Genomic DNA, 57,671 nt, shown 5'->3' with positions numbered 1-57,671 from the left:
GGTCCGCACCGCGGGAGTCGGCGCGATCTTCGCCGACTCCTCCCAGCCCGACCGACTGGCCCGCGTCCTGGCCGACCAGGTCGGCGTACACGTTCAGGTGATCGCGCTGCACAGCGAATCGCTCACCCGGCCGGGCGGCGGCGCGGACAGCTACCTGGACATGATGCGCGCCAACACCGCCGCCATCGTCCGCGGACTCACCGGGCCCGCGGCCTAGGAATCGTACGAGAAATGGAGCAGCACATGCCTAGTCGGTCACGAACCACCATGAGTGTGGCCATGTCCGGTTTGATCGCCGCGACAGTCGCGCTGAGCGGCTGCGGTTCGGACGATTCCGCGCACCCGCCGATCGGCGAACCGATCGCCCTCACCTACGACGGCGGCATCTACGTCCTAGATGGAACGTCGCTGGAACGGCGCGGTGAGGTGCGGCTCGACGGCTTCAACCGGCTCAATCCCGTGGGCGACGATCAGCACCTGATGGTGTCCACCAAGGACGGGTTCCGCGTCTTCGACGCCGCGCACGCCGAATTCACCGGTATCGCGTTCCCCGCAGCGAAGCCCGGTCACGTCGTGCGGCACGCCGGGCGCACGGTGCTGTTCGCCGACGGCACTGGCGAGGTCACCGTCTTCGACCCCGCCCAACTCGACGGAGGCAAGCCGCGGACGGAGATGTATCGCTCGGCCGCGCCACACCACGGAGTCGCGATCGAACTGGCCAACGGTCAACTGGTCGTCACTCTGGGTACCGAGGAGAAGCGTGTCGGCATCGCCGTCCTCGACCGCGATCGCAAGGAGATCGCCCGTAACGACGACTGCGAGGGCGCGCACGGCGAAGCCACCGCGAAGGACGAGGTCGTCGTGATCGGCTGCCAGACCGGTGCGCTGGTCTACCGCAATGGTGTGATCACGAAGGTGACGAGCCCGACCCCCTATGGCCGTATCGGCAACCAGTCCGGAAGCGAGGCATCGCCGATCGTGCTCGGCGACTACAAGCAAGACCCGGATGCGGAACTCGAACGGCCACAGCAGATTTCGCTGATCGACACCGCCACGGGGACCTTGCGTCTTGTCGGCATCGGCACAAGCTACACTTTCCGCTCGCTGGCCCGCGGCCCGCAGGGCGAGGCTCTCGTCCTCGGCACCGACGGCCGTATTCACGTCATCGACCCGGTCGCGGGCACCGTGACGCGCACGATACCGGTCACCGACTCGTGGCAGGAACCGCTGCAGTGGCAGCAGCCGCGCCCAGCTCTCTTCGCCCGCGGCACCATCGCCTATGTGTCCGACCCGGCGACGAAAAGGGTGCTGCGAGTCGACCTCACCACCGACGCCGTCACGGCGACGACCACGTTGCCTTCGGCGCCGAACGAGATCAGTGGCATCGTCGGCCATTGACGAACGAACCGCGACGTCCGCGGTCCAGGCTGCCGCGGGCCTTGCCGCCACCACGGTCGTGACGTAGCCCGGCTCGGGCATCTCGACCAGGCTGTCCACGGCGCCGAAGACGGTACACCGTTCACCCCTGGCTCGGCGCTCTCAGCCCTGCTGGGTGCTGGTGCGAAGCGGGACACTTCTGACAAAGGGTGAATTCGGCGAAGCTTCGGGTGTCCCGATCCGGCTCGGCCGGAAAGGATCACGCTGATCGCAACCCGTGAGCGCAGGGGCAGGCGCGGATAGCGTCAGTTCCATGGGCAATGTTGGCGTGCGCCGCCGACCGCTGAAGACCGTCACGGGCGTCAGCGGTGCGGTCAGTGTGTACGCGGCCGCGATCGATCCCTACGCGTCCACCGTGGCGTCCGCGATCGAGGTCGCGAAGATTGCCGAGGAAAACAAATTCGACGCCCTGTTCGCGGCCGACTTGCTGAGCTTCGGCGCGCAGGGCGCGATCGGCGCGCAGGAGCCGCGGATCCTCCTGCCCGCGCTGAGCGCGGTGACCTCCCGTATCGGGCTGATCGCGACGGTGACCACCACCTTCCATCACCCCTACAACCTCGCGCGACTGTTCGGCACGCTCGACCACATCAGCAACGGACGCGCGGCCTGGAACGCGGTGACCTCGTCGGTGGGCGAGGAGAACTACGGCGACCAGGAACTGCCGAGCCCCGAGCAGCGTTACGCGCGGGCGACCGAGTCGATCGAGGTCGTCGACGCCTTGTTCGACAGCTGGCAGCCGGGCGCGTTGATCAACGCACAAGACTTACATCAGCGCTCAGGCGTGCAGCTCGGCAGCGTAGAGGTCCGTCAAAGCGGTCCAGTGGCGGCGGTCGGCGTCGGAATCGTAGGTGGGATTGTCTGCGACGGCGAATCCGTGTGCGGCGGAATAGGTTTCGATTGTGTGCCGCACACCGGCGCTGTCGAACGCCGCCCGCAATCGCTCGTGCTGTTCGGCGGGAAATGCGCGGTCTTCGGTGGCCGCGGCGACGAGCACGTGCGCGCTGATCCGGTCGGCGAGCAGATGGGGACTGTGCGAATCGTCGGCCACCGCGAGGTTGCCGCCGTGGAACGACGCTGCGGCCGCGACCCGATCCGGATAGTGGCCCGCCGCGCCCAGCGACAACCGGCCACCCATGCAGTAGCCGGTGGTGCCCACCCTGGATCCGGCGACCTCCGGGCGGTCGGTGAGGAAATCGAGGTAGGCGCCGGTGTCGCGCACGGACATCGCCGGGGTCAGGCTCGCGGCCAGCGCGCTCAGGCGAGCCCGCTCGGCGGGATCGTCGCACACCGAGCCGATATCGAAGGGAGCGTAAGGGTTTCGGTAGTACATGTCCGGGAGCAGCACGGCATAGCCGAGACCGGCGAGCCGATCCGCCATCACGGCGAAGACCTCCCGCACTCCGGCGGCGTCTGGGAACAGGAGCACCGCCGGCACGCTGCCGGTGCTCGGCGGTGTATGCAGGCTCGCCGAACACGTGCCGTCCGGCATCGGGATCTGGACCTGGCTACGATGCATGCGCTCCTCCGAACTCAGTGGATGCGAGCACGCTATCGATCGACAGCTCCAGGGGCCACGGATATTGCTGAGAGCGTAAGCCGGTGCCTGTGCGGCGTCGAGGGCGCCGCCACGGTCACGTGGCGGCGCCCATCACACGGCTAACCGATGAGCATCGGGGTGCGCGCGGCCGAGCGTTCAGGTGTCTCGTGCAGCGGCGAGGCCAACGGATTCCGCACCCAGGTGACGTTGGCAACCACATCGTCGTCGAAGATCAGCTCCTCCCACAGCGGTTGGCCGCTCTCCGGTTCCGACGGCGTCTGCTCGGGGTGTGCGTCAACCGCGGCCTCGGGCTGCGTCGTCGGCTGTGGTTCGGCGACGCGCCACAGCAGGTTGGCCGCGTACCGGCGGGTGCCCTGAGCGAGCGCGGCTACCGCAGTGCCGCAAGCCGTCAAGCCGCCGATCAACGCCGCGGGAGTCAAGCCTGCGCTGGCGATGCGACGCGAATCGGTATCCGAAGCCGTCGACGCGCCCAAGAGCCTGTCCATTATCGAGCCGAACCCTTCTTGCTGGACGGTCAGGCTGCGCAGTTCGGGCCCTTTGGCGTCGAGGTACATCAAGATGATGAGGACCAGAAGCGCCACGGCGGCACTGGAGCCGATGATCAGAAAGGAGAGCACCTCGGTGCGCAGCCTGCGGTGCGCTATCACCGCGAACACGGTTGTCACCATGGCGCCGCTCGCCAGCAAGCCCCAGACGCCGGTGATTTCCATGTTGCCGAAGCTGGACACCCCCCAGTCGCCGTAGCTGGCCGAGTCGTCGACGCCACTGCTGGTGACCCCGTTCACCCGACCGAAGGCGTCGGCGCTGACCTGGCCGCCCGAACCGGACGCCGTAAGCCACGGCTGGAACAAGAGGATGAAGGTGACCACGCTGCCGACCGCGGCAAACAGATAGCCCCAATTCGATCCACGATCCACCTCGCGTGGCGGCGCGCCGGGTGTCAGGCGGTCGGAATCCTGGTTCCGACGGGATCGCGCATCGTTCACTTGCCAGGGGGTTTTGTGGGCCATTGCTCCAGTTTCTGCGGTGCTGCGTGAATTATTCAGCCACCCGAGCAATAACGTCGAGATGGACTAATTGCCCGGAGGTTGTTTACGCAGCTATTCGATGATGTGGAATTCGAATGGGCGACTTCGACCATCGACGGACTCAACGGTATGTGCCCAGGCAGAGCGGATCAAGCGTGATCGATGTCCCATGCGTTGTCGCCGGTCCCGGCGCCGCGAACCGTCGCTGTGACCCAACCGGCCGGTAACTTTTCGCCGGTGGCGCTGATCTTGGCTTTTGTCTTTCCCCTCGATGGTGTCCCCTCCGGATCGCAATGCGTCGCAGCGGCGTCGATTTGCCGCGCAGCGCAATTCATGTGACACGCTTAACAAATCAACTTGCGAGTTCGATCACATCAGCCATCGGGTATATGGCGCCCCCGCGGTAGCGCACATCAATCTTGGGCGCTTGACCAGCTTCTGGATTGCGTCATTCGGATTTCAAGGCGACACGGTCGTCGACGATCGCACGGGCGATCTCCGCGAGACGGTCGCTGCCGACCTCGACGGCGCCCTCGGCGTCGACCGTCACCGCAGTCGGATAGATATCACGCAGCAGATCGGGACCGCCCGTGGCTGTGTCGTCGTCGGCCGCGTCGAACAGCGCCTCAACGGCAATCCGCAACGCTCCCTGCTCATCGATATCACGACGGTAGGTCTTCTTCAGCGCCGACTTCGCGAACAGCGAACCCGAACCGACCGCCGTATAGCCGAACCGCTCCTCGTGATAGCCACCCACCACGTCGAAAGACACGATCCGCGCAGCCTTCTCGGGATCGGTGGCGTCCAGGTCGTAGCCGGCCAGAACCGGGACCACCGCCATGTCCTGCAGGGCGGCCGGGAGGTTGTCCCGCACCATCTTCGACAGCTTGTTGGCCTTGCCATCGAACGTCAGCGCCGCACCCTCGATCTTCTCGTAGTGCTCGAGCTCGACCGCGAACAACCGGATCATCTCCAGCGCCATACCCACCGTGCCCGCGAAACCTGCCGCCGAGTAGGTGTCGGTGATGAAAACCTTCTCCATATCGCGGGTCGACAGCAGATGCGCCATAGTTCCCCTACGGTCACCGGCGAGCACCACACCACCGCGATAACCGACCGCCACGATCGTCGTCCCATGCGGAGCGATGTCCGCACCGTCGATGCCTACACCGTCGACACTGTTGTCGGGCAGTAACTCGGGTGCGTACTGGCGCAAGTACTCCGAGAAGGACGCTGTCGTGTAGTCCATGGCAAGCGGAAGGCGGCTGTCGGACCTCATTGATCACCTTTCCGGGTGGACCGTGCACCACCCGCGAACGCGACACGTGGCTCTCAGCCGACGTTACCGCAGCCACGCACATCCCTCACCAGGTCGGCCGTCGCCGCACCTCCGGAGTCACCGCGAACTCCATTCGCCACATTCGGTCCGTACGCGGACCGACTCGACAACAACCGTCCAGCACTGAGCCAGGGTGCGTCGCCCCGAGCCGGAGCGCGCGTGCCGCAAACGAGGTCGAAACCCATTCACTCCTCGGCGGATCCGTCCTCGGGGCACGCTTCCGGCGCGTCGATCTCCAGGCAGGGAACCGGGGCGCGGGTCGGCCGATAAGCCGGGTCGACCCCACCCGCACGGATAAGCCGGGTATACGCGTCGACCGCGTCCGTCGGGCGGCGAGCCAGCGTCGGATCGGTCAGCACATCGACCGTGTAGAGACCGAATCGCGGTGCGTAGGAGCCCCACTCGTAGTTGTCGGTGAGACTCCAGTAGTTGTAGCCGATCACGTTCATGCCGTCGGCCGTCGCGCGTTGCAGCCAGTACACGGTGTCCCGCAGATGGTCGGCACGGCTGTAACCGTCCGAGCGAGCCTGCCCGTTCTCCGTCGGTATGCCGTTCTCCACCACATACAGCGGTCGATCAGGGAACTGACGCGCGTAATGCCGCAATGCGTGGTAGATACCCTCCGGATGCACCGGCAACTCCCAGAGCGGCGGACCGCCCTCGGCGCCACCCTGCGCCGACGCCCCGGTCTCCGGCAGCCGAGCGAAATAGTAATCGACGCCGATGAAATCCAACTTCGCCGCGATCCGATCGACGATCGGCTGATTCACCTCGGTCTCCGCACCGGCCACATAACCCAGATTGCTGGTCACCTGTGCGTCCGGCTGGCACCGGTGGATGGCATCGTAGATCTCGTTGTGCGCCTGCGCGATCCGATCCAGCATCACCGGCGCCTCCTCGACGCTGATCCCGCCGGTGCGCAATTCGGTGCCGACGTACGCCGCCGGTTCGTTGAACGTCACCCACAACGGATTGCGCGAGGCGTAACGGTCCACCACCTTGCGCATGTTCGCCAACCAGTCCTCGACCATCCCCTGGTTGCGCCACCCGCCACGTTCCAGCGCCCACCCTGGATACACCCAGTGATCCAATGTCAGCATCGGCCGCATTCCGGCCGCGACGATCCGGGCGATCACGTTGTCATAGAAACCGAATGCCGCCTCGTCCCAGGTACCGGGCGCCGGCTGCACCCGCGCCCACTCGATACCCACCCGGTAGACCTTCACCCCCAGCCGCTCCGCCAGACCGATGTCGGTGATGTAGCGGCGGGTGAAGTCCACCGAATCGTGGTACGGGTCCGCCGTCTCACCCGAGGCGATATAGCGCCGCCAGTTGCTGTCCGGCGCATGCCCTTCGGACTGGAACCCGGACGCTGACACACCCCACAGGAAATCCGCACCGAGCTCCGGCACATGCCCGGGTGGCTGAGCAGAGGAAACGCCGGACACCGCGAACACGGCCGCCGCGGCGGACAGCGCGGCCCACCCTCGTCGGCGTCTGCGTGTATGCATCGCCGTAGCGTAACTGTCAGATTGCTGAGCCCTGGTGTGGAACCAGCCGTGTCGCCGATCGCAGTATCGTCACGGTTCCGCGACCACTCACTCCGGCCGCGATCGCCGCGCCAACTCCACAGTCGCCTCCCGCAACTGCCCGATCGAACCGATCGGCGCCGCATAACCGACTCTCGTGCGCGCCACCCCACGCGGCGTCACCACCCGAAGATCCAACCCGTAGCGGTCGGCACGCTCGCAACTCGCCTCGGTCGAATCGGGATAGCCGCCCAACGCCCGCGCTATCTCGAGCAACGCGTCGGCATGGTCGTCGTTCAGATGCGCGATGGCAGGCGCCGCCACCGGCGCCACCGGGTCCGGCTCGGCCGCCGCATAGTGCTCGGCGCTCGCCGAATCCATCCGTCCGTAACCGCCGACCCACCGCACTCGCCGCACCCGCAACACCCACACCGAGAAATCGCTGTAATCGATATACGTCCTCGCCGCCGGAACCGCCGCGAGATGCGCCTCCCGCGCGGCTACCGCTTCCACCCCGACCGGACGCTCCACCACACCTGACAGCGTGATCCTCGTGCCCGCCAGCGGGTCCGCCGGCGGATTCGGCGCCACGATCGCCAGACTCGCCCGCGGATCGCCGGCCAAATTGCGGCCATGCTCGGCCAGCCGCGACACACAGAGCACCGGCTGCCCGTCCGACAACCCATAGGTCACCAACGACGCCCACGGCGACCCGTCCTCGGCAAGACTGGCCAACGTCGCGGTATTCGTCGCCGCCGCAACGGTTCTCGCCTCCTCGGCCGCCGAGGGGCGAGCCGGATTCAGCAGCGGCGCGAGCGGCCGTGGAACCGAGGGTGCGTCGCCGGGATCACCGTGATCGAGAGTCATACCCTCATCTTCCCAGCATGCCCCCGCGAAACGTCGCACGTCGCCGCGGGGCCGACCCGCTTGGCCGCGCGCATCCGCCACAGATCGAGCAGACTTGCCGGGTGACCCGATATGCATTCGATGCCGACCGCACCGCCCTCGTCGCCACCTGGGCAACCGGACGAGGCGACCTCGCCCAGTCCGTGGCCACGCTGCCCCCGCGGGTGACCACCGACCAGGCCACCGATCTGGCGTCGAACCTCACCACACTGTCGCGGTTCCAGTGGCGCACCTACACCCACCCGGCCAGCGCCGCAGGCGACCCCGACGTCCCCAACAGCGAGGCGTGGCGTCGCGCCGAGGAACGCAGAAACTTCAAAGAAGTCGAAGCCGCCCTGCGCACCCCCAACCTGCCCACCGAAGAAGGACTGCTCGTCTCCTACAGCGGCGTCGTCGAATCCGCACATTGCGTTGGACGCACCCTCCACGAGATCGGCGACGACACCCTGCGCGACACTGTGCTCGCCGAGGTCCGCACCGAGCAGGCGGCCATCGAATCCGCCGAACGCGGCGACCTCTCCGGCCGCGCACGCCAAGCGGTCGAATTATCCCGGCCCGACGTGTCCCCGGCCCAGGTCCACGCCGCCGACGCCCTCCTGCGTTCCGACCCGCTCGGCACCATCGAACTGTTCACCGAACTCGATCCCGCCTCCGCCTCCGTTGCCGCCGCCCATTGGCTCTACGCGGCGGCCGAAGTGGCGGGGGAGACCGCGAGCGTACCGACCACCGACGTCGTCGCGGAAGCCGACGACATCGAGGCGCTCCAAGTCGAGACTCCCACCCTGGTCCTCGAACGGCTCTGCGCCGGAGAGACCCCGACCGACGTCGTCGTCGACCTCATTGCCGAAGCAATGGCGGTGCACGAAGGGCGCGTACCCGCGCCGTGGGGCCTCGTCGCGCGGGTCGCCGACATCGAAGCTCAGGCACACAAATTCGGCGTCGACGCCGACACTCGGGACGCGATGCTCGCCGGCTTCCGCATCAGCCGCCTCGACCCCGCGCGCCCCGCCCTCGACCTCCTGGAAGACCTTCTCGACGGCATCCGTGGCTGCCAGCTGCTGTATGCCGCGCACACCGAAGACGCCGACCCCGAATCCCAGTTCGCCGCCGACGTCCGTCTCGAAGCGGACGCCGACCCCGAAGACCTCCTCTGAACGACGAACGGGACATGGTGCGCAGCGAATCGACTACGTCCTGCTCGGCGGACGCCCGCCGGTGGTGTCGCGGGCGGGGTGGAACGGAGGACTGCGCTCCGGTCGTGAGCCACGATGGTCAGGGCCTCGAAGACCGTGCCGTCGTCGCCGGCTCAGGGCACCCGCGACACAGCCACCGCCGACTCGGTGAGACTGCCCAGATACAGCACGCCGTCCTGCTCCACCACACCGGTCACCATCGAGTAATCGGTGCCCTCGACCTGAAGGTCATGCACGACCTTGCCCTCGAAATCGACCGCCATTACCCAGACCGTTTTGGCCGGTTTTGGCTGCATCCACTCCGGAAGCGTCCAAACGATGCGGCGCAGAATGCCCGGCAGCGGAAGAAGGCGATCCAGCAGTGGATTTCGCGGCGAGGGAAGGGTGATCCAAATCAGGCCGTCGCTGCCGAGGCCCATGTTGTCCGGGAATCCCGGCAGGTTCTCGATCAGCCGATCGCACGTTCCCGCCTCGGGCCCGGTCAGCCAATAGCGAGTCACCCGGTAGCCCCCGGTCTCGGCGACCACCACGCAGGAACGGTCGGGTGCGAGGACGACGCCGTTGGCGAACTGGAGGTCGTCGATGAGGGTCTCCACCGTGCCCGAAGGGTCGCGACGGAATAGGCGGCCGGTCCCGGAATGCTCCAAGATGTCGCCCATGTACTCGTCGAGCGAGTACCGGCTCGACGAGGCCGAGAAGTAGATCGTCCCGTCGATATCGCGAACGACGTTGCTGACGAACCGGAGTCGTTCACCGTCGATCTCGTCGACCAGGACGGCGAGCCTGCCGTCGGGGGTCAACTCCAGGAGCCCTAGCTCGAAATCGCAGATCAGAATGCGTCCGTCGGCGTCGGCGTGTAGGCCGAGCGGGCGGCCGCCGGTGTTCGCGAGTTCGCGCACGTCGCCGGTCGCCGGATCGATGCTGAGAATCGCTCCGTTGTCCGTACCTGCGATCAACCTGCGGTCGGGGGAGAGCACCACATCTTCGGGTCCCTTGCCGGGAAGCTCCCATCGCTTCACTGCGGGAAGGGGTGGGACGCTGCGGTTTTGGCGTGCGCGAGCCGGAGCCTGTGGAGGAGTCCAGCGCTGCGGCCGCATTGTCGATGTGAGCATGGAATCAGGGTAGCCGGGGGAGTGCGGGGTTCCGTGGGAAACAGTGCCAGGGAAGGCTGGCGCCTGCGATCCAGGTGGTCTCCGCTGGGCTGAGCCCGGTGTGCTGGAGGCGGCGCCGGCTAGCAGTACAACAATGCCCTTACGTAGATATGCGCATCTAGGCATTTTTTTACCGCCCAGGGACACGTTGGAGAGTCGCTGGAATTGCCTGGCATCCGGCGGGACCGGTTCATCCGTCATCGACTCGTTCGACGATAGAGCAACGCGTCCGGCGACGCCGTGGTGTCAGGGCTGGTGTGTGATCGTGTACCAGAGAATGGCAAGCGTGCCGAGCGTGAACAGCGGTGACACGATCCAGATTTCGACCTTGTTCCCGGTCCGATCGATGATCGGGAAGCTGACGCGGATGTCGAAGGGCCAGAACAGTCGGCATCCATGGTCGGTGAGGCAGTCGCCGATCAGGTGGGCCAGTGCGCCGAGACCGACGGCGAATGGCAGCCATACCGGCTTGTCCGCGATCCAATGGTCCATGGCGAAGGTTCCCGCGACAGCCAGGACGACGATGGGTCCCCACGCCTTGAAGTCATGGCCGGACGGACACAGGTGCAGTGCGCGGACGGCCAACGCCAGTAGGAAGAACACGAGACCCAAGGTGAACCATCGTCCGAGCCAGTGCTCGCCCGCCCAGGTGCCGTAGGCGACGGCTGCGACGAACGCCAGGGAGTGTGTGGCGTGCCGGTGGCCGCCCGAGATCCAGGAAATGAGCTTGCATGCGGAGTGCGTAATCGGACCGAGTGCGTGCGCGATCGTCCCATTGGGATGGTCCGCGTCGGGGAGCAGTGCTGCTCCGGCGGTGAGAAAGACCCCGAGCAGTAGGTCGACGATGCCGAGATGCCCCGTCGCATCCTGTAGAGCTGGATACGTCAGTACTGTAACCGGCAGCGCCGCGGCCGCCGCCGACCAGGCCAACGCGCCACTTGTCGCATGTGAATGTCCAAGCACCGGTCGAACATTAGTTCAACCTCGTGTGGGCCCGCGAATGCCGTTGTGCGGCGTCGGAAGATGAGTCGGTGAACTTGCCGACCTAGCTGGCTGACCTGAACGGTGCCGGTGCCCTTGGGCATTGCCCTCGTGTTACAGGCTGGGGGAGGGGGTTGTGGAACCCGGAATGTGCGTGGTTCAAAAAACTGCATAGACGCTCAGGAAGATCGCGAGCTGGAGACGGTCGATTTCGCGCTACAGCACGTCAACGATGACGACCGTCGCCGCCGCCATGACCTGCCGGGCGAGGTCCGCGCAGTCCACCGGCGCAGTGGTGTCGACGGAGACGACGGGGGTGAGGGCGATCGGTTCGGCGAGTCGCGCCCATCGGTTCCAGTCGTGGGCGAGGTGGGCGTCATCGTGGTACAGCGCGGCGCGGGTACGGCCGCGGTATCGCGCCAGTGCGACATCGGGAGGCGCCGCACACCAGACTTCGACGGCTCGTGTCGCGCCGGAGGTGCTGATTCCGTTCGCGGCGAACCGTGAATCACGCGGTTTGAACCACCAGGAGTCGACCACCACGACGCCTGGTAGCGCGGCACTCAGTGCCCATATTGCCTCCATCGCGATCGCCCCGAGATTCGGTATCACAGACGCCTTGTCGAGCCCGGAACCCAACGCCTCCTTGATGATGTCCTTCGAGATCAGGTGCGCGCCGAGCTCCCGTGCCAAGATCGGCGCGAGGGTCGACTTCCCGGAACCGGGCAGTCCGTTGATCAGGATGAGCAGGTCGCAGATGGTGACGAGACCTCCGGTGCGCGCCGAATCGATGACAGGCAGAAACCTTATTGCGCAAGTCGATTCGTGCCCACCCGGCAGGGCATAGCGACCGGTAGCGGTAGCGCCGCTACTCGGCCCGGAACAGGAGCACGCGCTGCGCGCCGCCGAAGGACTGCCACCGGAGAGAGCCGACCTTCTCGATCAGAGCTTACCGGGATCGAGCCCAATCTCCGTTCTCCGCAGTCGATCTGAGCACGCACAAGGCCTTCGGCATCGTGCCTGCGATCGGAATTCGTCCGCCGCAACATCGCCGCATTCCGGGGCTGAGCGGGCGCTCGGCCACTTCCCAAATGTGGGGAACTTCATTGCGCGGCCGCGCCTACGCTGCATCGCGTAGCGCGACCTCATCGCGAGCCTGTGACCCGACCGCGCACTGTCGCCCGGTCTCACACCGAGCGGGACGGTGCGTGGCAACAATCCGGTTTCGACCAGTTCGGCTCGATAAGCGGTAGGCGATGTGTAGGGAGGTTGCGGTGGGTAGAGGTCGCGGAGTTCATCTGTGCGGCAGCGTTCCGTTGGCGGATGCGCAGACGGTGTTCTCGGAAGCAGCGCAGCGGATAGGTTCTCGGCTTAAGCGCATTCCGGATGGTGAGACAGGAGTGCGCGACAACTGGGTGGTGTGGCAGCTGCCCAAGATGCAGGCACACCCGGACCTGGAGACCGTTCCGCCGCCGAGCCCGGAATATGGGCCGAGTGAGCGAGTACAACCCAAACCGGGCGTCGACGCGGCATCAATCGACTTCGGCCCCTTGGGCTATGCCGCCGCCGCCCTGGAGTCATGGCGGGTCTTCCGGCGGCTGCGGGAGGAAGGCGTGATCCCGCAGGGCACCCGATTTCAGGTGTGCCTTCCGACGCCGATCGCGGTGATCGGGGCGTTCGTCGCGGGACCGCAGGGGGAGTTGGAGGGTAGGTACGAGGCGCAGCTGCGCAGCGAGTTGGCCCGCATCATCGACGGCATCCCGGCGGAAGACCTTGCGGTGCAATGGGATACCGCAGTCGAGTTCGCCATCTTCGAAGGCGTGTTCCCGTCCTGGTTCGGCGGCGACTATCCGACTCAGCTCGAGCAGGTCGCACAGCGGCTGATCCGGTTGGGCGCTTCGGTACCCGAACCGGTCGAACTCGGATACCACCTGTGCTATGGCGACTTCGGCCACCGTCACTTCGCCGAACCCGCCGACACCGGCCGGCTGGTCTCGGTCGCGACCCGCATTCTTTCCGGGCTGGGCAGGCGCGTCGATTGGATCCATATGCCGGTCCCGCGGTCGCGCACCGACGCCGACTACTTCAAGCCCCTCGCCGATCTCGACCTGCCGCCCGAAACCGATCTCTACCTCGGCCTGGTGCACGCCACCGACGGTCGCGACGGCGCAGTGCGCCGGATCGAAGCCGCCCGCACCGCCCTCGCTGACTTCGGCATCGCCACCGAGTGCGGCATGGGCCGCCGACCGGCCGACCAGATTGCCACCCTGTTCGATCTGCACGCGGAGTTGGCGGACGCTCTTTCCTGATCCGGATCGGCGACGCGCCGGTCGGCGTGATTGCACTGGCTGAGCAATTGGCCGCCGAACACTCGACGGTAGGTCAATCGCAGGTTCCAGCCCTCGAACCGGGAGTCGGCGTCGTTCTCGGACCGCGCCGACTCCCGGTTCGAGGTAGGGGAACAGATCACGCCACAGCCAAGGAGGCCAAGCAGCTGCCGGCAGACGCTGACCCGCGCCGGTCGGTGTGGCGACACCTGCGGTGCTGGGTCTGCGAGCTGCGCCCTAGCCCTGCCGCGCGGTTCGCTCTCCCAACTGCGGCATGACCTCGACGGCGAAGAGTTCCATCGTCGCGACGGCCTGCTCGGCGCCGATGCTCAGCACGTTCCACGGCCGAACCCCATGGCAAACCTCGTGGACCGGGTGGACCCGCAACGGGGCTGTACAGCCCGCTTCCGGGACCCGGCGATGAAGAGGAGGATCAGGACGGCGACGAGGACGATGCGCTGGTAGCGCAGGGTAAATCCGACTCGCCTGAAAGCAGGTTCGATGCACCGGATGCACCGGATGGTCTGCCGGAAAACGCCGACGAGCCTGAAGTGGAAACCAGTGGCCGGCACCGTAAAACGGGATCGAGCCGCTGCGTGCTGTGGTGCAGACCGTCGAGAAGTTGCGGGAGCGGTATCCGGATCTGCCGTTGTCGAGCATCCATTTCAAGAACCTGAACCGGCACCTGCCGGGATGGCCGCAGCCGCCACACACACTCCCCAGCAGGTGCAGTTCTATTGCATCGACTTGGGCGGCGGCTCGCTCGCCGCGTTCAACGGGTTGCCACACGTCGGCTCTACGGCGGGCCGGCTGGAAGGGGATCGGGTACGCCGCACCATCGCCGAGCTGACCACATTGCTGCGGCAGCGCGAGGAGCAATTCCTGGCGCTGGGCATCGAGAACATGGCCGACTTCCGCAAGCGCAAAGGCGGTCTGCAGCAGATGACTGCGGACGAACGTGCGGCGGATCCGCTGTCGGCAGACCTGTTCGGCGATGTCTTCCTGGTAATCGACGGGTGGGCCGCATTCCGCGAGGAATTCGAACCCCTGGAGGGCTTCGTCAACGCGATTGCCGCGCAGGGACTTTCGTACGGTCTCCACCTGATCCTCGGCGCGTCCCGCTGGGTGGAGATACGTCCGGTGGTCAAGGACCAGATCGGAACCCGGCTGGAGCTGCGGCTCGGCGATCCGTCGGACTCGGAGATGGACCGCCGCGTCGCTGTGCACGTGCCCGTCGGACGCCCGGGCCGTGGGCTGACACCGGATCGCCTGCACATGCTGATCGCGTTGCCGCGCCTGGATTCGCAGCTCGAGCCCGAGACGCTGGCCGACGGTGTGGCCGCGGCCAAGGAACAGTTGTCCGTGCTCGATGGCGACTGCCGCGCCCCTGCTGTGCGGATGCTGCCCGCGCAGGTCGACCGGGCCCAGGTCATCGCGGGGGTGGAGGCAGGCGGCGCGGATCTGGGAGCGACCCGGGTCGCGATCGGGTTGGGTGAGTCCGGATTGCAACCGATCGTGCTGGATTTCGACGCCCAGCCGCATCTGCTGATCTTCGGCGACATCGAGGCGGGCAAGACGACCGTGTTGCGCAACATCGTCGAGAGCATCGTCGAGCGGACCACGCCGGAGCAGGCGCGGGTGATTCTCATCGACTACCGGCGCACCATGCTCGGCGTCATCGAGGGTGACCATCTCGCCGGGTACTCGACGTCGTCGCAAACGTCGGCTCCCATGCTGAAGGAAGTCGCCGAGTCCCTGGAGGACCGGATTCCAGGACCCGACGTCACCCCGCAGCAGGTGCGGGAGCGTAGCTGGTGGTCCGGACCGGAGATCTACGTCGTTGTCGACGACTACGACATGGTGTCGTCGCAGAACCCGCTGACGGCCCTGCTGGAATTCCTTCCGCAGGCCCGCGACATCGGGTTGCACGTGATCATCGCCCGCCGCGCGGGCGGTGCGAGCCGCGCCCTGTACGACTCGGTGCTCGGCCCGCTCAAGGACATGTCGGTGGACTCGTTCCTGATGAGCGCGCCGAAGGACGAGGGCGTCATTCTCGGCGGCATCCGGTCCTCGAAGCTGCCCCCCGGCCGCGGCCATCTCGTCTCGCGCAGTCGCGACACCGAAATGGTCCAGATCAGCTATCTGCCACCGTTGTGACCGCATCGGCTCCTGCTACCTCGGCCGGGGATGAGCCCGAACCACTGGTCGAGCAGCTCGGGCGCCGGGAGCCGCCGCAGGCGGGTCGGGGAGATGGTGGCTTCGCCGTCGGGCCCGGACACATGGCGTCGGACTCGACGCGGCCGCAACCACTGATTCTCTGAACACGGCACCGGGATTTCGTCGGGGCACGCCCGAAATAGTGCTGGCTCAGCCGGTGCGGTTCGTGCGAATCGCGATGTTTGCCGCTGTCTACGGGACGAGGCCCGAGCTCGTCACCTGTGGTTGATGCCAGGCGGCGGTGCTCGCGTGCACTCCCGACCGGGCTATTCCGCGGAGTGCCGCTGTGACCTGCGCTCGATCGGCTTCCGCGGTTACCAGCGCTGGAAAACCAACACGGATCAGCGGACGGTAGCTTCTCCTTCGGGTGCGAAGTCTCTACCTCTTTGCTGGCGGATTGGTGAACAGTGTGATGGGCAATAGTCCGGTGAGTGTCGGCCGAGCGAAGAAGCCAGTGCGGGTGCGGCCGGTTCGGGCGCGGCAGCAGACGGTGAACACGTTGCCGCGGCAGTTGGCCGCGGCGGTCGAGGCCGATCCTGACGGGACGGCCGTGTCACACGACGGGGTTGCGCTCAGTTACCGCGAGTTGGACGAGGTGTCGTCGCGGTTGGCGCGGGTACTGATAGCGCGCAATGTCGGTCCAGGGGATCTGGTCGTGGTAGCGATCGCGCCGTCGATCGAGTCGGTGTCGGCCATGTGGGCAGTGGCCAAAGCGGGTGCGGGGTTCGTCTTGGTTGACGCGACCGCTCCGGTGGAGCGCGTTGCTCACCTGCTGGTCGACGCGACCCCGGCGATCGGTATCACGACAGGCACGACATTGCCCGATCGCGAATCCGGCGCGGGCCGGAACTTGCGTAGTGCGATCGAGTGGCTGGTACTCGATGATCCGGAGTTCCGACGTGAGCTCGTCCATTGGTCCGCCGAGTCGGTGTCATACGAGGATCGACTGCGCCCGATTCGGGCCGAGGACGTGGCGTATGTGGCCTACACGTGGAGCACGACCGGCACAGTCGATGTTGTCCGGGTGACCCAGGCCGAGGTGGCGACGATCGGCGCGCGGCGGACCATGTTCCCTCTCCCGCCGTCGGAACCGGTGAGCGATTTCCTGTCCGCGATGTCCGCGCCCTCCACCTTCCGCCGTGCGCCGCGCGACAACGACTGTTCCCCCGGGCCGCATCCCGGGGAAGAGATCACGCTGGTCGAGGTGTTCGAGCGCGTGGTGGCGGCTTACCCGGACGCGACCGCGGTCAAGTTCGGTACCGAGACACTGACCTACCGCGAGTTGGCTGGTCACGTCAACAAGTTGGCCCGCAAGCTGGTGGCGCTGGGCGCAGGTCCGGAGACCCTGGTTGCGGTAGTGTTGCCCCGATCGCTGGACTTGGTGGTCGCATTGCTCGCAACCGTGCAGGCAGGCGGCGGGTATCTGCCCGTAGACCCGGCCTATCCGGTTGACCGGATCGCCTATCTGTTGTCGGACGCCGACCCGGTCTGCGTGGTGACAACGGCCGGGGTGCCGGTGCTCGCCGAAGTTCCCGTGCTCGAACTGGACCGGATAGATCTGTCCGATATCGACGATTCTCCGGTCACCGACCGGGACCGTCGGTCTCCGCTGCGGCCCGGAAATGTCGCGTATGTGATCTACACGTCCGGTTCGACCGGTCGTCCCAAGGGCATGCAGATCCCCCATCGCAATGTGGTGACGTTGTTCGCGAACACGCGGTCGCTGTTCGCCTTCGATCACCGTGACGTGTGGACGATGTTCCATTCGTATGCGTTCGACTTCTCGGTGTGGGAGATGTGGGGTCCGCTGCTGCACGGCGGCACACTCGTTGTCGTCGACTACCTGACTTCGCGGTCACCCGAGCAGTTTCTGGAGTTGCTGCGCGGCGAGCAGGTGACTGTGCTCAATCAGACGCCCTCGGCGTTCTACCAGCTGGCCGATGCCGATCGCGCAGCGTCGGCGGCTACCGAGCACGCTCCGCTGTCGTTGCGCTACATCGTGTTCGGCGGGGAGGCGCTGGATTTCCGCAGACTCGGCGACTGGTTCGACCGCGGTGCGTCCACCGCGAAATTGGTGAACATGTACGGCACCACCGAGACGACCGTGCATGCGACTCATTACCGGCTCTCGGCGGCGACCAGCAGCACGATCGGCGCTGCCATCCCCGGTTTGCGGATCTGGGTGTTGGATCAGTGGTTACGTCCGGTTCCAGTGGGTGTCAAGGGCGAGCTCTACATTGCCGGTGAGCAATTGGGGCGCGGCTATCTCGGCCGTGCGGGGCTGACGTCCGGGCGTTTCGTGGCCGACCCGTTCGCCGCCGACGGCACCCGCCTGTACCGATCCGGTGATCTGGCCAGATGGAACTCCGACGGCGATCTCGTGTACCTGGGCCGCGCGGACAGCCAGGTAAAGGTGCGTGGGTTCCGAATCGAACTCGGTGAGATCGAAGCCGCCGTGCTTGCCGTGGAATCGGTGCACCAGGCGGTCGTCATCGTCCGTGAGGACACGCCCGGCGATCAACGGATCGTCGCCTATCTCGTAGGCCGACCGGATGTCGCGGTGGTCCGCGACGCGGTGGCACGTGTGCTGCCCGCCCACATGGTGCCCACGACATTCGTCGTGATCGATGCGATTCCACTGACTGCGCATGGCAAATTGGATCGCCAGGCGTTACCCGCGCCGGTAGTCGCCACGGCGGTCTTCCGCGCTCCGGCAAGCCTGATCGAGGTCACGGTCGCCGACATTTTCGCTGACGTCCTCGGCGTAGAACGAGTCGGCCTGGACGATGATTTCTTCGCACTCGGTGGCAACTCGCTGCTGGCCACCCAGGCGGTCGCGCGAATCAAGGCGCGGATCGACGCCGAGTTCTCGGCTCGGGTGCTGTTCGAGGTATCGACCGTGGCAGAGTTCTCGGCTCGGATTTCGCCCTTGGCCGGCCAGGGCGGCAGGCCGCCGCTGGTCCCGAGACCGCGGCCCGCGCGGATTCCCTTGTCGTTTGCCCAGCAACGCATGTGGGTCCTCAACCAGTTCGACACCGCATCGGCGGCATACAACATTCCCTTCGCCCTGCGGTTGACCGGCACCATCGATCCGGACGCACTGCAGGCGGCGCTGCGCGATGTGGTCGAACGACACGAGCCGTTGCGGACGATCTATCCCGACTCCGCGGATGGTCCATTCCAGCAACTACTTTCACCGCAGACGGCACCGACGCTGGAGCCGCAGCCGACGACGGCCACCGACATCCCGGCACGGATCCGGACAGCAGTCTCGGTCGGTTTCGATCTGACGTCGGATGTGCCGATGCGCGCCAGTCTGTTCCGGCTCGCGCCGCACGAGCATGTCCTGGTTCTGGTGGCGCATCACATCGCCTGCGACGGTATGTCGCTGGCACCGTTGGCCCGAGACTTCGCGGCCGCCTATCAAGCGCGTGTGGCTGGTGCCGTGCCGGGATGGCGCCGATTACCTGTCCAGTATGCGGACTACGCGCTGTGGCAGCGCGAACTGCTCGGCGATGAGGACGACGAGCAGTCGTTGTCGTCGCGGCAGGCCGCATACTGGGTGCGCCAGCTCACCGGATCACCCGAGTTGCTTGCTCTTCCTTGGGATCGACCGCGACCGACGACACCGTCGGGTCGCGGAGGCATCGTGGAGTTCTCGGTCGACGCGAACGTCACCGATGGGCTGCGGCGGCTGGCCGCAGAGCACAGCGCGACACTGTTCATGGTGGTGCACACGGCATTGGTCGCTGTGTTGGCCCGGCTGTCCGGCAATACCGACATCACAGTTGGCACACAGGTCGCCGGCCGCGGGGACGGCGCACTCGACGAGTTGGTCGGGATGTTCGGCAACACCCTTGTGCTGCGCGCCGAGGTGCAGCCGGAGGAGTCCTTCTCCCGCCTGCTCGCCCGCGTCCGCGACACCGACCTGGCCGCTTACGATCACGCGGACCTGAGTATCGATCGGGTCGTCGAGCTGCTGCGGCCGGGACACTCGTTGTCCTATGCGCCGTTGTTCCAGGTGCTGCTCATGCTGCAGAACTTCGCGCAGCCTCGGATCGAGCTCCCCGGACTCGGCATCACCCAGATGGTATTCGACACCGAGGTCGCCAAGGTAGATCTGGGAGTGACGCTCACCGAGAACACCGACGAAGACGGCAAGTCCATCCTGCTCGGCGAAATCGGCTATGCGCAGGACTTGTTCGACCACGCCACTGCCGAATCGTTCGCACGCAGATATATCGCGGTACTCGAATCGGTAAGTCGCGACGAGTTCACACCAGTCGGTGATATCGCGATCCTGTCCGAATCCGAGAGCGCACTACTCGGCGCATCCGACAACACCGCCGCACCCGCGCCGTCCGGAACGCTGCTGGACTTGTTCGACGCCCAGGTCATCCGAACGCCTGATGCCACGGCGCTGGTCTTCGGCGACGACCAGTGGACCTACGGGGAGTTCGATGCGCGGGTGAACCGGCTCGCACGGTATCTTGTCGCGGCCGGAGTCGGTCCGGAATCACGGGTGGGCATCGCTGTTCGGCGTTCGATGCAGCAGTTGGTCGCGGTCTATGCGGTCCTGCGAGCCGGCGGTGCGTACGTGCCGATCGATCCGGATCATCCCGATGCGCGGATCGCCCATGTGTTGACGAGCAGTGCCCCCGTCCTCGTGCTCACCGTGAACGGTGTGGAGCTGGATAGTGCACCCGGATGTCCGGTGGTGCTGTTGGACGCGCTCGACGTGACGGACATGAGTGCGGCGCCGATCTCCGACAGCGACAGGTCGGCGTCGTTGCGCCCGGACAACGCCGCATATGTCATCTACACCTCCGGCTCCACCGGCCGTCCGAAAGGTGTTGTGGTCAGCCACCGATCGGTGGTCAACCAGATGGCGTGGATGCGGGCGCACTACGAGCTGGGTCCCACCGACGCGGTCCTGCACAAGACACCGTTCGCGTTCGATGCCTCGGTGTGGGAGCTGTTCCTGCCATTGCAGATCGGCGCGCGACTCGTCGTCGCGCGGCATGACGGCCATCTCGACCCCGGCTATCTGATCGCACAGGCACGGACGCACCGAGTGAGCATCCTCGAGTTCGTGCCATCGATGCTGGCGCTGCTGTTGGCCGATCGCGCCGAACTGCCGTCGAGCCTGCGGTATCTGTCGATCGGCGGCGAGCAACTTTCGCCGACTGTGCTCGAGCGCCTCCGGCACGACATCATCGTCGACAACACCTACGGCCCGACCGAAGCCACCGTGACGTCCACGGTGTTCCGGTGCAGCCCCCACCATCTCGGTGCGGTCCCGATCGGTACGCCGGTCCCCAACACCGGCGCGTATGTGCTGGATTCACGACTACACCTCGTGCCACCGGGCGTGCCAGGGGAGCTCTACCTGTCCGGCGTACAGCTGGCACGGGCCTACCTCGGTGACAGCCCGGCCTCCGCGGGCCGATTCGTCGCCGACCCGTTCGGTGCGATCGGCACCCGGATGTACCGAACCGGTGATCTGGTCCGGAGATTGCCGGACGGAAACCTGGAGTTCCTCGGCCGCACCGATTTTCAGGTCAAGTTACGTGGGCTGCGCATCGAACTGGGCGAAATCGAAGCTACCTTCGCTGCGCATCCATCGATAGACCACGCCGTCGTCGTCGTACGGCACGACCAGCATGTGGGTGACTTCCTGGCCTGCTATGTCGTTCCCACCGCGGGCGCCGACATCGATACGGCGGAGCTGGCTGATCACGCTGCGCGGTCGCTGCCCGCCTATATGGTTCCGCAGCACATCATTCCGATGCCCAGCCTTCCGCTCACCGCGAGCGGCAAACTCGATCGTCGGGCGCTGCCCGCCGTCGAAGTCCAGTTGTCGGCACCGGTCTACCGGGCGGCGTCCACCCCCGCCGAGCAGGTGATCAGCGCGGCCTTCGCGGAACTGCTCGGCGCCGAACGCGTCGGTCTGGACGACAGCTTCTTCGACCTGGGCGGCAATTCGCTCGTCGGCATGCGGGTGTTGGCGCGGATCAACGCGGCACTGGGAACCGGCCTCGGTGTGCGTGAGCTGTTCGAAGCACCGACTGTTGCCGGGTTGGCCCGGCGTTCGGTGGATGCCGAAGCGGATGTGCGACCAGTATTGACCAGGAGGCCGCGGCCGTCTCGCATCCCGTTGTCGCATGCGCAGCAGCGATATTGGTTGCTCAACCAGTTCGACACCGATTCCGCCGTGGACAACATCTCGTTCGCGGTGCGGTTGTCCGGGGATCTGGACGTGACCGTCTTGCGGTCTGCGCTCACCGATGTCGTGCAGCGGCACGAGAGCTTGCGGACCGTGTACCCGGTCGACGGGGACGGACCACATCAGGTGGTGCTGGTGACGAGCCCTGCGGTTGCGGATCTCACCCCTGTCACCGCGGCCGACGACGAGATCGACGACCTGGCGCGCGCGGTCGCGCTGCGCGGATTCGATGTCGCCGCCGAGGTGCCGGTGGATGTGCGGTTGTTCCGCACTCCGCACGACTACGTTGTGGTGTTCGTCGTCCACCACATCTGCGCCGACGGTTCGTCTACTGTTCCGCTCATCCGGGACCTCGCCACCGCATTCACCGCGCGGAGCAACGGGACGGCGCCGCCGTGGCGTCCGCTGACGGTGCAGTACGCGGACTACGCGCTGTGGCAGCGTGAGCTGCTGGGCTCCGACGGCGACCAGGAATCGTTGGTGGCGCGGCAGATCGCTTACTGGACGACCGAGTTGGCTGGCCTGCCCGACCAGTTGGTGCTGCCCAGCGACCGGCCACGCCCACCCGCGCAATCATTCCGCGGCGCCACGGTCCGGCTCACCCTTACTCCGACAGTGCACCGCGCCTTGCTCGAACTGGCTCTGGGCAACGGCGCGACACTGTTCATGGTGATGCGGACCGCCTTGGCGGTGCTGCTGTCGCGGCTGTCCGGAACCTCCGACATCGCCATCGGCACCCCCGTGGCAGGTCGTGGCGAAGCCGCCCTCGACGACCTGATCGGAATGTTCGTCAACACCTTGGTCCTGCGCACCCGCGTCGACCTCGATGCGAGCTTCACCGAGTTGTTGACCCGGACCCGCGAGACCGACCTGCGTGCGTTCGCACATTCCGACGTTCCATTCGAACGCCTGGTGGAAGCGCTCAACCCGGTCCGGTCGGTCGCCCATAATCCGTTGTTCCAGGTCGGTTTCGCTTTCCAGAACTTCTCTACCGCCGACCTCGAGCTGCCTGGTCTCGGCCTGCGCGCGCTGGAGATCGACACGCGGCTTGCGAAGACCGACTTGCACATCCAGGTACTCGACCAACGTGAGGCGAATGGCGTCCCGGGACCCATTCTGATCGAATTCGGTTACACGACGGACCTATTCGATGAAGGGACAGTGCAGCAGTTCATCGACCGCTACGCCCGCATCCTGCGGTCGGTGCTCGATGATCCCGCGATCTCGGTCGGCGATATTTCGATCGTCGACGACGCCGAGCAGGTTCGGCTGCTGTCCCTGTCCATGGGCACGGATCGCCGCACACCTGACGAAACCCTGGTCGGGCTGTTCGATACGCAGGTGGCGGCAGCCCCTGATGCGCTCGCGATCGTCTGCGGCGCAGTGCGGTTGTCTTACGCTCAGCTCGATGCCCGGGTGAATCGCCTGGCCCGCCATCTGATCTCGCTGGGCGTCGGCCCCGAATCGGTGGTCGCGTTGGCCATTCCCCGCTCCATCGACCTGGTCGTGGCGATGTATGCAGTAGCCAAGGCGGGCGGCGCGTATCTGCCGCTCGACCCAGACCAACCATTGGAACGACTCCAGTGGGTCCTCGACGCCGCTCGGCCGGTCGTCGAGCTGACCGCGACAGCCATGGCTGCCGTCGACCTATCGGTGCACTCGGCCGCGCGCGTCACCGACGACGACCGGCTCGCACCGCTTCGGCCGGGCAACACCGCCTACGTGCTCTTCACGTCCGGCTCGACGGGGCGGCCGAAGGCCGTCGCGATCACACACGGTGCGATTGCCAACCAACTGTTGTGGAAGACCGCCGAATTCAGCCTGGCCCCCGATGACCGGGTGTTGGTGAAGACGACAGCGACCTTCGACCTGTCGGTGTGGGAGTACTGGTGCGGGCCGGTATCGGGTGGTGCCCTGGTGCTCGCATCGGCCGACGGCCACCGCGAGCCGGCATACCTCAACGACCTGATCCGCACCGAGGGCGTCACCACCCTGCACGTGGTGCCTGCGATGCTGGACGCTCTGCTGGACGCATGCGGCGGCACACTACCCGACCCGCTGCGGCGGGTACTCGCGATCGGAGAGGCGTTGCCGCGGGCGACCGCGACCCGGTTCCGCCAGAACAACTCCGCCCACTTGTTCAATCTCTACGGGCCGACCGAGGCCGCGGTGTCGGCCACCGCATACTCGGTAAGCGACAGTCGGCCGGGATCGGTGCCGATCGGTACGCCAGTGTGGAACACCCAGGCACTGGTGCTGGATTCGAGATTGCATCCGGTGCCGCACGGCGTGCCGGGCGAGTTGTATCTGGCAGGCGCCCAACTGGCGCGTGGCTACCACCATCGCCCGGAGCTGACCGCCGATCGGTTCGTCGCCAACCCGATGGGCCCCGCCGGAGGCCGGATGTACCGCACCGGCGACCTGGTGACCCAGCGTGCGAGTGGCGAGCTGGAATATCTGGGCCGCAACGACTTCCAGATCAAGTTGCGCGGCTTCCGCATCGAGCCGGGTGAGATCGAGGCAGCACTCGCCACGCACCCATCGGTGTCGCGGGCGGTGGTTGTCCCGCACAACGATCCGCTGCTCGGAGATCGACTCGTCGGCTATGTCGTCCCCGCCGGCCGCGAGCTGGACATCGAGGCGCTGCGCACGACGATCGCGGTGGTGCTGCCGTCGTACATGGTGCCTTCAGTATTCGTGGTTCTCGACGAAATCCCGATGAACACGAATGGAAAGGTGGACCGGAAAGCACTGCCGGAACCGGTATTCCAGGCTCATGAGTTTCGGGCACCGTCCTCTCCCATCGAGGAGCTGGTGGCGCACTCCTTTGCCGAGGTGCTCGGCGTGCACCGGGTCGGGCTGGACGACGACTTCTTCGCGATCGGCGGCAATTCGCTGGTCGCAACCCAGGTCGCCGCGCGGCTCGGCGTCGCCCTTGACACCCAGGTGCCGGTGCGGACGCTGTTCGAGGCGCCGACCGTCGCGGAGCTGGCCGCGCGCGTCGCCCGGCTCGCAGGCGCCGGTGGACGACCGGCCTTGACGGCGCGGCCTCGCCCGAAGCGGATTCCACTATCCCTCGCACAGCAACGGATGTGGTTTCTCAATCGCTTCGATCCGCGTTCCGCGGCCTACCACATTCCGATCGCGGTCCGGTTGTCCGGACAGCTCGATGTGTCGGCGCTGCGATCGGCCGTCGTCGATGTCATCTTACGACACGAGGTATTGCGCACCGTCTATCCGACAACGGAGGACGGCCCGGTGCAGGAGATCTTGCCGATCGAACATGCCATGCCCGACACCGCCGTGACGACGGTGCCTGCGGACGAACTCGCCGACCGCCTGTACACGCTGGCAACCACGCCCTTCGATGTGACATCGACGGTACCGGTGCGGGTCGGCTTGTTCGAACTCGGCCCGCGCGAGCATGTGCTGGCGCTGGTGGTGCATCACATCGCCGCCGACGGGTCCTCGGTGCGCCCGCTGACCCGAGACGTGATGCGCGCGTATACCGCACGAGGGGCCGCGGGCGAAGCGCCCGATTGGTCCCCGCTGCCGGTGCAGTACGCCGATTACGCGCTGTGGCAGCGCGCCGCGGTCGGCTCGGAGAACGATGCGGATTCGCTGGCGGCCCAGCAGATATCGTATTGGCGTGCGGCACTTGCCGACCTGCCTGGCCAGCTGGACCTCCCATCGGACCGGCCTCGCCCCGCGGTGCAGTCGCTGGCCGCGGACACCGTCCACTGGCAGATCGACGCCGATACCCACCAGGCGCTGATCAGCCTTGCCCGGCAACACGGTGCCACCTTGTTCATGGTGCTGCACTCGGCGTTCGCCGTGCTGCTGGCACGGATGTCATGCACCGGCGACATCGTCATCGGGGTGCCGGTCGCTGGTCGTGCGGACCGGGCGTTGGACGATCTGATCGGGATGTTCGTCAACACCCTGGTGCTGCGCTCCCGAATCGACGAGAGCGAGCCGTTCACCGCGCTGCTGGCGCGGCAGCGGGACACCGACGTGCAGGCATACGCCAACGCGGACATACCGTTCGAGCGGCTGGTCGAGATTCTCGATCCGCCCCGGTCCACGGCCCGGCACCCACTGTTCCAGGTGGGACTGGCATTTCAGAACATGGCGCGCACCGAGCTCGAACTACCCGGCTTGACAGTCGCGGGTATGGCGGTCGACATCGCGACCTCCCAGTTCGACCTGGATCTGACTGTCGCGGATGGTTACGCCGACGACGGCACCCCCACGGGGATCGGGGGTGTGCTCACCTACGCGACAGATCTGTTCGACGCGTCGACCGCACAGGAGTTCGCGAATCGGCTGGTGCGGATCTTGTCCGCGGTCGTGGCGAATCCCCTCCTGGCGGTCGGCGATATCGAGTTGCTCGACGAGGTCGAACGCAGCCGGGTGCTCGTCGAATGGAACGACACCGACCACCCCATTGTCGCCAGGGCGAGTGTGATGTCGGCGTTCGAGGAACGGGTGGTGCTCGATCCGGATGCCCCCGCCGTGGTGTTCGGCCAGGAATGCCTGACCTATATGCAGCTCGACGCGCGGGCAAATCGCTTGGCGCGGTGGTTGATCGGACAGGGGGTGGGTCCGAACGCGCTGGTCGTCTCGGCTATGCGCCGATCCCTCGACCAAGTCATCGCCATGTACGCGATCGCCAAAGCGGGCGGGACATACGTGCCGCTCGACCCGGATCAACCCGATGAACGCCTCCGTCATGTGCTCGACTCGGCGGCACCGCACTGTGTGCTGACCTCGACGCCGGACGAGTTCACCCTGGCGCCTGCCACCACGGTCGACACCCTGGATCTGTCGACGCTGTCGGCCGCGCCGATCGCCGACGACGAGCGGGTGTGCCCCCTGCGACCCGAACACGCAGCCTACGTGATCTACACCTCCGGGTCGACCGGCCTGCCGAAGGGGGTCGCAGTCAGCCACGCCGCCCTCGGCAACCAGCTCGCCTGGATGCGGGCCGAGTACCGTGTGGACGCTGCCGACGTGTACCTGCAGAAGACCGCTGCGACGTTCGACGTGTCGCTGTGGGGATATTTCCTGCCCTTGCAGACCGGTGCGCGGCTGATCTTGGCCGCGCCGGACGGTCACCGTGATCCGCGGTACCTGTCCCGAATGATCCTTGAGCACCAGGTCAGCATCACCGACTTCGTACCGTCGTTGCTCGCCGTGTTCGCCGCGCACGCGCCTGCGCGCGCATTGGCTTCACTGCGTGCGGTTTTGGTCATCGGTGAGGCGTTGCCGCCGGAGACAGTCCGTGCGTTCCACGCGGTCGCCGCCGCCGAGGTGCACAATCTCTACGGCCCGACCGAAGCGGCGGTGAGCATCACCCACCGGCAGGTCAGCGCGACGGACACCGCAGTGCTGATCGGCACACCCGAATGGAATTCGCAGGTCTTCGTGCTCGACAGCCGGTTGCGGCCGGTTCCCGCCGGCGTCACCGGCGAGCTGTATCTGGCAGGCGCCCAGCTCGCCGACGGCTATCACCGGCGGCCGGATCTCACTGCGGACCGGTTCGTCGCCAACCCGCTTGGCGCACCCGGCACCAGGATGTACCGCACCGGCGATCTGGTGCGGTGGACCCGTGCCGGGGCACTCGACTACCTGGGGCGGGTTGATTTCCAGGTGAAGGTGCGCGGCCAACGCATCGAGCTCGGCGAGATCGAGACCGCACTGCTGGCCGATCCCACCGTCGCTCAGGCGGTGGCGACGGTGACCACCGGGGCGACCGGGGATCAGCTGGTCGGCTATGTGGTGCCCGCGGGCGGCGCGCACGTCGACGCCGCGGAACTGCGCGAGTCGTTGACGCGGGTGCTGCCGTCGTACATGGTTCCGTCGACGGTGCTGGTACTCGACACGTTCCCGGTCAACACCAGTGGGAAACTGGATCGTTCGGCGTTGCCTCAGCCGGTGTTCCGACCTCGCGACTTCCTCGCGCCCTCGACGCCCATCGAGCACCTGATCGCCAACGCGTTCACGGAAGTTCTCGGGGTCCCCCTGGTCGGCGTCGAGGACAGTTTCTTCGAGCTCGGCGGCACGTCACTACTCGCCTTCACCCTGCACCAGGCACTGGCCGCGCGGCTCGACCGCGAGCTGCCGATGTCGGCGCTGTTCGGCGCCCCCACCGTGCGCGGCCTCGCGGCGCGCGTCGCGGGCCAGGATGTTCCGGTCCACAGTCCCGCTATGATCGCCGCCGACGCCGTACTCGGGCTGGAGATCGGCATCGCGGATCTCGCGCCCGTGCACGCCGGGCCCGCGCGTGATGTGCTGCTGACCGGAGCGACCGGATTCGTCGGCGCCTACCTGCTGCGGGAACTGGTCGACCGTACCGAGGCCCAAGTGTGGTGTCTGGTTCGCGCGGACAGCGTCCGGCAGGGCCGCGACCGCATCCGCAGCGCACTGCAAGCCTACCGGCTGTGGGACGACACACTCGAGGCCCGAGTAGTGCCAGTGCCCGGTGATCTCGCCGAGCCGTCATTCGGCCTGGCCGACGCCGACTTCGCGCGGCTTGCCGCCCGCGTTGACGCGATCTACCACAACGGCGCCCGGGTCAACCATGTCGAACCGTATCCACTGCTACGGGCCACAAACGTCGAGGGCACTCGCGAAGTACTGCGTTTGGCGACTACGCAACGGATCAAGCCCGTCCACTTCGTCTCCACCGCCGACACCGTGGTGCCCGCGACGGTTGTTTCGGGGAGCGTCCTCCGCGAGGCGACCCGCATCGACGCCGACGAACTGCCCGCCCACGGATACGTCGCCAGCAAATGGGCTGCCGAACAATTGATCCTCCAGGCTGCCGAGCGTGGCGTGCCCGCCCGCGTCTACCGGCCCGGCTTGGTTTCCGGCGACTTCCAGCTCGGTGTGAACAATGTCGACGACGCGTTCTGGAACATGATCCGGGCCGCCGCGATCCTCGGCATTGCCCCCGACGTCGGGGACGCAACGATCGCACTGGTTCCGGTGTCCTATGTGGCTGCCGCCATCGTGGCGATCTCGACCGAGCCGGTGGCCGACATCGTGTATCACTTGGTGAACGAAAAGCCGGTCGCGCTCCGCGATATTCTCGAATGCCTGCGCAGGCGTGGACTACCCGTCGCGTCCGAAACTCTCGACACGGTCCAGCTGCGGCTCGCCGACGAGGCCCGGACACGCAACGCGGCTGGTGACGATTCCTTGGTTCGTGCGGTCCTGCTCAGCGGCAATTACGCCGGAGGCACCACCGATATCGTGCTGGACGACACCAACACCCGAAAGGCGCTCGGCCAGAACGGCATCCGCTGCCCAGCGATCGACGAGACCGTACTGGACATCTACATCGGTTCCTTCATCGCATCCGGATTTCTGCCTGAGCCGAACGGCGCTCCGCGCGCCGAGTCCGGCACTGCGACCAGTACTCGACAGGACGGCTGAGCAACGGCTTCCGCACGACGGACAGCGCGGTGTCGGTTCCGCACCGCGTCCGGTCCGACGGCGGCGTCCCTCCTCAGGAAGGTCCGGCAAGGATCGGGTCGGGCTCTATCCCGCTGGCGGCGATCGATGGTGCCGGCAGGACGAGTCCGATCCAGGCCGCGAAACGGCCACGCCCGGTCTCGACCACGGACGCTGTGCCATTGGTGCCCAACATGTGTCGTGCGGGCGAAGGTTGTTGTGCAGCGGCGTTTCACCGACGGCAGGTTGGGGCCAGGTCGATTCCAGCTTGGCCGGCTGGTCCGGATTGCGCAGCGACCAGGCATCGAGATCGGCGGGCGGCGCGCACTCGGCGTACTGTCGGCACTGTATCGATAGTGCCGAAGTATGCACTACGGCAACCGATTTGCCCGCGAAGCAACCAGTTGGCGTAGCTAACTCCCTGCTCCTGCGGTCCTACGAACCGCCTTCCATCGCTGGCAAGACGCCGCCGATCGGACTGGTTACGATGCAGCCGAAATTCGCAGAGACACTCCGCGAATCCGCTGTCAGTGCTTGGAGGTGACATGAGGTCGCCAGGAGAATTCATTCGGCCGCTGGTAGGCCGTGTCGATGAAATGCGCAAGCTCAACGATGCGCTGGACGTCGCACAACAGGGAGGTACTGCCGCGGTCGCGGTGACCGGGGAACCAGGAATCGGCAAGACTCGATTGGTACAGGAGGCATGTCGGGAAGCGATCACGAGGGGCGTCCACGTGCTCGATGGCCGCGGCACCGAGCTCGAACGTGAGATTCCGTATGCCGTCCTGATCGACGCGCTGGATGAACCGCTCGGACTGTTGTCCCGGATGGAGATGACCGCGCTCGGCGACGAGACCCTGTCGGAGCTGGGCGGGGTACTGCCGTCGTTGCATCAGCGTGCGAAATCACTGGCGCCACCTGTTCGGATAGAGCGGCACCGCTTTCACCGCAGCGTGCGGGTCGCGCTGCAGAAATTGGCGGCACGGCGGCCGTTGTTACTGGTGCTCGATGACGTGCACTGGGCCGACCATGCGTCGTTCGAAGTGATCGCGCACCTGCTGCGAAACCCTGTGCAGCGGTGCGTTTTTCTTTTGGCGCATCGCTCCGGACAGCTTCCGTCGATGCATGCCACCGCTCTGTTCCGTGCCGCCTACGAGAACACCGTGATGTCGTTGGAACTCGGGCCGTTGTCGCTGCGCGAGACCGCCGAGCTACTCACCGGGCACGGCGACGAAACCGAGGTGGCCGCCCTGCATCGCGAGTGCGGAGGCAATCCTTTCTATCTGCAAGAACTTTCACGTGTCCGGATACGTGCCGACCACAGGCCCGGCTCGCAGGAATCCGGCACCAATGCGGCCAGCAGGGTTCCCGCGATCATCCAGGCCGCCCTGGAACAAGAGATTCGGGCACTGTCACCGAGCGCGCGTACGCTGTTGCAAGCCGCGGCCGTCGTTGGTGAACCCTTCGACCTCGACCTGGCCTCCGACATTGCCGACCTGAACGAGGCCGATGTGGGCCATGTGACGGACGAGCTGATGGAGACCGGGCTCGTTCACGATTCCGGAATACCAGGGCGACTGGCCTTCCGGCATCCCTTGATCCGCCGAGCCGTCTACGAGCGAAGTGGATACGGGTGGCGAAGACAGGCGCACCAACGGGCCGCCGAAGCGCTCGCCAACCGTGGCTCCACCCTGACGCTGCGCGCGCATCATCTCGAACACAGCAGCATCGTGGGGGGTGAAGCGGCCGTCGCCGTGTTGACCGACGCGGGAGCCGCCGCCGCGCCGCGCGCCCCGGTCGCCGCCGCCAGATGGTTCCAGGCCGCCTTGCGTCTGCTGCCGAACGGTGCTTCCGCCGAGCGGCGGATGGCGCTCGTGATGGCGCTGGCCGAAGCGCTGAGTGCCTCCGGCCGTCTCCGGGAGAGCAGGGAGGCACTGGGGGACGCACTGGAACTGGTCTCGCCCGCCGCACCCGGGGACCGTGCCCGGATGATGGCCATGCTCGCCGTGACCGAACAGGGCCTCGGCAACGCCGCCGAGGGCCGGCGCCTGCTGACGAGCGCGTTGGCGCTCACGCCTCCTGACACCGTGGAGGCGGCCGTGCTCAAGCTGGAACTCATCAAGAACCACCTGATGATGCTCGACTGGGCCGGAACTCTGGCAGTGGCGTCGGAGATCCGGCAGTCTGCCCGCGCACTCGATGATCCCCGGCTGCACTTCCTGTCGACCGCGGCCGCGGCCTATCTGGGTTCCAACCAGTCCGGTGAGGTGCTGCTGCGCGGGCAGCTCGATCTCGACGAGGCCGTGAAAACACTCGATTCGCTCGCCGACAGCGATATCGCGCCTGCACTGCTCAATGGACTGACCGATGTCGTGATGGCCGAAACGTGTCTCGAGCGGTGGAAGGACGCGGTCGAGCATGCGGATCGGGGAATCAGGCTGTGCCGCATGACCGGGCACAGTCGGCATCTGGTCGATCTGACGCATCTGAAAGCCTGCGCCCTCCTGCTGCAGGGGCAGCTCGAACGAGCACTTGCCGCCGCCGAAGACGCCGTCGAAACGGCACTGCTGCTGGACAATCCGCCGATGGTCGCGATGACCGAGGCGACTCGTGCCTGGGCGCTGTCGCTGTTGGGGCGCACCGATCAGGCGCTCACCGCCGGTGCCGACAGTGTCCGAACAGGTGCACAGGTACCCACCGGGTTGTATTCGTGGCACGCGCCGCTCGTGTACGGCGGGCTGCTGGTCGAGGCGGGCCAGTATCGGCGTGGCCGTCAGCAGATCGTCCAGCTCGGTGGTTACGCCGGCGACTACCTCGACATGCTCAACGTGTCGTCCATGCCGCACTTCCTTCGGCCACTAGTCGACGCCGAACTGGCGCTCGGACGAATCGACGCTGCGGAGACGGTGACTCGGCAGATCGAGGCGATCACCGACGCCGCGACGATCATGCACATGCGCATCGGTGACGCCCACTATGCGCGCGCCCGTGTCCTGCTCGCGCGGAACGACACCGACGCCGCTGTCGTGAGCGCAGAGCGGTCCGTCGCCGAATACCGAATCAGCGGAACCGTGGTGGAGGCCGCTCGAGCACAGCTGCTGCTCGGTCATACGCTCGCCGATATGGGCGATGAAACCGCAGCGAGGCACGAATTCGACAGCGCGCTCACGATATTCGAAACCTGCGGTGCCGAGCGGCTCGCCGAACGCGCGCGTCTGGCACTACACCGGGTGGGGGAGCGCCAGACCTCAGGCCGGCGCAGTCGATCCCGGGCGACCGCCGTCGGGTTCAGCGCGCTCACGGAACGCCAGACCGAGATCATCAGCCGTGTCGTGCTCGGCATGACCAACCGCCAGATCTCCAAAGAGCTCTACCTGAGTGAGAAGACGATAGAGGCACACTTGAACCGCTTGTTCACTAAATTGGGGGTTTCCTCGCGAGCCGAACTCGCCGCCCTTGCCGCCGAGCAGGCGCAGCGGCGCACATGATGCCGTCTGTGGCAGGGGTTCGGCTGGTGTTGCGGATCCCCTTGCCGGGGTGATGGATTCATGCATTCATCGGTCCCCGCCGTGGAGGTCGGGACGATGAACGCGCCGGTCCACGCGGGAAGATGAGGTCGACCTTGGCATTTCAACGGTCACCACTGGCCTTTCTGTCCGAGCTGGTCGATCAGTACAGGGACATCGTTTCCGTCGATCTGGTCGGGATGCCGTTCGTGTTGATCAACCACCCCGACGACGTCGATCAGATATCAAGCGGCACCAGCGCAACTACGATCGGGGCGGCCCGACCTACACCGAGGAGTTTCGTCGCGACATCGTCGCGTCGCCCGCAGGGGTGAGTCCCCGTTGCGGCGGCTGACCGATCCCCATGCCGTTGGTGGTCACGGGCGTGCGAAGAGTTCATCGTGAACGCGCACGCGCCGTGCTCGGTGCGAGGCTGCGGTCGAGGCGGGCGTCCAGGGACCAGGGACCCGCGCCAACGATGAGCAGGAATACGCTGCCGCACAGTTGTGCGAGGTCTGTGCGGGATTCGTGGATGAGGTCCCACCATCCGGACTTGCCGGCGAACAGTGCCGCGTCGCCCCACAGGATGGGTAGTTTCGTGATCAGCAGTGCGCCGAGCATGTTCACGATCATCGGTGTTGCTGCTATCCGCGTGAGAAGCCCGGCCAAGATCAATGCGCCGCATGCGATTTCGAAGATCCCGTCTACGGGGGCGAAGAATCCTGACGCGGGGATACCGACTTTGTTGAACCGCCCGGTTCCCAGCGTCTCGGGGTAGAGGAACTTCTGGATGCCTTCGAAGAAGAACACCGCTCCCACGTAGAGGCGGATCCAGATCACCGAGCCCGGCGCCGTCGTCGCGGTCAGCCGAGCCAGCCAAGTGTTGTGGTCGGACATACGACACCCCTTCCGATCGTGGATACGCTACTGCCAGTCCTTCGGTGTCGTGGTGGCAGAGGAAGCGAAGCGATGGCGTGCGACGTAGACCACGGTGCCCACGGCCACCACCGCGGCCCCGGCCAGCACCGACCTCCCCGGCAGGGTGAACGCCAGAACCAGGCATCCCGCCAGCCCAAGCACCGGGATGACCCGGGCGGGCCGTCCCTCGGCCGGAGTCAACGTCCACGCGGCCGCGTTGGCGACGGCGTAATAGAGCAGCACACCGAAGGACGAAAACCCGATCGCGGCACGGACGTCGATGGTTGTGGTGGCGACGGCCACGATCACACCGACGGCGACCTCAGCGCGGTACGGCACCGCGAAACGTGGATGCACTGCCGCCAATGCGTGGGGCAGGTGGCGGTCGCGAGCCATGGCCAAGGCCGTGCGCGACACGCCGAGGATCAGCGCCAGCAGCGACCCCAGCGCGGCGACCACGGCTCCGGCCCGCACCACCGGCTCGAGCCAGCTCGCACCTACCTCCAGTACGAGGCGCGACAGCGGCGCGGTCGCCTCGGACAGCCCCTGTGGTCCCAGCACTGTGAGCGCCGCTGCGGCGACGACCGCGTACACGAGCAGGGTGACGCCGAGCGCCAGCGGAATCGCGCGCGGGATCGTGCGCGCGGGATCGCGAACTTCCTCACCGAGGGTGGCGATCCGCGCGTATCCGGCGAAGGCGAAGAACAGCAGACCCGCCGCCTGCAGCACCCCGCCGACGGTGACGTCGGAACCGAACACCAGCCGTGCGGAATCGGCGGTGGGGGAGGTCAGTGCCGCCCCCACCACCGCGCCGAGCACGGCCAGCACGATTGCCACGATCAGCCGCGTCAGCACCGCGGATTTCTGCACGCCGCGCAAGTTGACCGCCGTCAACGCGACGACCGCCGCGACGGCGACGGCGTGCGCCTGCTCGGGCCAGGCGTAGGTACCGACGGTCAACGCCATGGCCGCACAGGATGCGGTCTTGCCGACCACGAAACTCCACCCCGCGAGATACCCCCAGAATTCGCCGAGCCGTTCGCGGCCGTATACGTACGTGCCGCCCGAGGCCGGGTAGTGCGCGGCCAACCGCGCTGACGAGGTCGCATTGCAGTACGCCACCACCGCCGCTACCGCAAGTCCGAACAGCAGTCCCGACCCCGCCGCGCGCGCCGCCGGAGCCAAGGCCGCGAAGATCCCCGCTCCGATCATGGAGCCGAGCCCGATCACCACCGCATCGGTCACCCCCAGACTCCGCCGCAGCTCATCCGGCACATTCGTCGGCGTTTTCCTGGACACCCCTCCTCCTATCGCACACCCGATTCCGGCCAGGCGCTGCTGTGCCGTGACACCGGCGGCCAGGTCGAGGTGGTCAGTGTCGGCAGTCGCCCCAAACCCTAACCTCGTACGCATCCCGATAGGGCAACTCGGCCTCGGGTAATCCCAGTGTCGGGGTCAGCGGTGGATGTATCCCAGTGTGAATGGTGCGTCGTCCAGTCGTGGGGCGATCGATTCCCCGCCGAGTTCCTGCCGCAGTATGGCTTGTTCGTCTTGGATGACGTGCATAACGGCGTTGATCAGGGCAAGGTGGGTGAACGCTTGGGGGTAGTTGCCCCAGTGCCTGCCGGTTCGGGGGTCGATTTCCTCGGCGTAGAGGCCCAGGGGGCTGGCGTAGGCAAGCAGTTTCTCGCACAGCTGTTTGGCTCGCTTCTTTTCGCCGATCTCCGACAGCGCCGAGACCAGCCAGAACGAGCAGATCGTGAAAGCGCCTTCTTCCCCTCCGCATCCGTCGTCGGTTTCACTGACGCGGTATCGCAACACCAGGCCGTCTTCGGTCAGTTCGTCGGCGATGGCCAACACTGTGTTGCGTACCCGGTCGTCGTCGGGGGGCAGGAAACGAACAAGTGGGATAAGCAGCGTCGAAGCATCCAGCGCCGTGCTGCCGTAGTACTGAGTGAACACCTGCCGGGAGTCGACCGCATGCGCGCATATGTCGGCGTGGATTTCGTCGGCGGCCTGTTGCCAGCGATGCGCACGTTCGAAGTCCTGGTGGATGCGGGCCAGCCGGGCGCCGCGATCGGCGGCGACCCAGCACATCACTTTGCTGGAGGTGAAGTGTTGGGGTTTCCCGCGAACTTCCCAGATGCCATGGTCGGGCTCGCGCCAGCAGGTGAGGGCGCTCTTGACCGCCCGGCCCAGCAGCCGCCAGGCCCGTGCGTCGATTTGATCTTGGTGTCGGGCGTACAGATAGACCGAGTCCAGCGCCGCGCCCCACACATCGTGCTGGCGTTGCCGGTATGCGTCGTTGCCGATGCGCACGGGGCCGGCATTGTCGTAGCCACGCAGGTGCGGGAGTATCTGCTCGGTGAGGTCGGTTTCGCCGCCGATGCCGTACACGATCTGCATGTCCTGGGCTTCTTCGGCCAAGTCGAGGATGTACGAGAAGAAGTCATTCGCCTCCCAGCGGAAGCCCAATGTATACAGGCCCCACAGTGCGAAGGCGGAATCGCGGATCCATGAGTATCGATAGTCCCAATTGCGTTGTCCGCCTGGGGTTTCCGGCAATGACGCGGTGGCGGCGGCAGTGATGGCACCGGTAGGGGCGAAGGTCAGACCCTTGAGGGTCAGCGCGCTGCGAGTGAGCTGGGCTGTCCACGGATGGTCCGGAAATCGCCCGCCGGCCAGCCAGTGCCGCCAATGGTGGATCGTCCGCAGCAGCCGTTCGTCGGCTTCGTCAACGGCACGTGGGGCGTTGCGAGTGCCCCAGGAGAGCGCGCAGAAGCGTGTGTCGCCCGTCTTCAGCAGGGTGCGGGCAACCGCGTGCGTACCTTCCAGTCCCAAGCGCATGTCGGTGCTCAACGTCAGCCGCAGATCGATCCCGTCAGCGCTGGCCTGCGCGAGGTGGTAGCTGTCGAGGTATTCCCAACGGGCGCGATGCCTGCCGTAATCGAAGGCCGGCTGGCAGTCGAGCCCGAACTGAATCTGCCCGGTCTCACAGTGCACCGTCCGCAGCAGAATGTGCTCGGCGTCGTAGTCGGTGGGAGTCCGACGATGGGCGCTACGGCCGGGCTTCTTGTGCCGCCATGGCCCGACCAGCAGCACATCGCGCACCGTCGCCCACCCTTCGCCGCTGCGCCAGCTCGTCTCCATGACCATCGTGCCGGGGATGTAGCGGCGATCGGTCGGCACAACGAAGTCGTCGGGGGCGAACCGAAACGACCCGGCGGAACGATCGAGTATGGCGGCGAAGACACTGGGGGAGTCCATGCGGGGTAGACACATCCACTCGATCGCTCCGTTGGGGGCGATAAGGGCACTGACCTCGCAGTCGGAGATGAAACCGTAGTCGTCGATGCGCGGGAACGCCGTGAGCCGCGGTGTGCGTTCGATCTCGTCGTCCATGTGTTGCTCCATCGTCATCTCGGCGCAGACATCGGACTGGCTATTCCACGCGATTGCCTGGTTAACCACCTTCTTTCTCGACCGGACTGCGAGCGGGATCGGGGACGTGATTGATGTGGCGTTTTCCAAAAGCCCGCCCTGACGTCGACGGGGCCGAGCGCAGGCGAGGCGGCCGCCCTGACGCCGACCCGATAGCGCTCAGGGCTCGTTTGGGGACGAGACTTCGCGGGCACGCACTTGGACCAGTACGTCCCGTAGTTTTCCTGCGCGGGCGAGGACTGTGTCGCCGAGCGGACCGACAATTCCACGCAGCCAGTCCAGGGGGCGCCAGAGGGCGGGCGCCACGACTCGGGTGCGATTGCGTTCTACCGCCCTCAGGATTTCCTTGGCGGCGCGGTCGGGGCTGATGCGCTTGGTGAGCATGCGCGGGAACAGCTTCTCAGTCTTCTCGAACAGCGGGTCACCGACCTTGGTGCCGTTCACCAGGTCGGTATCGACGAAGCCGAAATACGCTGTGGTGATGCCGATCCCGGCCACTGCCAGCTCGACGCGCAGCGTGCGCGCGAGCGCTTCTACGCCGGCCTTGCTGACCGCGTACGGTGCGCCGAGCACACCATTGACGAACGAGTACACCGAGGCGACCACGACCAGTCGGCCGCGGCTTACGCCCAGGTGCGGCAAACCGGCCTGCACCGTGTTCCACACTCCGCGCAGATTTACGCCGATCACCCGGTCGAACTCGGCCAGGCTGGTGCCTGCAACGGTCGCCATCTTCGGCGCCACTCCGGCATTGGCGACAACCACGTCGATGCCACCGAACTCGGCCGCGGCCGCCGCGACGGCCGCCGACAGCCCCTCGGGATCGGTGACATCGGCGACGAAAGCCGAAGCTGCGGCACCGAGTTCCGTCACCACTTGCTTCAGCTCGAGTTCATCGCGATCGAGCAGTGCCACCCGGGCGCCCCGCGCGATCGCGCCGCGCGCGGTGGCCAGACCGATGCCGCGCGCCGCGCCGGTGATCACCACCCGCTTACCGTCGAGGTCCGTCATCGCGCCACCGCCTGCCCGTGCCCGCGGTCGGCGCGGTCGATGGTCTGAACGACCCGCGCACGGTCCGGATGGTGCCTGGATCGGGCGGCTGTCACCATGCCGTTCACAGTGAGATACCGACCGGGGCAGCCGGTGGTGGATTCTGTGCCGTCGAGACGCACTTGCAGCTCCTTGCTGAATAGATCCGTGGACGTTGTGGCGGAGTGAAGCCGGCCGCCGGTTCGGCGATGCGCTCGATCACGATCCACTCAGATCTGGCTCGCCTCCCCAGAAGGTAGACGATGCTATTGGCGCACGGCCAGTCATTCGGGCGAGTTGCCTGGCCGACCCGGTTGTGGTCGAACCTGACCACGGTCTTGGTGGCCGGCGCGGCTACCGAATCGGGTGCGCCGTCACTACGCGGGCATGAAGACAAACACGCGATGCCGACAACGAATCGGTTCGAGCAGACCGCGAATCGAGATGTTCGGAAGACATCGAACGCGCCGCCGATGTGGTCTCAGCAGCCCGGCATCGCCGCGACCGAGGCTGCGGAATCGCCTCTGCACCCAGACTGTGCGCACCCAGCAGGATGTCGATGTCGAGACCACCGCCGATCGCGCCGTAGACGCCAGCTCGGTCTCTGGTGATGATCGCGATGTCGTTCGATGGTTATGATCCGGTACTGACATTCTGTAGCCGTACCTGTCCGCGGGCGATCAGACGCTCCCGCTCATCGGTGACGACGACCTGCCAGATCTGCTGCTGCCTGCCGCGGTGCACTGGAGTGGCCTCGGCATACAGCGGCCCGGCCGATGTGGCGCGGATGAAGTCGGTGCTGTTGTTCACCCCGAGCGCGACACCGCCGGGGCCGCCGTCGCGGTTCAGCCAGGCCCACCCCGCGGTGCTGGCCAGCGATTCGATGACCGTGCAGTGCACGCCTCCATGCACGACGCCGGTGGCCTGGTGTAGCACGGGCTCGATCGTCCATTCGCCCCGTACGCGATCGGGTGTGACTTCGGTCAGCCGCAATCCGACGACCCCGTCGAAGCCCTTGGCGTTGAGCTCGGTGATCTGTTCCGGGGTCACCCCGGAAGAAGGCACAACAATCGATTGGGTCATCTCAGTATCCTATCGGCGCTGGGCGCCTATAGGAGGTTGGCTGATCAGGTTCGGAAGTCTGCGATCGCCGCACGCAAAGGTCCGTCGGGCCGGCGTTGTGCCGTGGGCTCGACAACGCAACGTTCCGTCCTCCACGAAGCGTGCCAGGGTCGGTGCATCTGACCGGTCACGCAAGTCGTCGGCGGAAGAGATGGTCGTATACACATTTCCGGACGGTCGAACGCAGGAAACTCCGCCGGTGGTCGCTCCGGTACTCGACGCGGCGTTCGGCAATCGATTGGGCACGGATGCCTGGTCCGCATATGCCAGTTCGAGAGCGACTGTGTCCGGGAACGATTCGGTCGATATCCGGCAGGAGCCGCACTCGGTCGTTACGGGCGATATCGCGATATGGGCTCGGCGTAGTGCCGTGCTCGTCGTCTTCGGCGGCGGGAACGATCGCACACACGAAGTGATCGCCGATGGCCGCCTGCGGCCCCTTTCCGCTCGAATGAGTGGCAGGCAAGGTGGATTCGGCCTGCTCACCGGATTCCACTGTCCGCGGCGCGCCGGACTGAGTACGGGTGATACCGGTGAACGAGGTGCGGAGAGCGGGTCTCGGTGCCGATTCGAGGGGGGCGAATCACAAGCGTGGACTTCGCATCACCATTTATCTCGAACTTCGTGTGCCAAATTGCCTTTACGCCAGCAAATCTCGGTCCGGTATCGAGAAATGATGTCATGCCGAAGGTCTCCCCGCTGATTGCCGAAGGTAGGGATTTCCTACTATTCCGGCGAGTACCGAATCGACGGTCCCGGGTCTCCGGGGTCGGTGCTTCGCCGCGAAACCAACCTGATGCCGGAATCGGCCGTGAATCCGCGGCAAGTGTAGGGATTTCCCCACTGCTTCCAGCAGTGCGTCGACGTCCTTTGCGGCTACTTACGCTTGCCCTACGACGCCGAACACGGTGGCAGCGGGCGAACCAAGCTCGTGATCGAGGCGCCCCATGTCGATCGAGGCGAGATCGAAGAGCACATCGAGTTTCGGCAGAACGACCGCGAAGTCCGCAAGACCATCGTCCGGATCATCGCCGACCATCTGCAGGCGGGGGCCGAGCACAGCTGGTCTACAAGCAACTTCGAGCCGCAGGATTGGCCACCGGTCGCAGCGCCGGCACGAGTATGGCGAGTGACAAGTGTCGAGAAGACCGCTTGCCGACACCGTGCCGGCACGTGCCAATGCTCGAAGTTGATTGCACAAGTGGCAACATCGGCATGCAGCGGACGCCGGCGAACTATGGTGAGGCGGTGGTACTCGAGCCAGGTCACCAGTTTGCGGGATTTGTTGTGAAGTCCCGGCTGGGCCATGGCGGCAGCAGCGAGGTGTATCTGGCTGAGGATCCGGAACAGTCGCGGCCTGTGTCACTGAAAATTCTGGGGCCAGACGACAGCCGGTCACCTGAGGCGCGTGCGCGATTCGTGCACGAGTTCGACGTCTTGTCCGCACTACGGCACCCCAACATCGTGCGGATGTACAAGCACGGTGAAACCGGCGGCAGACTGTGGTCTGCGCGCGAGTACGTAGCAGGCGCGACGGCGTCGACGTTGGTGCGGATGCCGCACCAGCACCCGAATCTGCGGCGGGTGCTCCACGTGCTGGCCCATATCGCAGCAGGATTGGATTTCGTGCACGCCAACGGTGTGGTCCATCTCGACGTAAAACCGGCGAACGTGTTGGTCGGCCCGGACGAGCCTGCGACAGTGAAAATCTCGGACTTCGATCAGGCCCGGTGGCTCGAGCGGCCCGAACCGCCCCTGGCCACCAACGGTTTCGTCGTCGTGTCGGTGCCGTACGCCGCGCCGGAACTCCTGCAGGCGGGCACGGTGTCCCCCGCGACGGACCAGTACGCGCTGGCCTGCTCGGCCATCGACCTGCTCACCGGCCGCCCGCCGTTCCCCCGCGCGAACCTCATGGCCACCGCAGAGGCCCAACTGCACGATCCACCTCCCGAGATCTCCGAGCGCCAACACTGGATCCCGCCCGAGGTCGACGCGATCCTGCACCGGTCGCTCGCAAAAGACCCCAGTGCCCGTTACAACTCGTGCACCGAACCCATCCGCCTGCTCACCGAGGCACTGGACGACATCGATCCCCGCCCCCTCGCCCCCTTACTGAACCGTCTGAAAGTGGCATTTACCCGCTCGTATTTGCTGAACGCCACATTCAGGGGGAAAGAAGGGGAGACGAAAGGGGCGCGGGCGGGGTCCGGCAGACGATAGGACGAACTTGACGCCTACGACCTCGACGCCCCTGACGGGGTCATATTGCGTCGGACGAGTCGAAGAGCAGTCCGAGCAGCTGCAGGTTGGTGATGTACTTGACAAGGATCGGCGGCGAGACGTGGGGGATGTCTTTGTCCGGGCCGATTTTCGCTTCCTGCACCGAGGAACGGAATCGCTCGGTGGGTGCTATGGACCCGCAGATCGGCTTCTCGGGTCGTTGATAGTTGTGTAACAGCGGCAGTAGCGAGTGCTGGCGCTGCCGTTGAGGCAGGGCACGCATGGCGGTCTCGAACCGCTGCAGCCAGGCGCGGTAGTCGGGGATGCGCTCGAGCGAGTACCCAGCGTCGATCAGCCAATCGACGTACTCGTCGAGCCCGATACCGTCGTCGTACGGATTCATCACGTGGTAGGTCGCGAACCCGTCTACCACCTGTTCACCGAGGGTGGATATCGCCTCGGCGATGAAATCGACGGGCAGTCCGTCGTAGTGTGCTCGCCGCCGACTGCCGTCCGGATCGGTCTCATAGAACGACCCGGGCGCGATGCCGGTGGCCATGAGGCTCAGCATCATCCGGGTGAACATGTCCGGCAGGTTGAGCTGTCCCGTGTACTTGGTGTCCACCAGGATCATGTCGCAGCGGAAGACTGCCACCGGTAGATCGCACAGGTCGTTGGCCTCGCGCAACAGCACCTCTCCGGCCCATTTGCTGTTCCCGTAGCCGTTGGCGTAGCCGGCGTCGACCTTGCGTGTCGGGCTGATGATCCGGATGTCGGCGTCCTCTGTGAAAGCCGACGGTTCGATCTGGTCGCCCACGCCGATGGTTGATAGATAGCTGAACGGCTTCAGCTTCGTGGTGAGCGCGATGCGGATCAGCTCGGCGGTGCCCAGCGCGTTGGGGCCGAACAGCTGGCTGTAGGGCAGGACGTGGTTGACCATTGCCGCGGGATCGACGATCAGATCGACCGTATCGGCCAACCGCTGCCATGTGTGCTGATCCAGGCCGAGGTTCGGTTCGCCCTTGTCGCCGGCGACGACCTCTAGATGATCGGCAGCCAGCCTCCGGTAGTGCCGCAGCAGTTGGGGATCACCACTGTCGAAGGTCTTGTCCAGGCGTTCACGCGCCGCCGCGTCGTCCTTCGCCCGCACCAAGCAAATCAGCTTGCCGCCGACGAAAGCCAATCGTTCGAGCCATTCCAGGGCAAGGTAGCGGCCGAGGAAACCGCTCGCGCCGGTCAAGAGCACGGTCCGCACCTCGCCGCTCGGGCGCGGCAGCGTGGGGGCGACGGCCAGCGTCTTGGCGTCGATGAACTTGTCGAGCGTGAGATCGCGCGCGTGTACCTCAGTGGCATCGCGGCCGTGCACCGTCGCGAAGGTGGGCCGCTTGGTGCCGGACGTCCGCTCTGCCTCGATGTAGTCGGCGAGGATGTGCAGATCGGTCGCCGGGCTCACAATGACGCCCACCGGCACGTCGATGCCGAAGGTCTCGTGCAGCAGGTTGGCGAATGACAACGCGGACAAGGAGTCTCCACCGAGGTCGGTGAAGTGCGCATCGGGCCGCAGATAAGCGGTCGAAACGCCCAGCAGTGCGCCCGCGGCCCGGCAGACCGTCTCCAGCACCGGCCGGTCCGCGCCGCTCTGGCGAAGAGCGCGCAACTCGTTGGCCTGACCTGCGGCCAGCTCGGTATAGAGCTGTTCGAGACGCTCGCCGTAGTGCTCCTCGAGCTTCGGCCTCGCCAGCTTGCGAATGCCGGTGAGCAGGCCGTTCTCGAGCGTGAACGGTGTTGTCTCGATGATTAAGCCGCGCGGGATCTCATAGGACTGTAGTCCGGCTGTGCTGGCGACATCCTGCAGCGAGTCGCTGACGAGTGCTTGCAGCGAATCGATATCGCCGCAGCCGCGGGACAACGCGTCCTCGGTGGGCACGACGACCGCCAAAAGGTAGGCGCGTGCGCTGTTGCCGTAGACATAGATCTGCCGGACCAGCCGGCTGCTGCCGAACACCGCCTCCAACTTCGAGACTGTGACGAACTCGCCTTGCGAGAGCTTCAGCACGTTGTTGCGGCGGTCGAGGTACATGAGCTGATCGGGTCCGACCTCGGCAACTATGTCGCCGGTCCGGTAGTAGCCGTCCGCGTCGAATACCTCGGCGGTGACCTCCGGCCGTTTGTAGTAGCCGGGGAACAAGTCGTGCGACATGACGAGGAGCTCGCCTCTTGGGTGTGGCTGATCGGTGTGGAAGTAGCCCAGATCGGGAGCGTCAGCGAGTTTGTAGTCGATCACCGGTGGGCGTCGCACCTGGCCATCGACGAAAATGGCCCCGGCCTCGGTCGAGCCGTAGCCGTCCACTAGATGCAGGTCGAGATAGGACTCGACGAACGCTTTCATCTCGGCCGAGATCGGCGCGGAGGCCGTCATCGCCGAGACGGACCGTCCGCCGAGAAGGTTCTGCCGCTGCTGCGCCATCACCTCCGCTTCGATAGCCGCTTGATCGGCGCCGTCGAAACACCGCCGGTCCAGTTCGCTCTGGAACTCCTGAAACAGCATGTCCCAGATTCTGGGCACGAAGGTCAACTGGGTGGGCCGCACCAGCGCCAGGTCTTCCAACAATGTCGAGAGATCGCTCTTGGCTGCGAAATAGGTCGTACCGCCATTGCCGAGAGTCCCGTACAGGATCATCCGTCCCATGACGTGGCTCATCGGCATGAAGCTGAGCGCGATCAACGGCTCAGCGCCCTGCTGGCCCCACGCCGTTCTGGTAGACCTGCGCCAGAAGTTGGCGACCAGCCGCTGCGGGTACATGGCGCCTTTAGGCGCGCCGGTGCTGCCGGAGGTGTAGATCAGCAGCGTCAACGGGTCGTCCTCGTCACAGGGATCGAACAACGGTGCGGCTGGCAGCGCCTTCCCGCGTTCGAGCACGTCGGTCAATCTTTCGAGGACCACCGGGCTGCCCGCTTCCGTCAAACGTGCCAGAGCGGCTTCGAACGCCTCGCGGTCGTCGTCGACCTCCGGGTGGTAGTCGAACACGACCAGCCGCTCAGGCGCGTGGCCGGTCAGCACCAGTTCGACGGCGTCGGCGAGATAGTCGACGCTCGAAGCGATCACGTGCGGCTCGGTCTCCGCGACGATGGGCTGGAGTTGGGTGACCGGTGCGCTGGTCTGTAGCGGGACGGACACTGCGCCCACCTGGATGAGCGCCACATCGACGGTCGTGTAGTCGACGCTGGTGAAGCCCAGGATGCCGACGCGATCGCCAGGCCGCACCGAATGCTCCGGGCCGTTGGTCAAGGCGCTCGCGATCGCGCTGGCGCGGTCCCACAGCTCGTGGTATGTGATGGTGTCGAACCCGGGCAGCAGCTCGGGGGAGGTGCGGCCCGTCTCCGGGTCGCTGATGAACTGCACGGAGCGTTGCCCGAGCGCCGACCGGGATGCATAGCCCTCGACCACCGTCCGCAGGAGCTGTGGCAGTCGCAGCCCAGGCTGGTCGATCGCCGCGGTAATCGCCTCGTTGGGCCGGGCGTCGGCGAACTGCTGGTCGTTGGCGTATAGATCGGCGATGCGGCGCGCAAGCCGCACTTCGCGCGTATCGGTAGACATCACGAGTCCACCTGCCTTTTACCGGCTACCGGTGTCACAACCCGGTTCCCAGCCGCTCCGGCCGCGGTCGCCCCAGCGAGCTCGCTGGACCGAAGTCCTGGCCATAGGGACGATCACCGTCGGCTGAGCCGGAGCAGCCGCCGCTGCCGTCGGCGCGCCAGCCGAAGCTACCGCAGCAGTATCCGCGTCCAACACCGCTGTCATATAGGGCAGTCTCTTCTGCATGAGCGCACTCCTTGATTAGCCGCATCAGAACTCACTCCAGCATTGCCATTCACCGAACCCCGGTCATCACCGCTGACACCCGTCGCAACTCCCCACTAACCCCAACCGCGGATACCAGCCAGCATCCAACAGCACCAACACTTTGAAACGAGTACGGCAACGCTGCACCGGCACTTCGAGGCCGCCACCGGCATGTGCCCGCGGTGGTTTCGGAAACACCTGCGGCAGGCGGCACGGCGACAGTTGGTCGTCGGCAACACCACGGTTTTGTCGGCGCTTGCTCTCACGGGTCGGTGGACCGACCCGACGACACACATCGAAATGCCCGACTGGCCGAGACGACCTTGCCATGAGCAAATGCGACCTGCGGCCGGGATGGCTTTTCTGGATGACGGCTGCGGGTGGGGGCAGCCGGGATGTGCGCTATGGACGCCGGGGGCTCGCGCGGGATCGCGAACCAGTCCATTTCGGTGCAGTCGTAGAAGTATTCACTATGGGGATTCGATTCCAACATCAGGCGTTGGGGTCCGCGTTGCACGTCCGGAAGCCACCACTCCAGGTGTCGGGGGCGATCCGCGAGAACGCTGTCGGCCATGACTACGCCTGCACCGTTGAACAGCTTTCCGCGCCGCTCGAACTCGCAGACAATGGTCTCGAGCAACGGTGCCAGGTCAGTCGACTGGGGAGCGGACCGCAGCTTCTCGGTGAGACCATCCCACAGGCTCGTCAGCGCGGTCCCGATGGTTGCCAGCGAGAGGTAGATCTCGTCGGCCAGTTCTGTGACGAAATAAGGGAGCGACTCAACGGGTATGGACATGACCTCGGAGCCGATCGATTCCTTCAGCCCTACTCGGCCGCAACGCGGAATCCGATTGCCGTAGGATCGCCAGCCCTGCCGGAAACACCGGCCCTTTCACTGGTGACGCTCTGTGGCGCCTTCGAAATCGTCCCGCGGGTACTCACCCACTACTGCGGGACCTACCCGAGATCATCCACCTCAGCACCCGCGGTCGTAGCGAGCTGAAGGCCGCAGTCGACCTGCTCACCACCGAACTGGCTCCGCCCGTATAACAGCGCAGGTCTCGAATTCATCGAACTCGCACAGACGGATTCCGCCAATGGTTTGCTGATGGGATGCTGTAAATGCGACAAGGTGGTCCGTGCCACGGCCGCGGGAAAGTGGACCGACTTGGGGCCGTCGCAGTTATCGGGACTTCGGACATCAGTGCAGCAATCGACCGCTATGAACCCCGGCATGCCCAGCGGCGCGCCGTGAAAGGTGGGAACCATGAAGCTCGTAGTCATCGGCGGTACCGGACGGATCGGCTCGCAAGTGGTCCAGAAGCTGACCGCAGCCGGACATGAGGCCGTCCCCGCGGCACCGTCCACCGGTGTCGACCTGATCACGGGGAAGGGCCTCGACCAGGCGCTGGAGGGCGCCGACGTCGTGGTCAACGTGGCGAACTCGCCGACCTTCGACGAGGCGTCCGTGGACTTCTTCCGCACCTCGATGAACAACCTGCTCGCCGCAGGAGACAAGGCCGGTGTCCGGCACCAGGTCATCCTCTCGATCGTCGGAGTGGACCAGGTGCCACAGCTGGACTATTACCGGGCGAAGACCCTGCAGGAGGAGCTGCTCCGGCAGGGGCCTACGCCGTACTCCATCGTGCGCGCCACCCAGTTCTTCGAGTTCATGGACGCGGTCTTGTCCGAGACCTCCAAGAGCGACACCGTCAACCTGCCCGCCACCCTGCTTCAGCCGATCGCCGCCGCGGACGTCGTCGACGCGGTCGTCGAGGTCTCCACCGGCACCCCGCTGCGAGGAATCCGGAACGTCGCCGGTCCGGACGTCTTACCTCTCGACGAACTCGGCAGGGTCACGCTCGCGGCACATCACGACAGCCGGACCGTCGTCACCGACGACAAGGCAGGCATGTTCGCAGCCGTCACCGGCGATGTGCTCACCGCAGGGCCGGACGCACATCTGGCACCAACGCACTACCAGGCCTGGATCGCGGCCCACTGAACCAGGGGGAAACCGATCCCCGCTTCAGGCAAGCCGAGGCGCGCCTCGGCTTGCCTGCCCGAACGCGTCTCCCGCTCATCCCGCAGATCGAACCGTCGACGCACCGCTTTACTGCGGACGGATGCTGACGACTTCGGGCGTCAGGGCAAACGACTCCGGACATCGGCGCTTGGGACCAACGCCCTGGTGCGGGCAGTCGATAACTGGTGTCGACGGGTCAGGGGCAGGCGCTCCTGGTCGACAGTGTCAGCGGTGTTCCCGGGCGGATGGTCGCCGGGCCACCCGGCGTCTCGACGGTTACCGGACCGCCCGAAGTGACGTCGACCGTCGTGCCTTCCGGTCGGATGTGCAAGGCCAGCCTGCTATCGCCCACCGCGAGGTCGCGGACCGTCATCCCCTCGGGAAACCCGCTGGGCAGCATCGGGTCCAGCCGGGGACCCGTCTCGGCCCACCGCAACCCGGTCGGCCCGTACAGCAACCCCTGAAGGAATCCGCCGGCACCCGTGACGAAGATCCACGCCGGTTGACCGATCGTGTTTTCACCGGACCGGTCGCCACGCGCCTCGGACTGGAACCGATATGGTGGTCGGACGTACGGCTGCACCGATCGATCCAGGAACTGCTGGGTGCGGCATGGGTCGTACTGCGCGCTGAGGATCGCGCCGACGCTGTTGCTCATGTTGGGTCCGTCGGGATCGGTGCGGTCGAAGTAGTACGCCAGGGTCGCGTCTGGCGAATAGCCCGGTGCCGCATAGGAGAACGGGTAGCTGATCAGCACCGTGTCGGCCTGCTTGATCTTCGCCCCCTGGTAGCCGAGATACTCGGCGGGCACCCCCGGCACGATGTCCGGCGGCATCGCCATGTGGGCAGCGATATCGGCCCACCGTGGGTTCACCGGCAGTCCGGCCAGCCGGGCCGCCGACATCGCGGTGTGCATCGTGGCGATCACTCCGGCGTTGGTGAGCGCGCTGTCCACGGAAACTGAGACGTATTCGTCCGCGCCGGCCGCGGGCGCGTAGTGGTAGTGGCCGTCGGGCAGCTTCGGGCCGACTCGTACGGCTTGGTAGTTCGCGATAGCTGTGATAACTGGCGCGCCGCTGTCACGCAGCCATTGCTCGTCGCCGGTGGCCGAATAGTACTGCCATTGCGCGAGGGCGATCTCGTTTCCCAGATGTTCCTGGACCAGTCCGCACACCGCCGGTGACGCGCACTGTTGTGTCGGTCCGTCGTTCCAGGGGTACAGAGCGCCGGTCAGCCCGTAGGCGCGCGCGTTCGCCTCGGCCTGGGGTAGCGCCGCGACGCGGAAATCCACCACGGTGCGGGCCAATTCGGGATAGAGCGCGAGCAGGGTGGGAAAGACCCAGGTCTCGGCGTCCCAGTAGGTCAGGCCGCCGTAGTCGTCCGACGACAACCCCGCTGGCTGCACGGACCACCGCTGTCCGGCCCGGACGCTGGACAGCACCGAATACAGTGCGGGCCGGATCCAGTCCCGATAGTCGTCGCGGCCGGGGATCTCGATGTCGGGCTGCCACAAGCGATCCCACGCTGCGGCGTGTTCGGCGTGGGCGGCGGCGAAACCCTGCGCCGCGCTGGAGTCGGAGACCTCGGTGGCAATCGCGCGCGGGTCCGCGCCGTCCGCGCCGGAGGCGATTCCCACGTACTTGGTGACGGTGTAGCTTCGGCCCGCCGCGACGGTGCCGTCGAATCGAATTCCAGCCGTTGACCCGTTCGTGGGTAACGCCGTGCCACCCAGCTCATCAGGGGTGGCGACTGTGGATACGAGGAAAGCGGTGCTGTCGGTGCCGTCGGCGCGCACGCCGACCGTGGTCTGTCCCCGGTTCGGATCGGAGGTCGCCGTTGTCGGGGTGACCCGGCGCGCGGCGGCTCCGTCGATCAGGTCGGTGACCGTGAGCGGCCCCGAGAAGTGGGGAGTGACGGTGAGCTGCTGGACCGCGAGGTTCGGCTGCGCCCGTGACACGAAAGTCCGGTAGGTCAGATCCAGCCGGTGTTCCGCGTCGGGTGTCCAGGTGGCTTCGGTGGTGGCGGTGGCATCACGGTAGTTCAGGCGCTGCCGGTAGTGCGTCAGTGCGGCCGGGTCGACGTCGGCCTGGTAGGTTCGGCCCGCGACGTCGACGGTCAGGCCCGACCACGCGGGGAGCGCGGCGATCACCTCTCTGTTGTTCCACGACACAGACTGGCTGGCGTAGAAGCCCGCGAGATACGTTCCGGTGTAGCGCGGTTGCACTAAGGGGAACGATGTGCGCACCGAAACGCCATAGTCCTGATATCCGCCTCCGCTCGGCGGGATCATCGCGCCGATGCGTCCGTTGCCCAGATACGGGGCAGCGCGGAAGTTCTCGGGTTCGAACGTCTCGGAGACCGCCGACCAGTCGTCTCCGACCGCCTGCCCGCCCTGCGCGGTCGCCACCGCGGACATTCCGGGCAGCGGCACAAACGCACAGGTCAATAGCACCGTACCGACACTCGACACGAGTCGCATCGGGCCGACAGTAACAGTGGTCACGCTGAGCCGATCGGAACGACACGGTGGCTGCACGGCGCCCCGACAGCTGGTGCTCGGCACCAAGCCGGCCGAGGCCACCATGGCCGCCGGCAACTTCACCCCGCTGGACCGGCGGTGCCCCGGCGGTGCTGCCGTCCCGCGAGGACTGGGCCGCCGAGCGCAACCTGTCGTGAATCGGTGCGACGCTTCGCCTTCCGTCGCGATCTTCGAGAACTCCCGTGCTGGCAGCCGAACCGGGTAGGTTCCGGGTGAGCGACTGCTCGTCGTCCGAGACAGCTTCCGGGATACAGGAGCGAATTGATGCTGACCGCGAGGACCCTGGCCGAGGCGCAGACCTACCTGAGCCTGATGGCCGCGGCCGATGACGCACCGGATGTGACCCAGCCCGGCCCGCCCGAGACCTCGCTGGCCGAAGGCGAGGAGGCATGGACGGTCCACTCGGAGCTCGGTGACGTCGAGGTCCCTTACGCCTCCGAGGCGGCGTGTCGGACTGTCGGTATTTGGTTCGGTCTCGGCGTCTCCCAGTTGGTCGACGCTGGGCAGTGGGTCTTGGTGGCGGGCACCTACGCACGCCGCGCGCTCAACGCGGATCTCGCCTACCAGGGGCAACCCGGCCAGGACCGCGGCGAGGTGGAGTTGAACTGGCAGTTCGCCGCTGAGGCGATCGGCGAGGCGATCAAGTTTCTGCCGGACGGCGCGAACCGCCTCCCGGACGAGGCATTCTGGTCCGACCAGGGCCAGCAGCTACGGCGGGACCAGCCCGAACGGATCACGCGCGCCCAGCTCGCCGACGATCAGGGGTACTACACCGGCACGCTCGAGGACTTTCGCGCCCTCTACGGCGAGTCCTCCTGAGGATCCGTCACCTCTGCTCGGATAGTGCGAAATCCACCGAGACCCGCAGGCTCGCTGCGGCTTACGGCTACCTCGGCTACCTGACTGCGTGGTTGATGTCCGAGCTCCGTGGCGACGCGACTTACGGATCAGACGATCCGGGTTCAGCGGCACAGATGCCCGAACCGGCGCGCCAGCACATCCGCCACGCAGATCATCGCGGCCCGCATGCCCGTGTCCGGGCCGACATGCTCGACCTCGCCGCCTGATCGGCGCCATGCTCCGCTGCGGGCGAGCCGCTAGTAGGCCGAGTTGACGTTGTCCATCGAGCCGTAGCGGTGGGCCGCGTAGTTGCATGCCGCGGTGATGTTGGCGACCGGATCCCAGATGTCGAATGCGGTGCCGTCGACATGGAACGCGTTGAAGGTCGGGTCGATCACCTGAAGTAGTCCCTTGGAGGGCGTGCCTGCGGCGGCGTTGGAGTCCGACAGGTTGATGGCGTGGGGGTCGCCGCCGGATTCGCGTATCACGTTGCGGTGGATGCCGTCGTAGCTGCCCGGGATGTTGTGGACGCGCATGACGTCGAGGGACTGGCGGATCCAGCCGTCGAGGTTGTTCTCGTAGACCGGGGGTGGCTGGGGCAGGAAGCCCAGAGGCGGCAGCGCGGGCAGCGCAGGCAGCGCGGGCAGCGCTAGGGCGTCGATCGGCGCGGCATCGGCGACCGGCCGCTGCTCGGCGACCATCGCAACGCCGGACGGAACGCTGTCATCGGCCATCGCGACCCCGGCGGAGGCGCCGACGGCGATCACGCCGATGGCGGTCACCACGAGGGTGACTCCGTTGCGGAGCGACAGGCGGCGGAAGGGAGGAAGGCGTAAATCGGGCATTGCGAAATCAGTTCCTTGCTAGGGCAATGATCCGGCCTGGAGGAGACAGCACGGATCCACGGCGGGTGTTCGGTGGGGGAGTTCGCCTGTATCGGCTCATGTGCTGTTTTCGGATTCTGTTGTGAAGGCCAGGGGGCGAATTCCTGGCGGCGCGACGCGGTGCTCGGGTCGGTGCCCGGCGGGAGCCGCTGTCATGCGGAGGAGAATGCGGTCACGGGCTGTGGTGCCGCCGGTTTCTCCGGCGACCGCCGCGGGTGAACGTAAATCCGTTGCGGTCGTTTCCGAGTGTGTGAACTAATCCTTGGTCGAACCAGAATTCAAGTCTGGTCCGGGGAACTGATCTCAGCTTGGTCACGAAAAGTGAACATGAGGCAAACGAATAGTGACTGAAAGATATTGCCGATCTTGGAAAGCCCTGGTCGAGGACATCGATACGCCGCGTATGCGGGGAATTTGCGTCTAAACATGATGTGACGCAGAACACAGAACTATTTTGTAACGCCTGGATTCGTCTCGATTCGGTCACCGGGATGCGGGATGCGGGTTCGGGTGCCCTGCCCGCGAGCGTGGTGTTGCGCGATTCGTCGAGGGCTTATCGAGATCCTCGACCGCAACGGTGTGAGTTCATCGACGATGAGCAGCGCAATGTGCCGTGCGGGAGTATCTCGTCTGGTGCGGTCAGGGACACCAATCCACGCTGAAACCGCGCAATGTCAGGTTCTACCTCGATCAACTCGATAGACCTGGGACGATGTCGCACATCGACGGGATTCGTTTGCGGCGTGTCGGGATCAGTTGTGCTGCTTGAGGTTCGGTCGCGGTCGAGCATTTGTCGAAGCGGCTGGTGCCGGACGAGTCGTGGGAGTTGGCGCCGCTGCCGTCGAAGTTCATCCCACCAGGCGGTACCGCACCGACCGACCGACGGGCGTGTCCACCGTTGTGGTGGTCCGCCGAGTAGGAGGCCATGGTGGTCCGTGGAGTCGTTCGGCGGCCGTCGCCGATGGGGACCATGTGCGCGTGCTGAGACCGCTGCTCTTATGGCAGCAGTGGGTGTGGTTGGCGGTAGATCACGATGGGTAGGTGACTGGGTGACACGTATACCTTTGTGCGCGGTATACGAGCCACCCAGCCGGTAGCAGGATCAACCGTAATCAGCAGGGTTCCAGGAACGGGTCGGCCTGTTGGTGAAGATGAACCGCAATGCCTTGATCATGGTGTCACCTCCTTCCTGCGGCTCTGTCGAGCGCGGTCAGGGACTGTGGGGGTGTGGCGCAGGGTGAATGGCCTGGGGATGGCGGCGTTGGTCACGATCGGGCGTATGTCGCCGCCGCCGATGACGCGCAGGTAAGTATTGGCGGTGAGGGTGGTGGCTGCTTCGGTGACCAGCTCGTGGGCGACCGCGGCGCCGGCGCAGGTGAAGGGGCCGAAGCTGAAGGGCACGTAGGGGCGGTGTCCGGTCGGTTGAGCCCAGCGGTCGGGTTGGAACGCCTCGGGGCTGGTCCAGTGTTGTTCGTCGTGATGGAGCAGGTAGGGGCTGACGGATAAAAGGTCGCCGGTCTGGAAGGCGATCCCGCCGAATTCGGTGGGATGGGGGACAGGACGGCTGACCATCCAGGAGACCGGCCGGTGTCGCAATGCCTCACGTACGACCCAGTCGACGGGCCAAGACCATGGTGAGCCGGGAGAGTGGAGACTGCCCAACAGTACCGACCACGCGAGCGAGTAGCCCAGGGGTCCCACGATGGACCGGAACATCAGCACATACAGCTGCGCCACCGTTGGGTCGGTGACCTCGTCGGGACAGACACCGATCACCGCATCGAGCAGATCCCGTGGTTCGGCTTCCGGGGTGTAGCAGGTATCGCTGCGCCGGTCTCGGACCTGCTCGGTCAGCGCGGTCGATAGCTTGGCGCGCAGCAGCTGCGCCCGCGCCCGCTGGTCCATTCGCGCCGGGCGAAGCGCGCCCACGCGTGCGTTTCGCTCCAGTAACTGCCGCAACCTGGGGGAACCATCGGGGTACAGCAGCACGTCCGCGGTGCACCGATACGCCAGCTCGACCCCGGCCGCAGGCCAGCGGGTGACGGAAGGCATTTCGACCACCGCCGCCGCCAGGGACTCGCAGTACTCAGGAATATGCATCCGCAGAATCGCGCGCACAGCGCGGCCGAAATCGACCTGAGCAGGCCGCGAAGGCAGCATAGAACCGAAGAACCCAGACATCCCCTCATTGAAAGCGTGGTCACTCAATACCGTCAGCGCTAGGCCCGTATCGCCGACACACCACCCGCCCCATGGCAGCCTGAACACCTCTACCGGGCTGGCGCGGCGCAGATTCTCGACGAAACCCAGCGGATCACGGCGGAACCGGCGCATCTCTGCAAAACCCATCGAACGGTCCTCTCACGGGGAGGGGTCGACCCGCTTCATCAGGTGCTTTCAAGCCGGGTTTATCCACTGGTCGTGCGTACAAACGCGGATCCAGCAAAGTCTCAGAAATTCCACTATCAAGCCCGCGGTGGTCGACCACGAGTCGATCAGCCCGAGCCCCTGATTAGCTCAGGCGGCCGATGGGATGGCATCGTTACCAATTTGCACCCCCACAACAGGAGTCGCGGTAGTAGACCTCGAGCTCGGCGATCGAGGTGAAGCAAGCGGTACCGCCCGGTTTGCCGACGATTCGCACGCCGTCACCCCATGTGGTCGCGAACGTGAATGTGAATGTCTTGAACGGCCCTGCGGAGGCGTCGTACGGATAGCGCGGTGCGACGGTTGCGTTCGGCGCGTCGACCCACTCGAAGTCTTGCCGTACTTGGACTCGCAGGTTTGCGCCGAACCAGCCGCCGTCGTCGAACATCTTCCCCGTGGTGTACACGACTTTGTTCATCCGGTACGGCTTGGCCCAGGTGAAGCCCCAGAAGTCCAAGTCCTTGTTCTCCTGATCGAAGCTGTCCTCGCTCTTGGTCAGGTCGCCGTCGTGGTAATACTCGCCATGACCGTAATGTGCGCTTTTCTCGATAGGCGTGACGGCTTCGCCGGAGAGGGCGAGGTTGTCACGCGGGTCCGGCTGATTTGCCGGGGTTTGTGCGGTGAACGGCCGTAAGGTCAGCTTCCGCAGGTTGAAGGTGTAAGTCGCGTCGCCACAGGAGTTGCCCACCCACCAGTTCGACTGCACCCACATCGACGTGCCGTCGGCGGAGATGAACTTCGACGGGATGGTCGTGCCGTAGCCACCGTTCTTCGGACCGGGGCAGTGGGCGCCGCGGCCGAACCAGGGGTAGCCGCCGAAGTCCTTGGTCAGGAACAGCCGCCAGGGGCCCCACGGCGCGGGTGCCTCGTAGAACTCGAACGTGTACTCGGTCCATGAGGTGTACAGGTAGCGCTCGAGCTGTCTTATGTAGACGACGCCACCTTGGGAGATCACCGAGAGGTTGTGCGGGTACTGGCCGGAATCGCGAAACGTCTCGTACTGCCGCCTGTCATCGTGGAGCACTGGTTGTTTGGCCGTGACCTCCCTGGTCCACAGCGGTGCACCACTGCCGAGTCCGGCGAAGAACTCCCAGCGGCTCCGGTTCTCGACCGCGTCCTTCGGCGCCCGCGCCAGGTAGAGGTCGACGGGGTCGGGCACCGTATCGATCGAGGAATCGCGCCAGTTGCCGTCCAGACCGTACGCATAGACATAGCGCGCCGCCTCGGTGCCCAACGCGTCTTCGGCATCGCGGGAGTCGCGCCCGAAGTCGAGAAAGAAGATAGTGGTGAAGACATGGTCGGTGAACATCGGTTGCTGGGTCTTTTGCCACGTGCGTCCGTGATCGTCCGACCAAGAGACGCTTGCGTTGGGTGCGTCGTTGAAGGCGACGTCGCTGGGGCCTGTGCGAAGGTCCTGGATGGCCAGGTAGAGGCGTCCGCCGACGCAGACAATCCCGGTCGGCTTCCGGTTGTACTTGTCGGGGTCGCCCCAGATGGTGCCTACCTGGTCGGCGGCAGCCAATCGTTCCCCGGTGATACCCGACTTCGGGTCGCCGGTGATCCGGTTGACAACAATGTCTTGACGTTGCTCCTCGCTGAATCCGCGGCCATCGCCATTCGCCGAGTACAGGGCGTCGTCGTCCGCCCAACAGGTCGGCCAGAGATCGCCGTCGCTGTTGCTGCCGACGGAGACCGCGTTCTCCACGAAGACCGTAGCGAAGAAGGTGCTTGTCACCGCCTCTGCGGCGGTGCTACCGGTGCGGGATGTGTCACCGGTGCGTACCTTGGTGTCGGATGACAGTGACCACGGTGCGGCCGAGGCGGCTCCTGGCATCCAGAGGCCGGCCGCCAAGGCGGCTGCGCTGCCGGAAATGAAGCGCCGACGGTCCACTCCACTCATCGCCGTCCCCTTCGATCACGGCCCAACCGGTCAGCTGGCCGCGGCGAGGGGGAGCCGGAATACCGGAATGCGAAACGGCTGGTGCGATTCGGTCTGATATCAATACGAGACCGAAGAGCAGGCGTAGCTTCGCTTGTCCGCGTGCCCGTGCTCGATCGTGGCCCTGACCGAGTGCTCGAGCGCGATCGCATCTTCGAGGTAGAAGCGGTGCACACGAGCAAGTACACGTTGTCTTGATCTAGACCAGCGACCGACACGGCTGACGCTGTAACTAGAGGCAGGAGCACGAGATTCGAGGATGGGATCGCCTCATGTGATCTTGAAAAGTGCGGTGGCAGGCTGTGACTGTTGCTCACACTAACCAATCTTTGTCCGACTCGAGACGTGCCTTACTCAGGCTCTGTGACAACAGAGTTCGTCGTCGGCGTGCCTGTGTGCGACAGCATCCTCGCGAAAATGTTTGCGCACCAACACAAATCCGCGCATGAGAGATCCGCCGCATGTGCACCTTAACACTGGCTTCGCTGGTCGGCGGCGAGTCAGTCATTGAAGAATTGGACGATTTCGGCGAGTTCTGCGGTGGCGTCGGTGTCGAAGTTGTTGTCGGGCACCTGGATAACGATGGTCCCGGAATCGCCGTGCCGCTGAGCGGGAGACTCGTCCGGCCGGTGGACTGTGTCTGTCCAGCTGTTGCCGGCCATCACGTTGACGGCAGCGGCCGTTAGCGTCGGGTGTGTTCGATGTCTCCGTCGCTGCGGCGTGGTGTTCTTGCCCAGGATGGGAGCCAGGCTGTCTCGGGCAGCGGTGTCAGGTTTCCGAAGTGGTTGATGATTGCCCGGAGTCCTGGGTGTGGATTCGTTCTGGGGAAGATGAGCGAGAGCGGGTATGCGAGCGTCGGATTCACGATCGGGATGCGGCGTAGGTCGTAGTTCGTCGGCCAGATGTACCGGTCACGCGCGCCTACGAGGGTGGCCACGTCTGCGGATTCCGCGAGGATGTCGAGGAGTACCTCGTTGCCGAAGTTCGGGCCTGCGGCGTCGATGCGGAGGTCGAAGTCGGTGGCGAGCTGATCGTAGAACTCTGCCCATTCGCTTCGCGGCGCGATACCCGGCACCCAGATCCGGTGCTTGCGCAGCTGGGGTGGTGTCAGTGTTCGTGCGGAGGCCAGCGGATGCCTCGGGCCGACGAGGAGTTCCAGCGGGGAGTCGAACGCGTGGATCATTTGCACATCGCGCGGCAGCCCGGCCGGGTCGGTGACCGTGCGGAACGAGGCGTCGATATCACCTGCTCGAACGGCGGCGACCGCCACGCGCGGGTCGTCGACCCTGAGGGTCACCACGTCGAGGTCGGTTTCAGGATGCGACCGCCAATAGTCGTGCAGGACGACGGCCTGCGCGGATCGCAGGCCGAGAACGTCGATCCGAAGGGCCCGCGAGCCCGGTCTGATCGCGGTCACGGCGCGATCGACACCCGTGATGATGTTTCGGGCGTGTGGGAGGAAGGCTTGGCCGTCGAGTGTCAGCTCGACCCCTCGGGCGGTGCGGGTGAACAACCGGACGTCGAGTGCGCGCTCGAGGGCTGCGATCCGCTTCGACACGGCCTGTTGTGTCACGCCGAGCTCGTCG

Annotated in this window: 33 protein-coding genes and 1 pseudogene (2 of these 34 running past the window's edge); 11 read left to right on the top strand and 23 right to left on the bottom strand. The window is 65.9% G+C overall.

Translation table 11 applies throughout. The annotated features are described in order from the left end of the window. From aztC to OHB12_RS08470, 3 genes and pseudogenes are all read left to right on the top strand, one after another. Positions 1-217, top strand: partial view of a zinc ABC transporter substrate-binding protein AztC gene (gene aztC / locus OHB12_RS08480; protein WP_327117778.1) — the 3' end only. The gene continues 701 nt to the left of window position 1, outside the view; 217 of the gene's 918 nt are visible here — the last part of the coding sequence; its start codon lies beyond the left edge, outside the window; it ends in the stop codon at positions 215-217. Between the two features lie 26 nt (positions 218-243). Beyond that, entirely contained in the window at positions 244-1,398 is a 1,155-nt protein-coding gene (gene aztD, locus OHB12_RS08475; RefSeq protein WP_442799992.1) for a zinc metallochaperone AztD, read from the top strand. A 292-nt stretch (positions 1,399-1,690) separates the two neighbouring features. Next, positions 1,691-2,191 (top strand): annotated as a pseudogene (locus tag OHB12_RS08470) (LLM class flavin-dependent oxidoreductase); the annotation flags it as partial. A 21-nt stretch (positions 2,192-2,212) separates the two neighbouring features. On the opposite strand, the gene OHB12_RS08465 reads toward OHB12_RS08470, so the two are convergent. The 5 genes from OHB12_RS08465 to OHB12_RS08445 all read right to left on the bottom strand — a co-directional run bounded on the left by OHB12_RS08465 (position 2,213) and on the right by OHB12_RS08445 (position 7,758). Further along, on the bottom strand, positions 2,213-2,953 hold the full coding sequence (locus tag OHB12_RS08465; protein WP_327117774.1) for a dienelactone hydrolase family protein: 741 nt from the start codon (positions 2,951-2,953) through the stop codon (positions 2,213-2,215). Positions 2,954-3,093: 140 nt separating this feature from the next. After that, on the bottom strand, positions 3,094-4,005 hold the full coding sequence (locus OHB12_RS08460; RefSeq protein ID WP_327117772.1) for a hypothetical protein: 912 nt from the start codon (positions 4,003-4,005) through the stop codon (positions 3,094-3,096). A 466-nt stretch (positions 4,006-4,471) separates the two neighbouring features. Next, positions 4,472-5,302, bottom strand: coding sequence for a proteasome subunit beta (gene prcB / locus OHB12_RS08455; RefSeq protein WP_327117770.1), 831 nt, complete (start codon positions 5,300-5,302; stop codon positions 4,472-4,474). Between the two features lie 245 nt (positions 5,303-5,547). Beyond that, positions 5,548-6,873 carry a family 1 glycosylhydrolase gene (locus OHB12_RS08450; protein WP_327117768.1) on the bottom strand — a complete coding sequence of 442 codons (1,326 nt, stop codon included), beginning with the start codon at positions 6,871-6,873 and terminating at the stop codon, positions 5,548-5,550. An 87-nt stretch (positions 6,874-6,960) separates the two neighbouring features. Then, positions 6,961-7,758, bottom strand: coding sequence for a HugZ family pyridoxamine 5'-phosphate oxidase (locus tag OHB12_RS08445; RefSeq protein WP_327117766.1), 798 nt, complete (start codon positions 7,756-7,758; stop codon positions 6,961-6,963). Between the two features lie 101 nt (positions 7,759-7,859). Here OHB12_RS08445 and OHB12_RS08440 point away from each other — a divergent pair, with 101 nt between their 5' ends. Beyond that, positions 7,860-8,951, top strand: a complete 1,092-nt coding sequence (locus OHB12_RS08440) for a hypothetical protein (RefSeq protein ID WP_327117764.1) — start codon at positions 7,860-7,862, stop codon at positions 8,949-8,951. Positions 8,952-9,103: 152 nt separating this feature from the next. Here OHB12_RS08440 and OHB12_RS08435 read toward each other — a convergent pair whose 3' ends face one another. The 3 genes from OHB12_RS08435 to OHB12_RS08425 all read right to left on the bottom strand — a co-directional run bounded on the left by OHB12_RS08435 (position 9,104) and on the right by OHB12_RS08425 (position 11,860). Beyond that, a complete protein-coding gene (locus tag OHB12_RS08435) occupies positions 9,104-10,102 on the bottom strand; it encodes an SMP-30/gluconolactonase/LRE family protein (RefSeq protein ID WP_327117762.1) in 999 nt (332 codons plus the stop codon). 285 nt (positions 10,103-10,387) lie between these two features. Further along, on the bottom strand, positions 10,388-11,104 hold the full coding sequence (locus OHB12_RS08430) for a metal-dependent hydrolase (RefSeq protein ID WP_327117760.1): 717 nt from the start codon (positions 11,102-11,104) through the stop codon (positions 10,388-10,390). A gap of 234 nt (positions 11,105-11,338) precedes the next feature. Next, complete coding sequence (locus OHB12_RS08425; RefSeq protein ID WP_327120949.1) at positions 11,339-11,860, bottom strand: AAA family ATPase; 522 nt, start codon at positions 11,858-11,860, stop codon at positions 11,339-11,341. Positions 11,861-12,522: 662 nt separating this feature from the next. On the opposite strand from OHB12_RS08425, the gene OHB12_RS08420 reads away from it, so the two are divergent. From OHB12_RS08420 to OHB12_RS08405, 4 genes are all read left to right on the top strand, one after another. Then, the gene (locus tag OHB12_RS08420; protein ID WP_327117758.1) at positions 12,523-13,431 is read left to right on the top strand and encodes a hypothetical protein; all 909 of its coding nucleotides are present in this window, start codon (positions 12,523-12,525) and stop codon (positions 13,429-13,431) included. A 711-nt stretch (positions 13,432-14,142) separates the two neighbouring features. Then, complete coding sequence (gene eccCb / locus OHB12_RS08415) at positions 14,143-15,606, top strand: type VII secretion protein EccCb (protein WP_327117756.1); 1,464 nt, start codon at positions 14,143-14,145, stop codon at positions 15,604-15,606. 487 nt (positions 15,607-16,093) lie between these two features. Then, positions 16,094-29,332, top strand: a complete 13,239-nt coding sequence (locus OHB12_RS08410; RefSeq protein WP_327117754.1) for a non-ribosomal peptide synthetase — start codon at positions 16,094-16,096, stop codon at positions 29,330-29,332. A gap of 563 nt (positions 29,333-29,895) precedes the next feature. Beyond that, positions 29,896-32,838, top strand: coding sequence for a helix-turn-helix transcriptional regulator (locus OHB12_RS08405; protein ID WP_327117752.1), 2,943 nt, complete (start codon positions 29,896-29,898; stop codon positions 32,836-32,838). A 414-nt stretch (positions 32,839-33,252) separates the two neighbouring features. Here the strand turns inward: OHB12_RS08405 and OHB12_RS08400 are convergent, their stop codons facing one another. The 7 genes from OHB12_RS08400 to OHB12_RS08370 all read right to left on the bottom strand — a co-directional run bounded on the left by OHB12_RS08400 (position 33,253) and on the right by OHB12_RS08370 (position 40,426). Further along, positions 33,253-33,753, bottom strand: a complete 501-nt coding sequence (locus OHB12_RS08400; RefSeq protein WP_327117750.1) for a DoxX family protein — start codon at positions 33,751-33,753, stop codon at positions 33,253-33,255. Positions 33,754-33,780: 27 nt separating this feature from the next. Then, positions 33,781-35,073: an APC family permease gene (locus OHB12_RS08395; RefSeq protein WP_327117748.1), complete on the bottom strand. Its 1,293-nt coding sequence runs from the start codon at positions 35,071-35,073 to the stop codon at positions 33,781-33,783. 156 nt (positions 35,074-35,229) lie between these two features. Further along, positions 35,230-37,176, bottom strand: a complete 1,947-nt coding sequence (locus OHB12_RS08390; protein ID WP_327117746.1) for a glycoside hydrolase family 15 protein — start codon at positions 37,174-37,176, stop codon at positions 35,230-35,232. A gap of 198 nt (positions 37,177-37,374) precedes the next feature. Continuing rightward, positions 37,375-38,226, bottom strand: coding sequence for a short-chain dehydrogenase/reductase (locus OHB12_RS08385; RefSeq protein ID WP_327117744.1), 852 nt, complete (start codon positions 38,224-38,226; stop codon positions 37,375-37,377). Next, positions 38,223-38,387 carry a hypothetical protein gene (locus tag OHB12_RS08380; protein ID WP_327117742.1) on the bottom strand — a complete coding sequence of 55 codons (165 nt, stop codon included), beginning with the start codon at positions 38,385-38,387 and terminating at the stop codon, positions 38,223-38,225. Before OHB12_RS08380 ends, OHB12_RS08385 begins: the two co-directional genes overlap by 4 nt. Positions 38,388-38,877: 490 nt before the next feature. Beyond that, positions 38,878-39,327 carry a PaaI family thioesterase gene (locus OHB12_RS08375; protein ID WP_327117740.1) on the bottom strand — a complete coding sequence of 150 codons (450 nt, stop codon included), beginning with the start codon at positions 39,325-39,327 and terminating at the stop codon, positions 38,878-38,880. Positions 39,328-40,246: 919 nt separating this feature from the next. Then, the gene (locus tag OHB12_RS08370; RefSeq protein ID WP_327117738.1) at positions 40,247-40,426 is read right to left on the bottom strand and encodes a hypothetical protein; all 180 of its coding nucleotides are present in this window, start codon (positions 40,424-40,426) and stop codon (positions 40,247-40,249) included. Between the two features lie 227 nt (positions 40,427-40,653). On the opposite strand from OHB12_RS08370, the gene OHB12_RS08365 reads away from it, so the two are divergent. After that, positions 40,654-41,586, top strand: coding sequence for a serine/threonine-protein kinase (locus OHB12_RS08365; RefSeq protein WP_327117736.1), 933 nt, complete (start codon positions 40,654-40,656; stop codon positions 41,584-41,586). 40 nt (positions 41,587-41,626) lie between these two features. Here the strand turns inward: OHB12_RS08365 and car are convergent, their stop codons facing one another. After that, entirely contained in the window at positions 41,627-45,184 is a 3,558-nt protein-coding gene (gene car / locus OHB12_RS08360; protein ID WP_327117734.1) for a carboxylic acid reductase, read from the bottom strand. A gap of 508 nt (positions 45,185-45,692) precedes the next feature. Beyond that, positions 45,693-46,226: a hypothetical protein gene (locus OHB12_RS08355; protein WP_327117732.1), complete on the bottom strand. Its 534-nt coding sequence runs from the start codon at positions 46,224-46,226 to the stop codon at positions 45,693-45,695. 471 nt (positions 46,227-46,697) lie between these two features. Here OHB12_RS08355 and OHB12_RS08350 point away from each other — a divergent pair, with 471 nt between their 5' ends. Next, a complete protein-coding gene (locus OHB12_RS08350; RefSeq protein WP_327117730.1) occupies positions 46,698-47,435 on the top strand; it encodes an SDR family oxidoreductase in 738 nt (245 codons plus the stop codon). Between the two features lie 217 nt (positions 47,436-47,652). Here OHB12_RS08350 and OHB12_RS08345 read toward each other — a convergent pair whose 3' ends face one another. Beyond that, positions 47,653-49,959, bottom strand: a complete 2,307-nt coding sequence (locus OHB12_RS08345; RefSeq protein ID WP_327117728.1) for a glycosyl hydrolase family 65 protein — start codon at positions 49,957-49,959, stop codon at positions 47,653-47,655. Between the two features lie 300 nt (positions 49,960-50,259). Here OHB12_RS08345 and OHB12_RS08340 point away from each other — a divergent pair, with 300 nt between their 5' ends. After that, positions 50,260-50,814 carry a hypothetical protein gene (locus tag OHB12_RS08340; RefSeq protein WP_327117726.1) on the top strand — a complete coding sequence of 185 codons (555 nt, stop codon included), beginning with the start codon at positions 50,260-50,262 and terminating at the stop codon, positions 50,812-50,814. 278 nt (positions 50,815-51,092) lie between these two features. Here the strand turns inward: OHB12_RS08340 and OHB12_RS08335 are convergent, their stop codons facing one another. From OHB12_RS08335 to OHB12_RS08315, 5 genes are all read right to left on the bottom strand, one after another. After that, complete coding sequence (locus OHB12_RS08335; RefSeq protein ID WP_327117723.1) at positions 51,093-51,680, bottom strand: transglycosylase SLT domain-containing protein; 588 nt, start codon at positions 51,678-51,680, stop codon at positions 51,093-51,095. A gap of 1,209 nt (positions 51,681-52,889) precedes the next feature. Beyond that, on the bottom strand, positions 52,890-54,068 hold the full coding sequence (locus OHB12_RS08330; RefSeq protein ID WP_327117721.1) for a cytochrome P450: 1,179 nt from the start codon (positions 54,066-54,068) through the stop codon (positions 52,890-52,892). A gap of 193 nt (positions 54,069-54,261) precedes the next feature. Beyond that, positions 54,262-56,046, bottom strand: a complete 1,785-nt coding sequence (locus OHB12_RS08325; protein ID WP_327117719.1) for a DUF4185 domain-containing protein — start codon at positions 56,044-56,046, stop codon at positions 54,262-54,264. A gap of 539 nt (positions 56,047-56,585) precedes the next feature. After that, on the bottom strand, positions 56,586-56,747 hold the full coding sequence (locus OHB12_RS08320; RefSeq protein WP_327117717.1) for a hypothetical protein: 162 nt from the start codon (positions 56,745-56,747) through the stop codon (positions 56,586-56,588). A 20-nt stretch (positions 56,748-56,767) separates the two neighbouring features. After that, a protein-coding gene (locus OHB12_RS08315) for a LysR family transcriptional regulator (RefSeq protein WP_327117715.1) crosses the window boundary here: on the bottom strand, positions 56,768-57,671 show its 3' portion. 65 nt of this gene lie beyond the right edge of the window; only the last 904 of its 969 coding nucleotides appear in the window; its start codon lies off the right edge, out of view; its stop codon occupies positions 56,768-56,770.

Origin of the sequence: Nocardia sp. NBC_01730 (genome assembly GCF_035920445.1) — a bacterium.
Lineage (GTDB): Bacteria > Actinomycetota > Actinomycetes > Mycobacteriales > Mycobacteriaceae > Nocardia.
This window is presented reverse-complemented; position numbering and strand designations above follow the sequence as displayed.

Coding starts and splice junctions, on each gene's coding strand:
- OHB12_RS08350 (WP_327117730.1), top strand. CDS start 46,698: ATGAAGCTCGTAGTCATCGGCGGTACCGGACGGATCGGCTCGCAAGTG.
- OHB12_RS08385 (WP_327117744.1), bottom strand. CDS start 38,226: ATGACGGACCTCGACGGTAAGCGGGTGGTGATCACCGGCGCGGCGCGC.
- OHB12_RS08340 (WP_327117726.1), top strand. CDS start 50,260: ATGCTGACCGCGAGGACCCTGGCCGAGGCGCAGACCTACCTGAGCCTG.
- OHB12_RS08325 (WP_327117719.1), bottom strand. CDS start 56,046: ATGAGTGGAGTGGACCGTCGGCGCTTCATTTCCGGCAGCGCAGCCGCC.
- OHB12_RS08460 (WP_327117772.1), bottom strand. CDS start 4,005: ATGGCCCACAAAACCCCCTGGCAAGTGAACGATGCGCGATCCCGTCGG.
- OHB12_RS08400 (WP_327117750.1), bottom strand. CDS start 33,753: ATGTCCGACCACAACACTTGGCTGGCTCGGCTGACCGCGACGACGGCG.
- OHB12_RS08435 (WP_327117762.1), bottom strand. CDS start 10,102: ATGCTCACATCGACAATGCGGCCGCAGCGCTGGACTCCTCCACAGGCT.
- OHB12_RS08450 (WP_327117768.1), bottom strand. CDS start 6,873: ATGCATACACGCAGACGCCGACGAGGGTGGGCCGCGCTGTCCGCCGCG.
- prcB (WP_327117770.1), bottom strand. CDS start 5,302: ATGAGGTCCGACAGCCGCCTTCCGCTTGCCATGGACTACACGACAGCG.
- OHB12_RS08405 (WP_327117752.1), top strand. CDS start 29,896: ATGAGGTCGCCAGGAGAATTCATTCGGCCGCTGGTAGGCCGTGTCGAT.
- OHB12_RS08335 (WP_327117723.1), bottom strand. CDS start 51,680: ATGCCCGATTTACGCCTTCCTCCCTTCCGCCGCCTGTCGCTCCGCAAC.
- OHB12_RS08465 (WP_327117774.1), bottom strand. CDS start 2,953: ATGCATCGTAGCCAGGTCCAGATCCCGATGCCGGACGGCACGTGTTCG.
- eccCb (WP_327117756.1), top strand. CDS start 14,143: ATGGCCGCAGCCGCCACACACACTCCCCAGCAGGTGCAGTTCTATTGC.
- OHB12_RS08320 (WP_327117717.1), bottom strand. CDS start 56,747: ATGGCCGGCAACAGCTGGACAGACACAGTCCACCGGCCGGACGAGTCT.
- OHB12_RS08375 (WP_327117740.1), bottom strand. CDS start 39,327: ATGACCCAATCGATTGTTGTGCCTTCTTCCGGGGTGACCCCGGAACAG.
- OHB12_RS08390 (WP_327117746.1), bottom strand. CDS start 37,176: ATGGACGACGAGATCGAACGCACACCGCGGCTCACGGCGTTCCCGCGC.
- car (WP_327117734.1), bottom strand. CDS start 45,184: ATGTCTACCGATACGCGCGAAGTGCGGCTTGCGCGCCGCATCGCCGAT.
- OHB12_RS08330 (WP_327117721.1), bottom strand. CDS start 54,068: ATGGGTTTTGCAGAGATGCGCCGGTTCCGCCGTGATCCGCTGGGTTTC.
- aztD (WP_442799992.1), top strand. CDS start 244: ATGCCTAGTCGGTCACGAACCACCATGAGTGTGGCCATGTCCGGTTTG.
- OHB12_RS08445 (WP_327117766.1), bottom strand. CDS start 7,758: ATGACTCTCGATCACGGTGATCCCGGCGACGCACCCTCGGTTCCACGG.
- OHB12_RS08355 (WP_327117732.1), bottom strand. CDS start 46,226: ATGTCCATACCCGTTGAGTCGCTCCCTTATTTCGTCACAGAACTGGCC.